Origin of the sequence: Legionella lytica (genome assembly GCF_044626755.1) — a bacterium.
Taxonomy (GTDB): Bacteria; Pseudomonadota; Gammaproteobacteria; order Legionellales; family Legionellaceae; genus Legionella; species Legionella lytica_A.
The window spans coordinates 230,687-287,652 of sequence record NZ_JBGORX010000003.1 but is presented as its reverse complement, the minus strand read 5'-3'; the positions used below and the strand labels follow the sequence as shown (position 1 = coordinate 287,652).

Genomic DNA, 56,966 nt, shown 5'->3' with positions numbered 1-56,966 from the left:
AAAGTGCCCACACAGTTTGTCTTCTATCTTATTAATGAACGTTTGCCCCGAGGCGTGCTGCGTATTCTACTGATTTCGACTTCCATGTCAAACACTTTTTTCATTTTTTTTAAAAAAAGATTGCACAGTGCTTATTGTAAATGCAGCTTGGCGATTCTACGCTTACCTACTTGTATTACATAACTTTGCCCAGAAGCCAGAACCAGTGCGGGGTCTTCTGCTTTTTCGCCATCTATTTTAACCGCTCCCTGCTTCACCATACGCATGGATTCAGAAGTGCTTTGGGTTAAATTCATTTGCTTTAATAGTTGTGCCAAAGAAAGTGAATCATCATTTATTATAGAGAACTCTTCTAAATCTTCAGGAATGATTCCTTTTTGGAATCGCTCAATAAACTCTCTATGCGCTTGTTCGGCTTGCGCCTGATCATGAAAACGAACAATGATTTCTTTAGCGAAGTCTATTTTAATGTCGCGAGGGTTTGCTCCCTGAGCCACCGAATCTTTTAATTCCTGAATTTCTTTTCCTGTTTTAAAACTTAACAGATCAATATAGCGCCACATTAATTCATCAGATATAGACATGATTTTGCCAAACATATCTGCAGCCGGTTCATTGATACCTATATAATTGTCTAAAGACTTGGACATTTTCTTCACGCCGTCCAATCCTTCTATTAATGGCATCATCATAACGACTTGGGGTTCAAGGCCGTAATGCTTCTGTAATTCACGTCCCATTAATAGATTGAACTTTTGATCGGTTCCACCAAATTCCACATCAGCTTTAAGCGCAACTGAATCATATCCTTGTAATAAAGGATATAAGAATTCATGAATGGCTATAGGCTGACCTGAATTATATCTCTTATTAAAGTCATCACGCTCTAGCATACGTGCTACAGTGTGCGTCGCCGCCAAGCGAATTAAATCCACGGCAGTAAATTGCCCTAACCACTGTGAGTTGAACGCAACGGTTGTTTTTTGTGGGTCAAGAATTTTGAACACTTGCTCCTGATAGGTCTTCGCATTTTCAATAACAGTTTCCTGACTCAAAGGCATGCGCGTTACATTCTTTCCTGTTGGGTCACCAATCATTGCGGTAAAATCCCCAATCAAAAAAATGACCTCGTGCCCATATTGTTGGAACTGTCTTAACTTATTAAGTAATACCGTATGTCCCAAATGCAAATCGGGCGCCGTCGGATCAAACCCTGCCTTTATTTTTAAAGGAGTTCCCTTTTGGAGCTTTTTTTCGAGTTCTTGCTGTGGAAGTACCTCTTCACAGCCTCGCATTAATTCGGAACAAACTGAATCTTCAACTATCATGGCATCAAAACCTTTATAAATGATTGACCTATCTTCTCACACCGAGTATCTTAGCCCGGTTGGCAATTTCCTGCCATACCCAAGAGGTGATTTTAAATAATTTGTCACCCGTTTTTGAACAAAATGCACACAGTGCATTCTTGCGGATGACAACATGTAGGCAAACAATGGATAAAAAACCTTATATTCGAACACGACATTCTGGTATTCAATCCAAATTATTAATGGGTTCTGCATTAATTGTTGCCCTTTCTCTACCTTATTTGCTGGTGAAAAGCTGTTCGCATGAGCACAATAGCCAAGCACGTCAATCTATTTCATTACCCAAGCAAGAAAAGAAACAAGTAACAGAAGAAAAAAAATCTGTCCCGCTTGTAGAGCTAGCTAAAGTAACAGAGCAGACAATTAAAAAAGAAGTTGAACACATTAATAAAGTAGAAAAGGTTAAAACTAGCCAAGCTAGTGTTCCCCATAAGTCGGATAAAACAGATAAAACAGAAAAGTCGGTTAAAAAAACTGTCGTAGCCAAAGCTGTAAAAACAGTCAAAGTAACCAAAGACAATGAATGGCAAACTGTTAGACCACGTGCTGGTGACTCTATGGCCGCCATATTCCATCGTCTTGGATTAACTGCGCAAAATTTACATTTGGTTGTCCATAAAAACCCCCATGCGAAAGTATTAACAGCGATTAAACCCAGTCAAGAATTGCAATTTTTGATTAATAAGAAGAAATTGGAAAAGCTGGTCATTCCTATGAATGATATCCAAACGCTAACCATATATAGAGATGGAGCCGTTTATAAGACCAAAGTCGACTCTAAAAAAGTAACGAACCAAGATCGTTATGTTACGGGTGTAGTGAAGGGATCATTATATACAACAGCACAACACTTAGGCATCCCCAGTAAATTAATGAGCCAAATGACTTCTATTTTAAGTAAACAAGTCGATTTTGCACATTCCGTACGTTCCGGAGATCGCTTTTCAATTGTTTATGAAGCACAGTATGTAAAAGATAAAATGGTGGGAATCGGTGATATTGTTGCCGCGAGCTATACCAGTAATGGTAAAACAGCCCAGGCAGTTCGTCATATCAGTGCAAATGGTTCACGTGATTATTATACGCCTCAAGGTGAAAGCTTTAAAAAAGCATTCTCACGTTATCCGGTGCGATTCAGCCATATCAGCTCAACATTTAGTAACTCAAGATATCACCCTATCTTGCGTTATCGCCGGGCTCATAAGGGGATTGATTTAGCTGCACCGATTGGTACACCGATTATGGCAACTGGTGATGGGGTTATTAAAACCATTGGTCGTCATAATGGTTATGGGAATATGATTGAAATTACCCATGATAAGAAGTTCAGCACGATTTATGGTCATATGCTTAAATTCCAAAAAGGCTTGTCTAAGGGAAGTAGAATTAAGCGAGGCCAGGTGATTGGTTATGTAGGGCAAACAGGTCTTGCTACAGGTCCTCATTGTCATTTCGAGTTGCATGTACATGGGCAGGCAAGAAATCCGACATCGACTTATTTACCAACGGCATCTCCAGTTCCTTCGCGTGAAATGGCAGCATTTAAAGCAAGAACTCGTTCTTTGTTTTCCCGCCTGCAGGCTATGGAAAAGACTGGCTTTGCTAGTAATAAAAACGATAAGAAGAAAAAGAAAGTTGGGTAGTATGGTAAACCCGTATTCGCCTAGCGTATTACGGGATTTTATGCCTCAACCATCCGGATTACGATTCGTCTAAAACGGGCTACGCTTGCTTGTTGCGTGGCCCGATTATCCAAATAAATAACGACAAATAACTACTGAGGCAATAATGCCCGCTAAGTCTGCCAATAAGCCGGCGGGAATTGCGTGGCGTGTTCTACGAATACCTACGGAACCAAAATACACAGCAATTACATAAAAAGTTGTTTCCGTGCTTCCCATCATGGTGGCTGCAGTTTTAGCAATTAATGAATTTCCGCCATATTGATGAATCAATTCCGCCATAATGCCAGTGGATGCGCTACCTGAAAAAGGACGAATAAGGGCTAAAGGTAAGACTTCGGAAGGCATGCCAATCAATTCCATAAGTGGGGCAAGCAGCCTTCCCAATAAGGTAAAAAAACCTGATGCCCGCAACATGCCAATCGCCACGATCATCGCAATCAAATAGGGTAAAATACTTAAAACCGTATCGAATCCTTGCTTAGCGCCAACAATAAAAGCATCAAACACATTAACCTTTTTTATGGCCGCATAAAATGGAATTCCTACTACAAACAGCAGCAGCATCCAATTGGATAGCTGATTAGCGATTCCACTCATAAGCTATCCGCCTTCTCAACACTAAAAATCGGTAATTTAGCAAGTTGCCTTACCACAATAATTGCGACTACCGTGGAAATAATCGTTGCCACTAAAGAGCTAAACACCACACTGGTAGGATTCGTGCTGCCATTAGCAGCAAGATATGCAATGGCGGTTGCCGGAATTAACTGCACGCTGGAGGTATTAATTGCAAGAAAAGTACACATGGAATTACTGGCAACACGGGCATGCTGATTCAATGTCTGCAGTTCCTTCATTGCTTGTAGTCCAAATGGGGTTGCCGCATTGGCAAGACCGAGCATATTAGCGGAAATATTCAAAGCAATGGCCCCCATCGCCGGATGATCGATAGGCACATCCGGAAATAATCGTCGTAACACCGGTCGCAAAACTTTACCCAAGATTTTGATCAAACCAGACTCTGTGGCTATAGACATAATTCCCAGCCACAAACACATAATTCCCGCCAAGCCAAGAGCAATTTCAAAGCCCAGTTTGGCAGAATCTGTGACTGCACGAACCACCTCATCAATCCGTCCTTCAATGACACCAACTACAATTGAAAGCAGTATCATTCCTAACCAAATTATATTTAGCATTCTTGCCTCCAGGCTCTGGAACAAGTTAACATGTACTCCACATCCAGCTCAAAATATAAGATACTTCTGATGAAATACACTTCTGCTCCCTTACGCAAATTTGCTTTGCTTATTGGTTTTCTTACTTGTACCAGTAGCCATGCTTTTGATTCCAGCACCACTGAAAAACAAGCAAATTCGTCAATAGAAGAACTATATCATAAGCTAAACCGCATGCCGAACATTTCTATGGCGGGGCGTATCGATTGGATAAGTAAGCACTTTATTGGGATGCCTTATGTGCTAGGCTCCTTAGGAGAAGGTCCTAAGGCTCGTTATGATCAATTTCCTCAATATCGTGTTGATGCCTTTGATTGTGATACTTATGTAAATACCGTGGTCGCTTTGGCATTAGCAAATTCGCTGCCTTCATTTCAACAATGCATGCAAAAAATGCGCTATAGCAATGGCAAAGTGTCTTACATTCAACGAACCCATTTTACGGGTTTGGATTGGAATCAATACCATCAACAGGAAGGGATATTCAAAGACATTACACAAATGATCAAAAACAAAAACAATCAGGCTGTAGCTCAAATGGCTACCGCCACCATTGACAAACCAAATTGGTATGCTTACAAAACGATACAAACTATTCGCTTGCAAAACGCCAATAAAGCAGAACAAGAAAAACGCTTAGAAGAATTAAAAACAAAAGGAGCAAAACTGGAAATTAGGTCAGAAAATGTGCCTTACCTGCCTTTGACTTCATTATTCCCCAAACAAAGTAAACCAGATTTACAGTTATTCGCGCAAATTCCTAACGGCGCGATTATTGAAATTGTACGACCTAATTGGAATGTAAAAGATAAAATTGGTACCTCATTGAATATCTCACACTTAGGCTTTGCTGTTTGGAAGGACAAAGTCCTGTATTTTAGACAGGCCTCATCCGAATATGGCAAAGTAGTCGAGGTTTCTTTAGTTGATTACCTGAAGGATGCGCTTAAGAGCCCCACGATTAAAGGAGTGAATGTCCAGGTAATCGTGCCAAAGCAGTCTCCTTGTTCTAGTTAATTACGAAGCACCTATTCGCGTAGGTTAATACGAAGTGAAGCCGTATTAATCCTACGCGAATAGGGACTACATATTGCAAAATGCAGGTTTCAATGCGCTTCCAGTTTAGGTAGACTATACCTCAATTACTGAACATGCTATTTAGGAATTGCAATGAATTATGGATTAATAGAAAAACCAGCACTATCGGCCACTGACTGTCTTGTACTTGGTATCTTTTCTGATGAAAAACCCTCAGGCTTTGTTGAAGACCTTGATAAAGACCATGATGGTTTAATTAGTAAACTATCTCAAAGAGCATCTGAAGCAGGCGATCTTATTTGGCACACCAGTGCGCAAGGCCATTCCTTATTATTGGCTCAGTGTGGCAAGAAAGAAAAATTTAGCTCTAAACTGCTGAAAAAAAGACTATCGGAAATTACTGATGCAATAATCAAACACCGTTTCAAATCAGTTACCCTTTGCCTCCCCCAAATAACGCAACATACTGCTGATTGGCAACTCGAACAAATGATTATGCAAATAGATAATCATCGTTTTCAACAGCTGGAATTTAAAAAGAAACATGCCAAACCTCATCATTTAGCCCAAGTTAATTTTTATTTGCCCGAAGCAAACCCCAAAGCATTAGATGCGGGGCAAGCAATTGCTCAGGGAATTGAGTTTACTCGCCAACTTGGGAATCTGCCCGCCAATATTTGCACCCCAACTTATTTGGGAGAGCAGGCCATACAATTAGCAAAAGAATTTCCAAGCCATCTCAGTTGTACCGTATTAGGGCCTGACGAAATGCGTCAGCTCGGAATGGAAACTATCTTGGCAGTATCCCAAGGCTCATCTCAGCCACCACGTTTAATTGACATTCAATACAAAGGTGCTGGCGATGCCGCGCCGATTGTGCTGGTTGGTAAAGGCATTACCTTTGATTCAGGTGGCCTGACCATTAAACCAGGCAATACCATGGATGAAATGAAGTATGATATGTGTGGTGCCGCGAGCGTATTAGGCACGATCAAAGCGTGTGCTCTGCTGCAATTGCCAATCAATATCGTGGGCTTAATTGCCAGCTCTGAGAATATGCTAAGTGGTTCCGCAGTAAAACCAGGTGACATTGTTACCAGTATGTCTGGCCAAACAGTTGAAATTCTTAATACGGATGCTGAGGGTCGTTTAGTGTTAGCAGATGCTTTAACGTATGCCGAGCGTTTTAATCCTGAGTTTGTATTGGATATTGCAACCTTAACCGGCGGCATTATTGTTGCCTTAGGTACTGTTGCTACGGGCTTAATGACCCAGGATGATAACTTAGCTCAACTTATTGAAGATGCGGCTATAGAAAGTACTGATCGTGTCTGGCGTATGCCCTTAGATGAAGATTATCAGGATGCACTCGATAGTCCTTTGGCTGACATGATTAATGCGGGCTTTGACCGCACCGCCAGTAGTATTACCGCCGCCTGTTTCTTATCGCGATTTACGGAAAAATATCGATGGGCTCATTTAGACATTGCAGGGACTGCCTGGACTTCCGGAAAAAAACGTAATGCAACTGGAAGACCCGTTCCTTTATTAACTCAATTAATTCGCCATGTCGCCAATTCGCGTTGATTTTTATTTATTGGAAAGCGATCAAGACCACGCTCGGTGGCTGATCGCGTGTCGTCTTTTAGAAAAGGCTTATCATCGGGGTCATAGGGTTTATGTTTTTTGTAACAATCAACATGATGCCGAATTGATTGATGAGTTGTTATGGACCTTTAAAGAAGACAGTTTTATTCCCCACAACCTGCAAGGTGAAGGACCAGAGCCTCCCCCACCAATACAAATTGGTTATGCCCAGGAGCCGCGTGGATTTAATGATATTTTGTTAAATTTGAGTGATCAAATTCCAGCTTTTTATCCTAAGTTCAAACGAGTTATGGAACTGGTGAGTAACCGAGAAATGGAAAAGGAACAAAGTCGGATTCATTATCGTGAATATCGAGTTAAGGGTTGTGAGTTACACACGCATCCGATCAAATAATTAAGTGTGCCCTGGTTGCAAGCAACCAGGGCACACTTAATATATTATGCATCCCATAACACATTACACTCATCTCGGATCGAGGCCTGCAATAAATTAAGTAGAGGAATTGCGCGTTTCTCCAAGCCAATTAGCATTTCACCATCCTCATCTTCTTTAGCTGAAGATTGAGAGCCACTCTTTGCCAAACCCTGTTGTAAATGCGTCAATGCCTGGGGCAGATCTTCAAATTTAATTGCCCCGGGTACCGTACCACTGTGTCCCATTAATAACAATAATTGCTTCGCGACATCGCCAAAATAAGTAATGTCTTCGTATGCATCAGAATGAAAGGTCACTAACATAGCAAAACTCCTTTTTAGTGGCAGTTATTAGTTGCCATAAGCCCGTAACAAATATTCAGCTACAGCGCGTAATCCCATTGCCTCACCGCCCTCAGGTTTACCTGGTTTAGAACCTAAATTCCACGCCATAATGTCAAAATGAACCCAGGGTGTGTTCTTGGAAATAAAACGTTGCAAAAATAGCCCAGCGGTAATCGCCCCCGCATAAGGACTATCACTGGCATTAGCAATATCGGCAACGCTCGAACGTAAAATTTCTTCATAGCCAGCAAATAGAGGTAAACGCCAAACAGGATCCGCTGTTTTTTGTGCTGTTTCCTGAAGGGCGGCCGCCAATTGATCATCATTAGTAAACATAGCAGAAATTTCAGTCCCTACCGAAACCCGAGCCGCCCCCGTCAACGTAGCAAAATCAATGATTAAATCCGGTTGCTCTTCACTGGCTTTAACTAATGCATCAGCAAGAATCAAACGCCCTTCAGCATCCGTATTATGAATCTCTACCGTTAAACCATTGCGCATCGTCAATACATCGCCAGGCCTAAAGGCATTAGGACCAATCGCATTTTCTACTGCAGGAACTAATACATGTAGACGAATAGGTAAATCGCGCTCCATAATCCATTGAGCTAAACCAATAGCATGGGCAGCCCCTCCCATGTCTTTTTTCATCAAGCGCATGCCCGAAGCTGATTTAATATCTAAACCCCCACTGTCGAAGCAAACACCCTTGCCAACCAAGGTGATTTTAGGATGGTTTTCATTACCCCAGACTAAAGACAATAGCCTTGGTGCTGATGCAGCGACCGCTGCACGGCCTACCGCATGAATGGCAGGAAAATTGTCTTGTAATAAGTCATCACCAACCCATTGCGTAAATCGTCCACCGTAGGTATCCGCCAAGCCCTGTACCACTGTCGCTAATTCCTGTGGCCCTAAATCGCTGGTTGGTTTATTAATCAAATCACGTACTAAAAAATGAGCTTGGGCTAAGGCATTTATATTAGCGAGCTCTTTGGCTGGAATCACCAGGCGTCGTGGTGCTACAGAGGTTTTTTTATATTCTTCATAACGATATTGCGCCAGCGCCCAATAAACCCTGGCTTCTTGAGTTACTTCACCTTGAACCTGATAGGTATTTGCGGGCAATTGCTGCGCTGCATTTGCCAAAGCCAATTCATAGCTACCAAGACCGGTGCCTATGTAAACTCGATCAATTAAGCCATCCGCATTATTGATTAAACAATAATCTCCTGCCCTTCCTTTAAATTCTCTTAACTCAAAAGAATTACGCTCCACTGCTGCAAACGAATTAATCCCTTCCTCCCATTGAGATTGGGATATTAAATAAAGGGGAATTGCTCGATCAGAACGAGTCTCATAAAATAACTCTGCATGCATTTTTTATTCCTTCATTTGACCACGAAAATGCTTAGGTCTAAGTCCTGTCAAACCTAAAACGAACAAATAAATCACCACCACAGCCAGGACATGGGCTCCTAATAAGCCTAAGCGAGCTACTGGCTCAAGATTTAACCAATAATCAAGGGTTCCACCCATTAGAATTAAGTAAATGCTAATCGCTGCGTTAGCACATATTAATTGTATACTATATTTTAGCCAACCTGGCGAAGGTAGGTATACTTTGCGCTTTATTAATAAAAAGAGCAGAACGCCACAGTTCACATAACCGGCTAAAGCGGATGCCAGGGTTAATCCTGCATGAGCAAAATGCCAAACGAACACCGCGCATAAGATGGTGTTAACCACCATTGCCAAAGCCCCTACCTTCACCGGGGTGCTAATATCCTGACGCGCATAAAAACCCGAAGCTAATACTTTAATCATCATAAATGCGGGCACCCCTGATGCTAATGTAATTAGACTTTTTTGCGTTTGAATCACATCATTGGCAATAAATTTACCATAGGCAAAACAACTTACCACCAAAGGCATAGAAAATAAACACAGGCCTAATCCCGCAGGTATTCCAATCAGCAAAATGGAGCGTAATCCCCAATCTAATGCCTGTGAGTAATGAGTAATGCTTTGTTCTGCATGACGTCTGGAAAGATGTGGCAGAATTACGGTGGCGATTGCCACCCCAAATACCCCTAAAGGAAAATCAGTTAAACGATCGGTGTAATAAAGCCAGGATACGCTACCTACCTTTAAGAATGAGGCAAAAACACTATCTACCATTAAATTCAGTTGGGCAATAGAAACCCCAAATAATGCGGGGACCATTAATTTAAGTACGCGATTCACTCCTGGATCATTACGTACTAAGCGCGGCCGAACCAATAAATTTCTTCGATATAAAAACGGCAATTGAAATAATAATTGGATAATACCTGCGATTAATACTCCCCAAGCTAAACCAACTACGGGCTGAGGCAAGTGAGGGCATAAATAAAATGCTGCTAAAATCATGCTAATGTTGAGTAATACCGGGGTAATGGCAGGTACCGCAAAATAACCATAGGTATTGAGTACCGCTCCAGACATTGCGGTGAGGGAAACTAACATTAAAAAGGGAAAGGTAATGCGTAGCATTTCCGTAGTTAATTGTGCACGACCGCCATCATGACTAAAACCTGGGGCAAACAAGAAAACAATAATTGGCGCAGCGAACATCCCTATAATAGTAACTACAGTAAGGATCGAACTCAGGTAACCTGCAATCCGCGCGATAAAAACACGCACATCATCCGGCGAGCGTGTTTTTTGATATTCCGCCAGCACGGGAACAAATGCTTGCGCAAACGCTCCTTCAGCAAAAAGACGACGCATAAAATTAGGAATACGAAAAGCTACAAAAAAAGCATCCATTCCCGCCTGAGCACCAAAAAAATTAGCCAACACCATATCTCGAGCAAATCCCATCATGCGTGAAATGAAGGTCATTAATGAGACTAAGCTGGTTGAACGCAGCAAACTTTGTCGTTTAGGAATCATCGTATCGGTTTTCGTTGCAGACATATTTCTATCGATTATAAAATGAATCCCGTATAATATACCGAGAATGGCGAAACATACATAATTTTAATGCTATGTATTGACAGATATATACAGAATTCTATTGACAAAGTCTAGTCCATTGGGCAAGATCACCATCTTTTGTACCATCTGAATGAGTGGAGATTTTTAAGTGGCAAATATTAAATCAGCGATCAAACGTGCTCGCCAAAACGTGAAACTGCGTAAACACAATGCCAGTGCACGTTCTATGTTTCGTACTTACATCAAAAACGTGCTAAAAGCGGTTGCAGCAGGTAATAAAGAAGAAGCTACTGCTGCTTATGCTAAAGCACAACCAATTATTGATAAAGCTGCATGCAAGGGCTTAATTCATAAGAATAAAGCTGCTCGCATCAAAAGCCGCCTGGCTGTACGTGTTAAGGCAATGGCTGCTTAATTTGCTGCTGCTTATAGCAACTCCCCAAAACGTAGTCTGTGATTAAGTGAAGATTTAATACGGGCTATGTTTTCTTTTTTTTTCCCTAATATATACAGTCAGATCTCAAGCTGTACTGGACCTATTTCCTATTGCCTAAACTCCGAAAACAATTAAACCGGTAAAAACCGGCCCAATTGTTTTTTTGTTTCTTGGCGCCAGGTGCTAACTAGAGAACCCCGGAGGAGAAGAGGATGCTGAATTAGAAATAACTTTTGCTCTTGCATTCATTATGTTGCTGAATAAAACTTCTTGGGGTTTAAAAGCCGTTAGAATATCTAACAAACGCTGATTATCATTTACCACCGCCATTACCGCACCCACCGTTTGCGGATCTTTGGGAATATCAATTAATTTAGGCAGCTCACCGGCCAAAGAGTGATGAAGCCCATCTACTCTCTCATCTATTTCGTTTACCTCATCCATAGACTGTGCATTTTTCAGACTCTTTTCAAGCTCATTATATATGGTAGTCATCTGCTGAGCCGCACCTTGAAGCGCAATCAACGAGTCTATAAATTTCTTGGCTTCAATTCTCTTCTCCTCAGATAAGGAAAAATACATCTCATTGATAGCTAATGGCTGCCTGGCGTCATTAAGGTTTTGTGTCGCTATATCGGTATAGGCAAATAGAATCTTTACGTTAGAATTCTCTTCGCTCTCACAAAGTTGTAATAACTGATTCTCAACCGCTACATTTAGAGGAATATCTAATTCCACTCTTTTAGATTCACGGTAGATTCTAATTTGATTTTGCAGTTCGATCATTTGATGCGCTATAGAAAAAAGCGCCTCTGAAGTTTTCGCTTGAGTTAATTGCTCTTGAAATGCTTCGAGCCGTTGGTTAAACACATTTATCTCACTCATTTGAGGTTCAGTCTTAAAAAACTGTATGAGTCTTAGCGCTGCTTCTTTGACAGAAGAAGTACTGAAAAATGACGAGCTTCTATTCTTACCCATTTTTAATTCCTCAACGTTTATTGCCGCTAATATTTTAAACATCAAAATTCCTATTTTTTGTTTTTGATGTTGCAGCTACATCAGTAGACTGCGTCTGGTGTTCCTTATTTGTTTGCTCCATCTCGCTCAACAAAGTACCTTTTACTTCACTTAAGGTTATATTTACAAAAGAAGAAGCATCTAATAAGTCAATACCACTATATTTTTTAATTTGTTCAATCGCAGAATCAATGGATTCAGGCTGTTTCTCTAATTTTGTTAAAACATCAAGAGCCATTACCACCACCTGCCTATGCGTTGTATCGGATACGCGTTTAAGCGCCTGGGTAATTAAGCCCTTCATTCCTTGCTGATAATCACTAAGGGCTTTCTGCGCCCACAGAGGAATCGCCACATGTTCTTTACGGCTCTGCGCATCATCCATACCCATATTGGCTTTAACAACTTCATTTTGGGAACCTTGGACTTGTCGTGAGGAAGCAATCGCAGAATGAAGTCCACGACTTCCATAAGCTTCTCGATGTTTGAGAATTTCGTTGTGTTCTTCTTCCAATTTCTTCAATAATTCAACAATCTTCTGCGAACGCTGTAACTCATCTTTGGCATCCACGTTCACAACGGCTTGAATCTCTTCTCTTGCTTTGTCAAAATCCAATTTCAGCTCATCTGTTCTCAGACGACAAGGCTCTTGCATACCACCAAATAACCCTAGCTCCAAAAGATCAACCACGTCTAATTGTTGTGAAGGCTGACTGAAATATTTTTCCTCTTTAGATGGTTTTTCTGCTTCTTTATTAGTCCACTTTAAATAATATTCATTAAAAGTCATACACAATTTCTCAATCTCACCCTCCTTAAAAAATTTTAAATGCACCGAACTGTCTTTAAGGGCTAGCATATGCTGATTAAAATCTTCGGGTGTATAAGACTTATTGTCTCTCAAACGATAATGATTATGATTATGATTAGATTCGCCTTCAAGATGATGCATTAATTTTATATGTACCGCGTTACTTCCACGATAGTACATGTCACAACCATTACTTACTTTTTGGTGGGCTATTGCAGCAGCGTTATAAAGCTCATCACGAAATTCTTGAGGGTATTGATCCATATAGCCATCCGCCCAGAAATACCAGGTTAAACTGTGGCCTTTAACTTGTAAGGCTACACGAACCGGAATGTTCTTTTTCTCCAAGCCTTGTGTAGAATTTTCGTATGCTGTTTCATATACCTGACCTTTCGTTAATCGAAAAGTTCGCCCTGCTTCTTTATATTCATCTACTAATTTTCGATATTCTTGTTTATCACCTGAAGCAACAAGAAGTTGTAATTCTTCTGCTTCTTTTGATTTAAACGAATGCATAAAAGGAACATAATGAGTTTTATCAAGGAAAATAAAAAAAGGAGCTGGCATAACGGTCACCAATCAGGTTAGGTTAAAATCATCTTGTTACTTTAATAGTCTAATGGAATATATTGATCAGTTCAAGTTCTTTTACACCATTGTGCCTCAATTTAAATCAAAAGCTACAACGATTCCCCATGTGGCCTTTTCGATGATGGTGAGGGGAATGATTCTATATTGGTTGATTTTTCCGTTTTATTTTGTTCTTTAAAAAACTTATATTGAGCCGGAGCTGCATTTTCGGCAACCTTAGGTGAGTTATCGTCTGTCTTTTTTTTAGCAGAATCACCTTTAGTTAGAATCGCATAAGTATAATCCAATTTATCGGCAGCAGACTGCGGAAGTCCTGCATTTAATTGAGCCCGCAGGCCAATAGGAATACTATTTAAAATGTTAATAAGATAAGAGGGTATCGCAGCAGGCTCATTGTGCTCCAATTGTTTTACCAACTGCATTAATGGAGAGATAGTATATTCTGGTGTTGAGCTTGCTGGATTATACTGCTTCAAAGTAGGCAATAATTTTGCAGCTGGAGCGGTCTGAATTAAATGCTCAATCTGCTTTGCAATAGGTTCTACACTAAGATTATGTGCATGACCGGCAATTAATGCCCGGGTTAAAAATATCATCCCATTAAGTCCTGCATACTCTCCGGTCTTAATGGGCTCCAATAACATTAAAACACTTGCCTCTTTTTCTTCGGGTGTCTGGTAGGCCTCTAATTGGGAAATAATTGTCATTAATTGAGCCAGTGCTACCGAATTATCGTTGATATAAGCAGCCTCAACCAGAGTCAACAGAATAAGATGCAGAGAGGATAGCCCCTGATGAGGCCCTTTCTCAATTATTTTGTATAATTCACTAAGAAATGGTTGTGGATTTTTATCTAAAGCAAGCAATAGTGCGTCTTGAATTATTGCCACCAGATTTGTATCGTGCCGACCTGCTCTTAATAAGGTACTACACAACACATACAGGTTGCTCTTATCCTTGAATAATACACTACGGGTCAACTCTTTAGGCAATGCCGCTGCCATAATCTCAGGGTCGACGTGCATACACTTGTGAAAGAGTTCAGCGATGGGAGTGGTTTTTTCTTGATTATTTGGAACATTAACCGTTTCATGCAAAGCACGAAGTAAAACTAAAAGTGGATTTTTGCCTACCTCACTTCCCTTACCTTCATTTTCTTTTACCAGCATAGAACAAAATTTAAAACCTGGGATTTCCAAAAGTTTATTAAATAGTTTATCCAGCGCCAATAAAGAGCTGGCATGCTTTTCATACACCAAAGAATAGTAATTATTCATCCACACATAAAAAAAACTTTGTCCTGCGAACATCCCGTCAGCCGACTTTTGAAACATTGTTTTTAAAGCCCCCGGCTCTTGGTTTATCATTCTTATGGTGATCGCCACAAGAACGTCAATAGCATCCGCATCGGATGACTTTACAGCACAATGTAGCGCATAGGTAAACCAATGAAAGAATGTATCTTTGGGTATATCCTTTAGATTTTCCACATTATTATTAAGAGCATCGATGAATAATGCTAAATCGGCTCCTCGCAAATCCGCAGCACGCTCACCTACATAACGAGTTATGGGCTTGGAAAAAAAATCCTTTTGTATATTTGTCATCGAAGATGCCTATCAAGTGAATAGTTTGTTATTAATACCAATTATGGTATTAAATCAACTAATAGGCAAATGGTTAATTTATTAACCAAAAAGAGCATCTTCCTTTTAAAACCTATTTAGATTAGAGGTAAATGCACCATCACCCCTCAGAGTATCATCCTTCAAACCTGGCTGAAATAGTCGTAATGAGCTCCCATACGAAGAGTCGCCACTCGACGATGCTCCAGCCACCTCGTGTGGAACTGAATCAAAATGCTCTGTAACAAAACTTTCTGCTCTCATTTTACGTATATTTACAAAAAAAAACTGGGTGTCTGGGGGTAATAAAGAACGAATATAAGATTGCGCTTGAGACTGAGCCAGTGCATCAATAATTACTTGTGCATTGGGTTGCTGTATTGGCTGATTTGCATCTCGTGCCAGACTTATCAATTGATTTATCGGCGAGTAATTATATTCAGGAGTTGCATGTCCAGGTACCGATTGAAATATTGCTGTTGTTAATTGTGCCGCTGGCGCCCCTTTAATTACATCCAAAATAAAATCCATCATAACGCTCACATCAATATGATGTGCTAGAGCAGCAATGAGTGCTCTACATAAAAATACAAAGCCATTAAGCCCCTTATATTCACCCTCGTTAATTGTTTCGAGGAGTGCAGAAAACATTGCCTCTCTTATCCCATCATGAATAGTTAACTCGGTAAGTAGGTTCATCAACTGAGCTACAAATACAGAGTCTTTATCTTTATAAGCAGCTTCCACCAGACTTAATAAGATCAGATGAAATGAGGATAATCCCGGTTTTAATCCTGATGGGTAGCACTTATATAAAGCATCAGTACATTGCTCAGGAGCGCTCTTTAGCGCTTGCAAAATTGCTTTTTGAATGATGGTAACCGAAAGGGAATCAGCATGTAAGGTTGCTTTAAGTAATATACCACTTAACAGATAGAGGCAACTCTTACCGAGGAAAAAGCCCGCCGTAGATTTTTCACTCAATGCAGTTCCCATAAGAATTGGGGCTTTTTGCATACATTGATCAAAGAGCTTGGCAATAAGCTGGGTTTTCAGCTTATTATCCATTCTTTCAGCTGAGAGCTGAGCACTACGCAACAAAACCAAAAGTGCATTTCTTCCTTTATCACTGCCCTCTTCAATATTTTTAACTAACAAAGAGCCAAACCGAGGACCCATGACATCTAATAATTCATGAAACATGACATCAAGGGTTTCTAATGTACTTAAATCATCGTCCGTACTGACGACAAGAGAATAATAGTTATTCATCCAAAAATAGGCAAAACTTTGTCCTTTAAGGCTCCCTTCAGTAATCTGTTTACTAAACATAGCATGCAAAACATCAGGATCACGGTTTAAAAGGTTTTGCGTAAGACTCATAACCAAACTGATAGAGTTTTTCTGCAAATTGGAATTGAGGTTTGAATTAGAATTGGACTTCGAATTAAGGTCCATGCCAGCCAGTTTAACGACACAACCTAAAGCAAACGATAACCAAGGAAAGAAATTTTTATTTTCGAGTTCTTGTACAGTAAGCTGGGTATTTATACTTACCGTATTGAGTTTATCAAGTAAAAGAACTAGGCGGGCATACGATAACTCGTCTTGCTTTTTCAATAAATCAAAATTGGGAATAGCATCCAAAACATCACCTTCGGTTTCATCTATTGACCAAAAAAGCATTTAAATAGCCCAAAAAATATACAATATTACCTTTATTATTACCTGTTTTAATTTAATACACAAGGAGTTTTTATAAGATTATCGAGCATCATCATTCACCCTCAGGGCTATCCAGAATATGGCACACAAACACCTAGCCATATTCTGGAGAAACCCTAAGGTTAAGTTCCCACCCATTCAATGCAATGCTGGAGAAGCTTGCCCCTCAGAAACCACCTCATCCTCAGAATCAGGATCGCAATAATTACGACCGATAATTTTGCACAGTTTTTTCTGATCATCCAAAGATAAATAGGATACTAAAACTTCCAGCGGATTTTCGCCTAAAAAAGTCGCGTCTACTTCATTTTCGTTCTCAGTAAAAAATGCGAGTTCAGGAGGTAGAGCCTCGTTGATTCTGATGCCATGCACTAAGGCCATGTACAGAGAATTAAATAAATATTCTGCTTGTTCTATTAGTTTTAGCAAATGATATTGCTCTTTATTTTTAGGTAAATTAGCCAATGAATGAAAAAACCCAGCCATCCCGGAAATTTTTGGGGTTTTTATTTCGGGTTTGATAAAAGAAAATCCTTGATAAAAAGCAACTATTCGTTTCATCAATTCCGTCCGATAAACATCACACTCTTTAGGTAGTTCCGCTTGCCGTAACATCCACTCTAATTTTTGTAAGGTTCCCGCAACCTGTTTGGCCTGATAACAATACTCATCATCAACCGCAAAAAGCTTGTCTATAGTACTGCCCGGTAACGGTTTAATTTTTTGGGGGGGTATAGTCCAAATTAATTTAACTCCTTCTTTTTTCCCGTCACGATAATATACTTTTTTTCCAGAAGATCGCGTATGTGTATCCAGATCGCCTTCGCTATGGAGGATAATATTTTCCATCCCCCCACTCACCCATCGAGGAAAAGTTGATTTATGATAAGGGGCTAACTCTTCAGAAGGCAGAACAGTTTCTAATAAAGACAAAGCTTCCGTCTTACAGGTATGAGAACCTTTGAAAGTCGGTCCTGTCCATCCTAGAGAAAGTTTAAAATCAAAAGGATGAAGCCTTGAGTCACGCTGGTCAATTTTAGCTTTCCGCAGTTCAATTTCATACACCTCTCTCGAGTGTTTCTCTCCTGGATAACATCTCATTTTTCCAGTTGGAGAAGCGGTCAGACCTATATCTCCTAAGACTTCTCGGACAGCAGACTCTTGAGCTTGAACTCGGGACCTGCATTCGTCCTGTAGTTCGTTAAATTGCCCTTCAGTAAGTTCGTAAGAATAGCCATGCAAACCATATCCCATATCCATAAACCGAACTTCTTCGTGCATTAACCATCCATGGTTACCCAACAAATCAACATCTACCCCAATGTTTCTTTTAAGCTGAGTAAACCAGTCATTTGGGCTTCCTGTACTCGGAACGCCGTAATATCCCCAAGTATCAACAACTTCTACTTGTTTCCTTTTTTCATTATATTTGGATAAAATAAAAGCCCCATGCCAGGCCGGATTACCTTCCACAGTATGATCAAAAGTACAGAAAGTCACCAAATACGTCATGTTGTTCTCCACGTCCTGTTAATAATAAGCGTCCCATACCCGAAGATATTCTTAGTGCATTAACTGTTCCTCAAGTTATTCTGATTAACAATTAGCAAAGATTCAAGTGGCAGATCAGAAGGTAGGATAAGAAAATTAATCACTCTATTTTTTTAACTATCTTTATTTTTGATGCTGGCAGGCGCTATTAAGTTATGGGTTGATGCCGCAGTCATAACGCGGTAATTCAGGAATATTATCAGGTAAAAAAACGTTAAAGCAGCGCCACGAGCCCGTGGCGCAACCTGGTGATTAACTAAAGGAATTCCCTATTTTAGCTTGATTTACCTGCTCGTATGCACGACGTGCAGGTTCAAAATCAGGGTATTTGGTCACTATGTGATGTAAAATCATACGCGATAAGAGCTCATCACCGCGATTCCACTCATTTAGGGCATCAAAATACAACCTGTTGGCAGCCTCTCCAGCAACAATTGGTGCGCGATCTAGGGTGACTGGCTCAACGAAACTAACGCGAGACTGGTTTTTCGCTTCCAGGCGCTGTAATACTTTACGTGCTTGTAAGCTGCCATTGTCACTAGCTTGTTGCAGCAAGAGCTTTCCTTTTGAGGGGGATAACTCACCTGCAGTGCCCTCTAGGTAGTAAGTACCTAATTGATATTGAGCATAAGCATTTTGTCGTGCTGCCAATTTTTGGTAAAAACCAGCTGCCATTTTTGGATCTTTCGCAACACCTAATCCATAGTGGTACATTCGGGCTAAAGCCAACATAGCCTTTTCATTACCCTTAGTTGCGGCAGCCTGATAGTACTTAAGCGCCTCAGCAAAATCTATTTTTGAAGTAATTCCAGTCTCTGAAAGCAGACCCAATTCATAAAGTGCATTTGCATTACCTAAATCAGCAGCCTTCTTATACCAAACTAAAGCTTCTTGTTCATCACGAGACTGACCCAGCCCCATGAAATAGATGCCACCTAATTGATTCATCGCATCATGAACCTTATCATTTGCTGCTTTGACAAATAACTCTTTAGCTTTTGCATAATCCACTGGCGTACCTTTACCATACAGATACATCAAGCCCAAATTATAAAGGCCCAGAGCATTACCTTTAGCTGCGGCCGTTTCATAGGCTTTGAGTGCTTGCGGGTAATTATCATCCACAGTCTCATTAATGAATCCTAAGGCAACATAAGCTTCCGGTAAGGTCGCAGCTGCTTTTTGGAACCAATCTTTTGCCGCACTGTAATCCGGTTCACCACTATTACCTAATTGATAAAACTGCCCTAATAAGTATTCCGCGAGTGGCTCGCCTTGCTCTGCCGAAGCAGTATACCAGCGTTGTGCGGCTGCCATATCTGGAGTACTACTCAAGCCGTTTTCATCCATATAAGCGAGTTTTAACTGTGCGTCTTTATCTCCTTTCTGAGCCAAACCTTCATAAATCGCTCTGGCTTCTTTCATTTTGTCAGCATCAGTATTTTCCGCCAGATAATAATCAGCCAGAACAATCCCGGCATGACTATTGCCTAATTCATATGAGTGAATCAGATCGGGTAAGAAATCCCGTTTTGCTTGTTGTAACAGTACGGCCATATTAAAATCAGCATAAGAGAACTTGTCTTTTACGGCCTGTTGCAATTGCACCATGCCTTGTTCACTATTTTTTTCAACACCTTTACCTTCAGCAGTATAGGTACCCAAAATAAATTGGCTTACCGCATTTTGTCCTGCTTGTTGGTACCAGTGCATTGCTTGCGCAGGATCCGCGCCAACTCCTATGCCACGATCATAAAGCAGGCCCAAGAGCAATGCTGCTTTTTCATTTCCAGCTTCAGCCTCTTCTTTGGCAACAGCAAAGGCTTTAGCCTGTCTTTTAGCATCACTATCCATGGCATTATAAAATGCGAGTGGCAATAAGGCATTGGAAATACCGCGGTCCGCAGCACCTTGGTATAATTCACGAATTAACGCAATTTTTTCCTTTTTTGCATCCACACTTAAATCACTATCATGCTGGCGTGCCAAGCGATCCGCTAAATCGTATTCAGCCAATCCATAATTATTTGCTGCAGCTAAATACAACATCGAATTGGCTTGCTCAGGATCGGCTTTGATGTACTCTACTCCCTCAGGCCCTGCTATCCCTTTTTCCAAAATTCTCGACAGTACATATTGAGAATTTTTATTACCCTTAAATGCGGCATCAGTTAAGTCTTCTAAAGCAAGCTGATAATCTTCTTTACTCTTCGCACGCTCTAAGTACAGCATACCTAGATTATACTCAGCTCCTAAATGCTGTTGCTGTACTGCATTTTGATAAAACGCAATTGCCGCAGAATCGTTTTGCGCCACCCCAATTCCATATTGAAACATTTGTCCTATTTCAAATTGAGTTTGCGCATCGCCTAATATTGCACGGTTATATAATTGATAAAACTCGGACATCATATTAACTTGCTTTTGCCAACCCTCCGTCCACATATCCATAATGTTTGGCTCTTGTGGAAGCTCCGCATATTGTGCATCAAGATAGGGGGCAGGTAAATCAGGATGAGCAACAATAAGGCTGTTTGCACGCTCTACCTCAGCTACTTGATTATTTAAAGGGTAAACTGGATACATCCATTGGTTGGATTGGGCACTAACCTCGCGGCTTAAAAGTGCATCATAATAACTAGTAATGGGTACGTCATTAGGTTGTACCAGCGCAAACTGTGGTTTAAAGATCTGGTGGCGCGAGATAGTTTTTAATTTAGGTGATTGATTATATGCATAATCCCCTAAAACAACAGGATTGTTCCAAGCACTTAAAATACCATTCATTTGATAAGCTGTTTGTGCCAGCTTGTCAGTCGTGCCATTACTTAGCCATAAAGCTGCAGCAGCCAAAGCACTCCCTTGATTAGTTGCTTTGTCCTCTTGGTTTGCTTGATCCTGCCATTGTTTTGCCATATTCAAATCAGCATCAATCCCTATGCCTTTTTTATAAAACTCGGCAAGTTGACGTTTTGCTTCCGTCGAATTATTTTGTGCAGCCTTTAATGTCCAGAGAAATGCGGCTTTAGGATCATGTATTGGGCTTTTCTCATTCAAATAAATTTCCGCCAAATCAAGATAAGCTTGATTATTTTGATAGTTTCCTACTTTTTCAAACCATGTGAGTGCTTGTTCTTTTTGATTTTGAGCAAGTGCAACCTCACCTAATTGCACCATTGCAGGAGCAAAACCTTGGGCTGCGGCCTTGTTCAGTAATTCTGTTCCCTTTTCAACATCTTTATCAACCAACTTGCCAGAAAGATAGAGACTGCCTAATTTAGTAAGCGCTTGCGGATTGCCATTGGCTACTGCTTTGTTTAACCAAATAAGCCCTAATTTATTGTTTGATGAATTGCGACTGTTAATAAAATTTTCAGCCAGAGTATATTGAGCAACAGAATTACCATTTTTTGCCGCATCGATATAATAACGCGTTGCCGTATCGTAATTTTTCTTCACCCCAATGCCATAGAGATAAGCTGCAGCGACAAACATTTGCGCATCGACGTTGCCAGCCGCTGCGGCCTGTTTAAACCAGGTCACTGCCTGTCCTAGGTCTTTATCATGCAATAAAGTATATTTCGCAACGAGCATGATTGCAGGTAAATAACCTTTACGGGCCGATTGCGTAAAATAGCGCATGGCTAACTGGGTATTTTTTAGTTGGCCGTATCCATACAAATAAATACGTCCTAAATAATAATCAGCAACCGCATTTTTTCCGGTTTGACTCAATAAGGGCTCGATCGCCGTATTATAATTTCCTAAGCGATAAGCGCTGAAATCATCGGCAACAACCTGTTGGCTGGCGGTTGCTGCGAGCAAACATACCCAAGGCACTAGCGATTTCATGAAGATTCTCCCTCTATACATGGCAATTCAGTCTTAATTCACTGGCAAATCCTATTGCTGAATTGATAGTTATACCCCTGGTATAATGCCATAATGTACTACATCATTAACGGCCCCATTTCTTGAGTTACCATCGGAAACCCAGAAGTTGCCTTTATTATTTAAACCAAATTTTACGTGTACATATTCACAAATTTTAACCGTATCCGCACAATCCACTATTTTTCCGTAGGATTTTTTGCCATCCCCTAAGGTACAGACAAATCGGACCACAGGCTCGCCTGTAGCTAAGGCAGCCCACTGATTAGGGCCAATGGTGTGATTGAAGCGAGTAGAATATTCACTGTCTTCATCACGCATTTGATACAAACTTACAGTCTGGGGCAATTTATTATAAAAGAAGTAGAGCGATTGCAAAGCCCCTTCTTTTCCAGGAAAAAGAGACAAAACCTTAAGACGTTGCTCATGACCTACGGGAGTACATCCTATAGGAAATCGAGCCTCTTCTTTTGCAGCCTTTTGTTGGGCTGCGAGGGGATCAATTTTTTTAGCTTTCGCAGCCTCAAGTTCAGTAGATAACAATCCAACAAAAAGCATTAAAGAAATTGAGGTGAATTTTTTTAGAGTATTCATCATATTTTCTCACTGTCATTTATTGGACGAACAATCACAACAGTACCCATGAAGTTGTTACGTTCACTGGATAACTCGACGAACTCCCGATTCAACCATTTGGCATCTTCAACAAACATACGTACACAGCCATGACTTGCTCTCACACCTGGAATGTCGTCTGAGCCATGCATTGCAAAACCTTTATGGAAGTACATGCAATAAGGCATTTTGGCACCCCCTCTCCCAATGGGGAATACATCTGAGGTACATTTTTCATTTTCTTTACTGAACATGCGGAAAATTCCAGTCAAGGTACGGCAAGAACGATTTGAATCTGAGCATTTATCTCTTCCTGAAGAGATAGGTCCCCATTTCACCAGATTTCCCTCAGCATCATAAGCGCCCCATGCAAGTTTATCTTGATCCACGACAACTGTTTTTTGGTTTTCGCTGGGTATTTTCAAAGGAAATGGTGCTACATCCAGCATAGTTAAGTAGGCCAGATTTTTAGGTACGGCAATGACTTTACCAGCCCAGAGCGGGTTATAAGTCCGATTGATACGTTGTACGACATCACGTTGCTGTGCATCAGGAAATAAATTTTCCCAATTTTGCCCTGAAACGATGGTGATGCAATTATATTGTGGGTAACCACATAAACCTGTACCGTAAAACCCTGCGTTTGCTACGGCACCCATAAGCATCATCAATGCAGTTAACATTATTTTTTTCATATGCCGCCCCCTTCTCACGAACTTTTATTATTCTATGCAAGATTTATGCTTAATTCTAAGTTTCTTTAATTATTCTTATCCTAGAAAAAATGCTTTAGCGATCCCTTGCTAAAAGCTTAACTGCATTTTTTAGGACTACGAGCATATAAAATAAGTTTAGTACCAATATTGTTATTTTTACCAGTAATTTAGCCTGAGTTTTGTAGAAAAAAAATGTTGGTTCTGGTGTCGTGCGTTATTGGGTATGAGAGTAAAGAGTTTAGTGAACCATTAATAACTTAAACGCTCAAATATAAATCAAAAATCAGAGGCCCAACCTAATAAGCCTTATTATAGCGAATTACCGCAGCTAACCGCGGTAATTCAGTTCTGATGCTATGCTCGTAAATACATCTTTTGTTGTAGAAATGCCCCATAATAAGCATTCATATCCTCATAAAGCTCATTTAAATTTTCTACCTCATAATACTCTGAACGTGCCTTTTTACGTAAATGCTCATATTTACTAATAAAATCATCAAAGTCCAATTTATTATATGTATCTTCATCATACTCATGAGCCGTTTTTACTTGTGCAATTAAATCATCTAACTTCACCAAAGCCTCTTCAAATTCCTCCTTACTTCCATACACGATAAATTCTGGTTCTGAGGATGGACGTGATTTAAAGAGCAGATAAAGAAGAATTAGCCCTAAAGGAAGTAACGTGATTAAACCGAGCAAGTACACGGAATTCTGAGAGCTCATATGAGAACGATTAGCCGCAGAGCACTGCGGCTGATCTGGAGGACAAATCGCTGAAGTAACATTCGGAGCGGCCATACGTTCCTGATAGAAAGGAGTACTGATATTAGTACTAGACAAAATTTCATCCACCGTGGACGGAGTACAATCAGCCACGGGAGGTACAGATACCTCCGGTAAAATATGTAACTGTTCAGGCTCTTGCGGGGGAATTAATCCTTTAGCCTCATACTGGACCGTAACCCACTCATGCATTGAGCCCATCAGACGATTTAATTCTTGTGCCTGATCCGCAATCGCCACAAAATTGGTTTCTTGTATTGAAGGTTTATTTAAGTGCTCGAGAATCTGTGCCACATTTTTTTTCAAGCCCTGTCTGGTATTCGCAAGCTCAGATGCCGTAGAGGGATATTGAGCCAAGATATCCTGGTTCTTAATAAAGGTATCTAATTTCTCTTGATCTGCAGTAAACCACCGTTGGAAAAAAGATAAGTTTTGTTCATCCTGGATTGCTTTATGATAGGCTTGCGTATTTTCAAACAATAAGTCATCCATGGTTTGTGCAGAAAAATCAACAAAATGATCAAGCTGTTTCAGCAATAGTGTTAACTGCTCTTTAAACTGATAAACCGTGTAAACCTCTCCTGCTTGCCCCAGAAGTCCAATGGTTTGCTCAATGATTTTTTGGAATCGACCCAACTCATTTAAATCGATGACCGCTTGGGCATAAAGCTGCAATACCTCTTCCTCCATATCGATGAGGCTAAAATTAGCACAGTTACGTAATCCGTCAGCGGACAATCGCAAAGCCGATGTTGACACTGCTAGCGCTTGTGTTTCCTTTTGAGCACATTCTTTAGCTGCTAGCGTTGGATACGCTTTTAAATCATCCAGCTGCCCACCAATCAAATCTCGGGGGTGTGGATTTATTGCATTAGGATTAAACGCAAAATGTGCTCCTCGATTACATTCAGTATAAAGTTGCTGCGTTGCTTTAGCCAACTCACCTAGTCGGTCTTTTAATAATTGAGTTTCCGCAAGATGGGTTAAATGCGGTTTGACTTCAGTATTAATTGCCGTACGTAAATTTGCTAAAAAGAGTCTATCAGAACCAACTAAAGGTGAGGTATTGGTTTCAATTGCAAGAATATAATGATACAGATGCTCTAATTGCTCCTTCGTCTGCCCAATGTTAGGATTCTGACTTATTCCCTTCAGAATATTATTTATATCCAACATGATAAAATTCATTGGCTGATTTAAATGTTCTGCTCGCAAGTTTTGATTGCGTAACCTTAAATAATCCCCTGTTCTTTGCATCAATTCATATAATTGGGGCCATTGCAAACGCTGAGCATCCACTGGCTTGACTAAAAAATCCCCCATTCTCAACACCTGCCGGGTTTTATATGCTCTTGAGAAGAACCAAGAGTGATCATAAACGTTGACCAGCGCTTGGTCATCATCATTAGAAAACCACGATCCTGAATTGAGAAGGTAATCTGCGTGAATGCCCGAATTGGCGCGGACATTTAATACCCATGTTCTTAAGCCTAGTTCTTCATCAGTATAACAAGCCTCGGAATACAGCCAAAAACGCGAGCTACTCGGCATTGCTTGGTATGATGTGTACTGTTTTTTCTCTCTTCCCATGATGCTCACTCCTTGAGACATGTCCTTGAAAAATACACATAAAAAATAGATTAATTTTAAACCAGTCTAATTTGATAACATTCTTTTATTGAAGATGCAACACACAACAGCTAGGCTGCGTCTCGCATTCATTAAAACAGCTACAATTTAGGTAATAGTGATGGTAAAATGACGCATAGGGAACCTCTATCCAAGGATGACTTCTTATTAATTGGGATTTGTAATGCGGAGAAATTCTTTAGTTTTAGCTCTTTTTTTAATCATCCTATCGATCATTACCTATGCAACAGCGCCAAATACAGCTTGTATTCCTGAAGAGCGTACGATAGCCATTACCCTCGATGATTTACCCCTTGAGCATGCTCAGTTTGAAAAAATCACGCATGCATTAATAAAACATAAAGCGCCAGCCATTGGCTTTGCTATTGCTAAAAATCTTAATGAGGATAACCGCAAAGACCTACAGGATTTTTTAGACACGGGCTTTGTGTTAGGTAGCCATAGTTATTCTCACTTAAACTTACGAAAAGTATCTGCTGCCTCCTATATCGCCGATGTGCATCGAGCTGATAAAATCCTTAGCCCACTCATGACTGGAACCAAATATTATCGTTACCCTTATCTTGCCGAAAGCAGTTTCGCTAAGAAACAAAAGGTCCTGCATTATTTAAAAGCAAACCATTATCAGGTCGCTCCAGTAACTATTGATAGCCGTGATTTTATATTCAATGTAAAATTTACTGACGAAGTCCGCTCAAATCCAGAATTATTCAATAAGTTACGCCAACAATATTTAGATTTTGTCTGGCAACAAACAGTATTGGTGGAATACAGCCAGCGCTGCAATTCAACGAAGCAAATTTTACTGCTGCATGCGAATCGTTTAAATAGCTATTTTTTAGAGGATTTATTGCACATGTACGAACAGCATGGGTATCGGTTTATTAGTTTAGATGAAGCATTAAAGGACACATCCTCCTGAGAGTAAGATTGCGCGAGGGAGCAATCCAGGGAATCGCGCAGAGGAAAGCCACAGCACAAGTTCACGCAGAGCGTAATCAAGGCTGCAGTTTTTATTATTGATTAAGTCCTTGCGGAGGCTGAAACTCTTCTCCATGAGGCAATGTGCGAGTATTTCGCGGATTATGAAAGAATGAACGTACCGACCCCCACCAAGATTGAGACGGTCTTGGCAGCTCTACGATTTGTTCCTCCTCTTCAAGTTCAACAATATTGGCAGATTCTGGATAAATCCTATCTTGTACTGCCTGAAAACTGGAAAATACACTCTTTAAGATAATGGGTAAGAGCATTAACATGCTAAACATAGTGATCAGGTTCGTTGACTCACCAAAAGCTAAATAATTGCTTAATGATTCAACGAGGGCCACCATCATTGCCAGTCCCATAAAATTACTAATCAACCCAGAGGCACTAATATTTTGGTTATCCATAGGCAATCCGACACTTTGCATGATTTCGTAGTAGGCAATCCAGAGCCAGCTTAAGTCAAACCCCACACTAAACCAATGTTGCTGATACATTTCTTTTACTGAGTCAGGACCTAAGATATTACGCATCAATTCAAAATTGATCTTCCAGCTTTTAAGCGTCAAGGCCAGCATCCCCTTCTCTTGAGAGTTAGCGGTTTCGGCAAAAAGTTGGATAAAAATGCTGTGCGGATCCGCAATATCAAATAACTCATAAAATGATTTATCCGAACTTAAAAGTCGGCGTAATTGCACATCGGTGAGATCGGCAAAAGAACCAACCCCTGGAGCCAATGAATTATCTTCTGAACAATGAGCAATTACCGTATGTGCCTCTTTCATCATTAAGACATCATTACTGCCATCACCATTAGCTATGATAAAAAATTGATTATCCTTCAGAAAGCGGGCCAAAATGCCTTTCCCTTCTGTACTCATTTCCGCAAAAATAATTACTGGGTGAGCTGATTTATCACGCGCTAATAATTTCTGGAATGCAGTCAACACTGCAGAGTTAATACCAGAAAAAATGACCGTACTCTCTGCTGGAATATGCTCTTCATCCAAAAGAATGTTATCGTTCTGCAAATGCTCTGCACGTAAAATATTAATTGTTTTAGCGTACTCAGAACATAAGACGTTAGCAATATTTTCTGCCGCTTTGGTCGTGTCCCCCGTAGCAACAAATACAGGTACCTGAATACTGCGGCAGGAACTAATAAATTGTTCAGCACCTTTTTTTACCGGATTATCGATAATAAACGTTCCATGATGTTGCATGTTCTCCAGCAACTGGGGATTATCCATGAGGAAGGATTCAATATCTTTTTTATTATCCTGATCAAAATACGCTTGCAGCTGTTTAAATTGTTTTTCATTAAGTTCTGCTCGTGCAATACACCAATCACGCGATAAAACACCCATACGCGTGTTCATGCTGTAATAATCACGCAGTAACCGGGTATTATTAAACGCCGTAGTCTTGGGAATGCCACAAAAAACCAAATGGTGACTTACACCATCACGTACCAAAGTTAAGCGCCCACCAAAATTTCGATATAAACCTAAGTGAAAGGTTTCTATTTCTTTTTCATGCTCATTTAGGAAAATATTTTTTCTAAAATGATTATTCCCGAGCACGGCAACCTGTAAATTAGATTTTTGCTTAAGCAATGAATTAAGTAATTGTAATATGGCATCTTCCTCAGGCTCCATCTCTTTCAGATTATTGGTATATGCCTGACAAAAAAGCTCGAACACTTCCGCTAATTGGGTGCCACTGGGTAGAAGACTGGGATCTTTCTTTTTCACTAAACTCTGTATTTGTGCGGACATTGCCGTAGTCCACAGCCCCAACACATTCATACCATTAGTAGTTAAAGTTCCCGTTTTATCAGAAATAATCGCCACTCCTTGAGGAAAACGATCAAGAGTATACCCACTGAGCGCATGGCATAAATCAACGATGCGCAGCGCATCAATAGTTTCTAAAGGTCTATCCCCTAGATTTTTATTTAGCCGTTTCAGTAACTGACCATTAACCATTTCTCGCAAAAATTGTTCGGAAAAAGGAATCATGGCTTGAAAAACATTAAAGGTGTATTTGGATATTTCTGCAGGCAACAAGCGTAGATCCGATTGCGTACACACCGCTAATGCGGCCGAGGCCATCAGAGAGTGGTACACACTTTTACGTTTACGATCACCGATAATCTGATTAATTACTGCGGCTTTGCGGATGTCATTATTGGATAAAAATTCATCTGCAGGTTTAATTTGAATAAAAAAATTCTTTGCCCCAAACACATTTAATTTATCCCCTACCATAACCCCTGCTTGTTTGCCATCACGAACCAAACGTAAACAAACCGTTTTATGAGGGCTATCCCATGCAGTTTTGGAACGATGCTCAATCCAGACATCCTCACCATTTTGTGCTTTCAGGTTCACACTAAACTTTTGTTGCTCAAGCTCCTCAAGAAATTGTCCTTGCTCACCTTGCTTTAAAGCAATCAGCTCTCCGGAAATTTTAACTGAGGCTAAATCAACCGCCTCATTACAAAAAACCAAATCCCCCGTACGTAATAAGTATCCCAGAACCGTAATGAAATGAGCTCCCTGAGGAGTAAATTTTAAAACCTGATACTCCTTATGATTGTATTCATAATCATCTTGAATCATTGCCTGTTGAGCTAAAGACTCTCTAATAGTGGCCGGAGTTAAATCCGCTATTAACGCAGGAGCATTACGAAATTGTCGCAATGCCCCCTCTCCCTGACGAATATTTTCCGCAATAAGACCCAGCTGAAATAAACGGGGTATTGGCATCAATTCCCTGGCCATAATATGCCCCAGTTGAAAATATAAATTACCTACAGGGGTTAAACCACTGGGAATAGTCGCCGTATCAGAACGTTGTGCGCCAAGATTATGCTGCCACTTGAGTAATTGTTTCTGCACCTTTTGCGTAAGAAAAGAAGCTCCAGCAGGCACGAATAATGTACTAGTGGCAATACTAGCAATTAATGAGTAATCCTCAGAAAATTGTTCGCTAGTCAATCGTTGGGTGCCGGTAAAGACGGAATAATACATGTAAACAATACCAACAACTTCACTGGCCACCGCGGCAGAAAATGCAGCCGTTGATTTAAAATGCCGGTCCGTAATGCGGTTTAAGGAGCTACAGCTTAAAATGGCAGCACCAAGAATAAATTTATACACAAAATCATAATTTTCACTGTCCGTCTGATATTGGCTCATACCGCGAGTCAGTAACTCGCCAAAAACCAAAGCAATCCCTGAAGTGGCAATAGGCCAGGCGTAGCGCTTGAAATTGCGCCAATCTAAGGAGTCCGCCGAAAATACCAGGCTAAGCGCTTTATAGAGCTCTTGTGTTTGGGAAAAAAGAAAATGACCAATATTTTCAAGCGTGCTGGTAATGTAATAGCTGCGGTCAGGCTCTTCATTTTGTATAAGCCCCACTGATAATGCTCTACTGGGTTGCGTTGCCTGTTTGTGCTTGCGTTGTTTATTATTGTGTTTTTCGAACATTTTATACATCCATTTATATAGTTTCTATAACGTAATAGTTCTCAAAAACACGTCGTCCTGCGACGCTTAGAGGGAAGGTTCTTGAATCGAACAGAATACTAGTCCAGAAGATCAATACAGTCATTCAAGAGCTCCTTCACTTCGTTCAGAATGACGCCCCTCACGTAAGCTATTACTCCAACACCTTCGACAATCCGAGTGTCTCATCATCATGATGAAAATAAATTATGATTTTTGGCTATTATTGTGTCAATAGCTATTTGCTAAAATTCCGTGGTCTGCAAACAACAATACAGGGAAAATCGCTGTCCGATGCGGTAGAAACGGTGGCTATTTAACCGCTTCGATAAAAATAGGTCTAGTCTCATAATAGAGTTGACCTCCATATTTACACTGGCAAATATGTTCAAATGCATTCAACATATCCGCGATTAACTCTCCCTGCTGAGCTTCAGGTATTTTTTTAATGGCCGGCAAAATTAAGATTAAATTTTTCATGTAATTAACATTAGGCAGGGCAATTCGATAGGTTTTCAAATCCATTTTAACCTGACGAAAAGGAGTTCGGTTCAATGCATTCAATACGCGATAGAAATAATTAGTATAAGGCAGCAACCTTTGAATATTGTCATTTGCGACCCCAAGATGTTGTCCCCTTTTGGCTAGCTCATACCAAATTTGTAAAATACTACTTTCAGAAAATGAGGAAAAGGTCGCATAAAATCGGCCTTCTATTTTTAAGGCTTGATAAATATTGGCAAAGGCAACTTCGATTTTAGTCCAATGCAAGCACCAAAAAGACAGAACAAAATCATACATGTACGACTGTTGATAAGTTTCAATACGTTGAACATCAAAGGAAAGATTTTGGCTCGACCAATAGTCTTTGGCATGGGCTATCATTTCTGCAGAATTATCAATAGCCTGGATTTGGCTATTTTTATAGGTTTTAGCTAAAAAATTAGAGTATTGCCCATCTCCACAACCAACATCTAAAATAGTTCCAAAAGGACGCACGCTAAAGGTACTGCGAAATTTTTCATTAATTTGCGTCTGAAAATAATTTCCGAGGGCGTATTGCTCAGGATCCCATATCACTCCGTTATTCCAAATCCAGTAAAACTTCAGCTACTATACCGTAAAGTATTAATAATTCGAGTCTTTTTCTAAAATTAAATTTTCCTGTTACAACATCCCGTATTACGCAGCGCGGATACGGGATAAGGATGCAAGAAACTAGTCCTCAACCAGACATAGTGGGAGTAGTGTTCCGTTCTTCACCGCCGAGCAAAACAAACCCCTCATCCTCATCTGGAACCTGGACTGCTGATTTAGACAAATCAGTAGTCTGTTCAGGTTTTAGAGGAATAGGTTCTACAGAGGGTTGAGAGGTCAACTCCACCTCAGGCTGCTTAGAAACAGTCAAGCCACGCAACGCACTATTTACTGAAGTAAAAGCCTTCGCCTCAATCGTTGATGCAGTTTCTTGGAATAGACTCAAACTCTGATACGCAGTGGAACTCATAACCCTGGGAACATAAATAGCAAAGGATTTAAAGCCCTCTAAAGTATGCTCAATTAATCGATGAACTTCTTTACTTAAATCTTCATCATTGAGGTCGTTTTCCTCTAAACCACGCAAACCATCTCTTAAATTAATCAACTTTTGGCTAATAACCGCACGATGACAAACATTTCCATTGCCCCCTTTATGCTGATTTCGCTCAATAGCTAAATTAAGCCACTGAATCACCCCCTCTTGAAAGTCTTTAGGATTCTCTGCATGTTTATTAATCTCTGTTGCCAATGCAGCACCCTCTCTTTTAAGAGCATAATTTTTAGGTAAAATAAGACGCAACAGCTTTTGTAAAAATCCAGGCTCTTTATTACTCTTCGTTGTTTCTTCACCTAATGTTGGTGTTAAATCAACTTCTTGTTTTTGTAAGGTAGCTAATTGACCTTTTATATTATGTAAATCACGTAATTGAACCGCAATCCTGTCCAAATGTCCTTGATCTATATGGGTTTCTGCTTGCAGAGCGTTCTCTTTTCTTTGTAATTTATTTATGGCCCCTTGAATAACCTTTTCCAGCTTATGTGCGTGCTTTTTAACGACCTCAAAAGGAGCGGGAATATCTCTTAAGGCCTGTAAGTCGTTTAAGAGATCTACTGAGGCCTTAATTTCATATAAACCTTTTATATTCTTTAAGCCATTCTCTTCAATAGTTTTTTCCCAGGCAGATACTTTAAGTAAGTTCGGTTGAGAACTAAAACGTATTTCATAGAGAGGAATAATTTGCTTTCCTGAAGGCACACAGACTTCGGTTGAGCGAAACTGAGAAATTGGGTCAATATCTTTAGATAAGGCCATGTACGAATCAAAAGGCTCTTGCGGTCGAGTACGATCATGCAGGCCTCCTTTTTTCAGTACAATTTCAGGATTACCTACAAACACTTTACATACTAAAACAACTCGGTCTGCAGGCTGCCCTGTCCCTTTTTTTACACAACTGCACATACCACTTTGCTTACATTCACTACACGTAGAAAAAGTCGCCGCTTTAGATAACTCCGATGTGAAATAAACACCTTTGCCTAATGGTCCATAACCATTCCCCTTCACATATTTGCAGCGTTCCTCATCAAAACCATTTTGCATAATCAACGAAGCAACATCCGCATTCGTGCCATGATAAAGTAACATTTCTCCTGGCTCTAATTGAATATCATCTGTCTGGATGGTCTGTAGTTCTTTGGCAAGAACCCCTGAAATCGGATCAACCGGTTTTTTTAATGCGTCATAATGTCCTTCTAGGACCGGATTAGATAATTTCTTCACTTCAGTGATGTGCGCATAGTGAGTATCACCACCAAAAGTGGGAACATCCCCCGTCATTTCTTTCCATAATTGAGCAAAAAAAGCCCCCCATCCTTTGGCATAAGCGGCCCCTAGGCGAGAAGGTTCGAAACGCATTGATACTTTTTGTCGGTCAATTGCCTGCTGACGAAATTGACTATCAAAATCTTCCACGAGCTCATGTGTAAGAAACTCCGTATGATTTATCTCTATAGGCAAGACTTGCTTGGCGCTTTTGTCCTTTAATACGGCAACTAACTCTCTTTGTGCCTCCATAGGTTTTATACCTAATACGCCTGCCTTTTTAATTGGGTTTTCTGCAATGCATTTCTTTATTTGTTCTAATTGCACGATGTTGATTGGCTTATTTGTTAAATCTAATACGCCCGTCAATGTTGTCTGTCTTAACAACTCCGCAAAATCACCCTGTAGGCCCTCATGAATAATTCGCTGAGGGTCGAGTTTTACCTCACGCAATTGTTCCATTGACGTACGTACATCGCGTGCGTGTTGTACTTTTAACTTAGGATTATTTTCTTTATCCTGTTGTGAAAATGTTTCAAATTTAACGCGTGTGCCAGTCATTTTACATAACTGAGTCGCATGAAGTAAAAAGTTCGTGGTCGCACGCTTCACATCAATTTTTGTAGGATCTAAAAATTCGCCTAACTCTTCGTCGATTTGCTCACGAACCGACTCGGTGGGAGAACCAACTTTGCAGCGTACCAAATCAGTATGATGGCTTAAATCACTTATCCCTTTTAATAAATGAGCTAAGGCTAATTTATGTTCTCCAGGTAACTTATCAACTAAATCTGGATGATTTTCTAATTTGGGCGCATGAGTTCCAATCGCAAACTTCAAAAAGTTAACTAAATCAGGATCAAAACCCATTTCCAGAGCCACAACCGCAAATAACTCGGCCGAACGTTGTGCATTGGATGGATCCTCTTTACCCGATTTTTCATTGGTGCGACCACTACGACATAAGTAAATGGCTAGTTCCAGACAGGCTTTTAATTCCTCATCATTATTAATTTCGGTAGCAATGGGGGCATATTCTTCATTGCCAAAGTTTTGGAACAAATTCAGATAGTTTTGCGCATAAATACGTTGTCTTACGGCATGAGTCGTATCATGGTTACGATGATGTAGAGTGAAATTCTCATGGGTAATATCAACGTAGCCCCGAAATAGCACAGGGACATCGAGGTAAGGTTTGTTGATGTAATTATCGGCTAACACTTGCCATATTTTGCTATTATCTCCTTCCCCAGCTAACCAGAAGTGCTTAAAGTCCTGTAACGGCTCAAGATCAACCGCCATTCTTCTCCCTAAAGTTGAGGATTTTGTTGGCAAAACAACAGGTGGATTCTTTTTAGCAACCATAACAATACTTCACTAAGTAAACTTCCATGTATTAATCATAACAAATGAAGATTAAGTAAAGATTAATACTCGCAGAAGACTTTGAATGAGGTACGATTGATTTAAAATCACTCAGGGTGAAAATACTGAAAAATACGCAAAGCCAAATACTCGCTAACCCCAGGAACTTTGCCAATTTCCTCTAAAGAGGCCTTAGCCAATTCACGGATGCCACCAAAACGGTGTAATAAAGCTTGCCTACGTTTAGCCCCAACTCCCTCAATATCTTCTAAGGAGGACTCTAAACCGCGTTTTTGTCGTTTCTTCCGATGTGCAGTAATCGCAAAACGATGTGCTTCATCACGAATATGTTGCAATAAATGTAAAGCCTTTGATTCATCGGGTAAAATTAGTTCGCGCTCCTCGTGAACTAAAATCAATTTTTCCCAGCCCGCTTTGCGCGAAGGGCCTTTAGCCACACCTAATAACAGCACTTCCGAAATATTTAATGACTCAAGTACTCGTTGGGCTACCCCAACTTGACCCTTGCCCCCATCAATAATCAGCAAATCCGGCAAAGATTGAGCTTCCAGCAAACGTTTAAAACGACGACTGATTGCTTGCTCCATCGCTGCATAATCATCACCCGGAGTAATGCCTTCGATATTAAAGCGGCGATATTCACGCGTATTAGGTCCCTCATGATCAAATACGACACAGGAGGCAACCGTGGATTCCCCTTGAGTATGGCTAATATCAAAACATTCCATTCGCTCAATAGGTTTTTTAAGGCCTAAGAACGCTTCTAATTCAGTAAAACGCGACCTCATTGTTGAATGCTTGCTCACGTACTCAGCAAGCGAAACACGTAAATTATTTACCGCAAAATCCATCCACCGCGATTTCCTCCCCCGAGGATTGATTTGTATCTTACAGGCTTTGCCGCGTTTCTGCGTCAATGCCTCTTGTAAGGGTTGATGATCCGATAAGGCATGATTAGTAATAATGAGTGGCGGGATACGCTCTGGTGTATCAAGATAATAAAAGCCAATAAAAGCATCAAAAGTCTGCTGCCATAACTCATCCATATTCAACTCGTCTTCTAAACCTTTAGTAGGCATAGAGGGAAAGAAACTCTGACTGGATAATACCTGCCCTTCACGGATGGTGACGCATTGAATACATGAAAAGCCAGGATTGACCTCAATAGCAATAGCATCAGCATCGCCACTGAGCTGCATCATCCCTTGCTGCTCTTGTACCAAGCGCAAGTTTTTAATCTGATCGCGAAGTACCGCAGCCTCTTCAAAGCGCAGCGCCTCTACCGCCTTTTCCATCCGGGCTGCCAATTCATCAAGAATTATTTGGCTTTTTCCTTGCAAAAAGCGGATCGCATCTTGAATCGCGCGCTGATAATCTTCCGGCTGAATGTAATCAACACAAGGGGCCGTACAACGCTTGATTTGGTATTGTAAACAAGGACGCGAGCGGGCATTAAAGAAACTATCCCGGCAATTACGAATTTTAAATACCTTTTGGATGGTTAAGATTGTTTCTCTAACCGCGTTAACACTAGGATAAGGGCCGAAATAATTCCCCGTTAACGGTTTTTTTTTCGAGCGATAAATTTCAATGCGCGGAAAATCGGGGTGGTCAGAAATATGAATATAAGGATAGGTTTTATCATCACGTAACAGCACATTGTATTTTGGCCGCAACGCTTTAATCAGGTTACTTTCCAACAATAAGGCTTCAGTCTCACTGCGCGTAACCGATATCTCTATGGAGGCAATTTGGCTGACTAGAGAGCGGGTTTTACTCCCAGTATTTTGTTTATTAAAATAACTGCTAACTCTTTTTTTAAGATTCGACGCCTTTCCCACATACAATACCACGCCGGACTCATCCAGCATTCGATAAATACCTGGATCGCCGGGCAATTTCGTAAGAAATTGCGCCAGCTCTTGAGCGCGATTTTGCATATTAATCTTCGGATGCTATATCAGTTGGGTTTTCGATAATTCCGTGTTTTAACGCCAGATAGGTCAGCTCAACATCATTTTTAATGCCCAGCTTTTCAAAAGTACGATAACGATATCCATTAATTGTTTTGGTGCTGAGGAAGAGTCGATCACTAATTTCCTGCACGGTCATCCCACGGGTGATCATCAACATCACCTGCATTTCTCGTTCTGACAACATATTAAAAGGCGAACCTTGTACATCCTCTAAGCTGTTAATCGCCATTTTCTGGGCAATCTCAGCACTCAAATATTTTTCACCTTTAGCAACTTTACGTATTGCTGCAGCCATTTCTTCGGCTCCAGACTCTTTAGTGAGGTAGCCCATGGCTCCTAACTGTAAAACACGAGTGGGCAATACATCAGAACACATCGCAGTAACGGCAATTACTTTCACATGAGGATTAGATTTTTTTAAACGGCGGGTTACTTCCCAGCCATCAATGCCAGGCATTTTCATATCGAGAAGCACGACATCAGGACCATGTTGTTTAACCAATGCTAAAGCCTGCTCACCGCTTTCAGCGTCAGCAACAACATTTACATCCGACAAATCTTCAAGTAATCGTCGAATTCCCATTCTAACCAATGCATGGTCATCAACAATTAGTACTTTAATCAAATAATGCTCCTTGACGTACAGCCAACGGACAACGCATGTCTGCCGATGTTATCAAGACTATCTCTGCATTACAATACGCTTTGTCCATAGATTCAGTAAAATCATGTGACGGGCGAAAGATAAAAAAACCATCTATTTAAGGATTGTTCAACTTAACAGGCCCTTATATGAATGTTTGGATTACCTGGATCCACCTCAAATAATGGAGGAAACTCCCCTAATTCGCGTGTGCGTTCTAACAGTTTGCCAATATCAGAGAGAACAAAGTCATACAGTACCTGATAGTTATCAATCACGAAATAGATAGGCTGCAGTCTATCGATCCGATAAGGTGTGCGAAATGCAACGATGGGGTCAAAATAAACGCGCAGTGGAATATCACTTTCAACACTGTACACGGTTTCGCTAATAGAGGAAAGAATCCCTCCCCCATAAGCCCTTAAGCCTTTAGAACTGCTAATTAGGCCAAATTCAACAGTATACCAAAACATACGTTGTAACAAGGGCCAATCTTCTTCAGGAAAACTAAGTACTTTACACGCGTAGTCATGGACAAAATCGGCATAGATGCTGTCGGTTAACATAGGACAATGTCCAAAAATCTCGTGGAAAATATCTGGCTCTTTTACATAATTTAATTCTTCTTCGGTACGAATAAATGTTGCAACAGGAAAATGTTTATTTGCCAAAAGCTCAAAAAACTCTCGTGCTGAAATCAATGCAGCAACAGGTGCGACCTGCCATCCTGTTTTTGCCTTAAGTTTCTGGCTCAAATCGGGCAATTGAGGGATGCTTTGAGAAGTAAGGCCTAAGGTTTGCAACCCAGCAATAAAGGCCTCACATGCCCTATTTGGAATTAATTTTATTTGACGCTCAAACAAAATATTCCAAACCTTATTTTCCTCAGCCGAATAATTAACATTTCCCTGAGCATCAGGAACATGTGCAACATAGCGGCTTGTAAACTCCATACTTTCTCCTTACTCATCTAGTGATCGTCATTCCAAGATGACGTATTCATCTAATTATATTATGTACTACGAAACTGATTTGTGCCGCACTCGATTGCAATCTAGTTTTGGCATAAGCTTGCCAATTCATAACCATCTCATTTATTAGGCAATCTGCGCACAAAAGTCAACAACTATTATAGAATTTTCAAAATATACGCTACACTCGGGAGGTGAATTAGCATTCAAGGAGCACTCACATGACCATAGCCATCTTGGCAACAGGCGATGAAATCGTTCATGGAGATACATTAAATACGAACGGCCATAATCTAGCCCATGCCCTGAGTACCGAAGGTTTATCCTTAGGTTTTCAACTTTCGTGTAGTGATAAAGAACCAGACATCATTACCTGTTTACAGTTTTTAGCCGCAAATCACGACATTATTATTATTATTGGTGGGCTTGGGCCAACTACTGATGATCTCACTCGTTTTGCTTTAGCAAAGTTTACCGGGGTCGAATTAGTAGAACATAGCGAAGCCCTGGAGCATATTAAAGCGCGCTTGCAACATATCAAAATCCCTTTGAATCCAGGAAATCGTCAACAATGCCTTTTTCCCGCCGATGCGAAACTCCTCCCCAACCCCAATGGGAGCGCCGTAGGTTGTTATTATCGCTGGAACGATAAAACTTTTATTCTCCTCCCCGGACCTCCTCGCGAATGTTTGCCGATGTTTAATGACTATGCATTCCCTCTGTTGCAAGAAACATCGCACAGCCAAAAACAAATCCTGAAATGGAAAGTGTTCGGTTTAGCAGAAAGTGAAATTTCCCAAACATTGGAAGAAGCATTAGCCGCAATTGATTGCCAAACAGGCTATCGTTGGGAGTCGCCCTATATTGAATTCAAAGTGCGTTGCCGGCCCAATGTGGCTGAACAAATCAAAGCCTTTGTCGACCCCATTGTGCAACCACATATAATCAGTGCCGTAGATAAAAAAGCATCTGACACCTTACGTGAACTCATTAGCGCGCGCAATGAACCAATCACCATTATTGATGAAGCAACAGGAGGCTTATTGCAAAATATTTTAAGCAAACCTGGTCTACACCATTTAGTCAATTTTAATGGATTACAAAGAAACAAGCCTTATTTCCACATTTCAGGCTTAGATGATTATTGGCATAAGAAAGCGATAACCGGAACAACGCAGTTAACGATCCATTATCACGATGGAAAAAATGAAGGGACGGAAATGTATACGATTCCCTACCGCACACCCTCAGTACGAGAACATGCGGCAGAATGGTCAAGCTTCAGGATTGTTCAGATCATCAATCAATTGCATCAATGAATAACACAGTTGCTGAGTTCCTTGACCGCTGATTGCGGAAATGGTGAATACCTTATCCTTCCAGTTCAGGCCATTAATAATGGCCTGAATGCGCTCATTACGACTTTCTTCATCAGGCAACATATCAATTTTATTGAGCACGAGCCAACGTGGTTTTTGCACTAATTCAGGATTGTACTCAGCCAATTCATGGATAATTGCCTTCGCCGAAGCTATGGGATCACTTTCATCTAAAGGAGCCACATCGATCACATGCAACAACACGCAAGTACGAGACAAATGCTTTAAGAAACGATGCCCTAAACCGGCGCCAGTAGAAGCTCCTTCAATAAGCCCAGGAATATCAGCCATAACAAAACTTTTATGCGAAGAAACACTGACCACACCCAAACCTGGATGCAATGTAGTGAAGGGATAATCAGCAACTTTCGCCTTGGAGCTGGAAACAGCACGAATCAAAGTCGATTTTCCAGCATTGGGCAAGCCAAGTAGGCCCACATCGGCTAAAACACGCAACTCAAGACGTAAATGTCTAGACTCTCCAGGACTTCCGGGGCTGGTTTGACGTGGAGCACGATTCACACTGCTTTTATAACGGGTATTGCCTAAACCATGGAATCCCCCTTGCGCAATGAGTACAGGAACCCCTACTTTGCTAATATCACCAAGTAATTCGCCACTATCAACATCATAAATCAGCGTTCCCACAGGAACTTTAATGATTAAATCGTCACCTTTTTTACCGGAACAGTTTCCGCCCATACCGGGTTGGCCGTTTCCAGCCTTATAGTGGCGCATATAACGAAAATCAATAAGGGTATTGAGATCATTACAGGCTTCGAAATAAACGCTGCCCCCATCACCGCCATCCCCACCATCTGGACCACCACGAGGAATGAATTTTTCGCGTCTGAAGCTTAAGCAACCACTACCACCATTACCGGCATCAACCTTAATAAGTGCTTCATCAACGAATTTCATGACATACCTCAAAATAAAAAGAAAACTCTGTTGTCAGAGACAGGGAGCATTTGTGAGCGAGCTGTGAATGAGGATATAAACCTCATCCTTATACTTCGTAGCCCGTATTAAACGAAGTCCAATACGGGATGTTGTGACACATATCCGCGTATTAGACTGTGCCAATACGGGCTACGTTTTTCTGATGTTTAATACACAGTAGCCCGGTTGCAAGCAACCAGGCTACGAGTAAAGACAATCGGTAGAACTTAAAAGTCCTAGTTTGCAGCTTCTTGTTCAGCAACAATAGTTACATACTTACGATTTTTTTCGCCTTTAATTACGAATTTAACCAAGCCTTCAACTAAGGCAAATAAAGTATGATCACGACCAACGCCAACACCTGGACCTGCATGGAAACGAGTACCACGTTGTCTTACAAGAATCTCACCTGCATTAACAAACTGGCCACCATAGCGCTTCACACCAAGATATTTAGGATTCGAGTCGCGGCCGTTACGAGTACTACCACCTGCTTTTTTATGAGCCATTGCTATCCCCTCTTACTTGCTAATCGCAGTAATTTTAACTTGCGAATAATATTGTCTGTGCCCCATTTGTTTCATATGGTGCTTACGACGACGGAACTTGATGATTTTGACTTTCTTGTGACGGCCATGATCAAGTACTTCTGCTTTTACAATTGCTTTAGCAACAAATGGCGCACCGCAAACAATATTGTCACCATCAGCTAACATTAAAACTTCTTCGAATTTAATTTCGTTGCCAACATCGTCAGGCAGCAATTCGATTTTAAGTACATCGCCTTCCTTTACGGTGTATTGCTTACCGCCAGTTTTGATTACCGCATACATAATTTTTCTCCAATTCGCCTGATTGGCTATCACAAATTCAATAAAGTCGCATATTCTATGAAATTATGCCAACGACTTCAAGTGCAATTTCTATTTATGTTCATTTTAAAATATTGTATACTTTGCCACCCTTTCCAGATTTAACAGCAAAGTCTTTAAGGTACGCAATTATTTTGCAACCTTGAATATTTTGGCCAAGAGTTGAGAAATGTCAATAGATTCTTGGATCTGGTATTTAATCTGGTCGCGGATTAAGTAAGGGCCATTTAATTTTTGGAGCATATAATAATGTCAAATATTCTATTAGAAGCAGAAACAAGAACGGATATGGGGAAAGGTGCGAGCCGCCGCCTACGTCGTCTTGAAAATAAAGTTCCCGCAGTAATTTACGGCGGAGACAAAAAACCAATGTCTATTCTTTTCCCACACAACAAAGTAATCAAAGTATTAGAAGCAGAAAGTACTTATTCTAGTGTTTTTGATATTACTATTGATGGAAAAGTTGAACACGTAATTTTAAAAGCATTGCAACGCCATCCGTACAAGCCTGTAATCATGCATATGGACTTACAACGTGTTTCTAAGAAAGACGTTCTGGTTAAATTAGTACCTCTGCATTTTATCAATGAGCAAAAAGCTCCTGGTATCAAGGCTGGCGGTATGGTTAACCACACCATGACTCAAGTTGAAGTTCGTTGCCAAGCTAAAGACCTTCCAGAGTTCATCGAAGTGGATATGTCTAAAGTAGCACTTGATGATGTGGTGCATTTATCACATCTGAAGTTACCCAAAGGCGTAAACTTAACAGTTGATGTTAACGATGGTAGCCATGACGCTCCTGTTGTGAGTATTCATATGGCTCGTGTAGGCTCAACTGAAGAAGCAACCGAAGTTCCAGCATCTGCTGTACCTACTGTTGATTCAGAAGAGAAAGGTGAAGAGTAATTTTCCCTGTTATCAGAGTCAGGCATGCCTGACTCTGATTTACCTAAACCCCAAACACCCTAATCCTACCTACTCATCATGGCGATAAAACTTATCATTGGTTTACGTAATCCAGGTTCAGCTTATGAGCATACGCGTCATAATGCCGGTGGATGGCTTACAACAGCCCTAGCGCAACGACATAGTGCTACATTCAAAATAGAGAAAAAAATGCAGGCCGAGCTGGCTGAGCTCGAAGTGGATAAGCATTCCAGCAAATTGGTTTTACCCCTAACATTTATGAATCATAGTGGGCAACCGACACGATTAATCAGCCAATTTTACCGCATTCAACCGGAAGAAATACTAGTAGTTCATGATGAATTGGACTTAGCTACAGGACGAATTAAATTAAAAACCGGTGGTGGACATGGTGGACACAACGGTCTAAGAGATATTATTGCCCAAATCGGCAGCCCCAACTTCCATCGTTTACGTATTGGTATAGGCCATCCAGGGCATAAAGACTTAGTGCACCAATATGTACTCAATAAACCGTCCGCACAGGACAGACAACATATTTACGATGCAATCGATAGAGGGATCGCTGCGATGCCCTTACTTTTATCTGGAGATATTTCCAGAGCAATGAATCAATTAAACGCTTAACAGAGGTACTATTCATGGGATTTAAATGTGGGATCGTAGGCTTGCCTAACGTGGGTAAATCAACTCTTTTTAATGCCCTGACTAAGGCAGGTATTGAAGCAGCGAATTACCCCTTTTGCACCATTGAACCAAATGTGGGTATTGTGACTGTTCCCGATCCCCGTCTTGATGCCTTAAGTGAGATAGTTAAGCCGCAGCAAATACTTCCGACGACCATGCAATTTGTTGACATTGCGGGTATTGTAAAGGGTGCCTCTAAAGGTGAAGGTTTAGGAAATCAGTTTTTAGCCAATATTCGTGAAACCGATGCCATTGCTCATGTGGTCCGTTGCTTTGAAAATACCGACGTGATTCACGTAGAAGGTCGTGTTGATCCGCTAAGTGATATTGACGTAATTAACACAGAATTAGCATTAGCCGATATGGAAGCAGTTGAAAAAGCCATGCTTAAAGCAGGCAAGAACAGTCGTAGTGGCAATAAAGACGCTATTGCAGAAGTAAAAGCTCTAGAGAAAGTTAAAGCTCATTTAGATGAAGGGCATCCCGTACGCACTTTGGAATTAACTGCCGATGAAGAGTTAATTGCTCGTCGTTTATTTTTACTGACCGCAAAACCGGTTCTTTATATCGCCAATGTGAATGATGATGGTTATGAAAATAATCCACTATTGGATAAGGTACAAGAACTTGCCGCACGCGAAAATGCTAGTATTGTTGCCTTATGTGCAGCTACAGAATCTGAGTTAGTTGAGTTGGATGACGAAGATCGCAATGAATTTATGGAGAGTCTGGGCTTAAGTGAACCAGGTCTGCATAAAGTAATTCGTGCAGGTTATGATCTTTTAGGATTACAAACTTATTTTACTGCAGGCGTTAAAGAAGTAAGAGCTTGGACCATTCATAAAGGTGCAACAGCTCCGCAAGCAGCTGGGGTAATTCATACTGATTTTGAAAAGGGTTTTATTCGCGCTGAAGTAATTGCTTATAATGATTTTATTAGCTATCGTGGTGAACAAGGCGCCAAAGAAGCGGGCAAATTACGCCTGGAAGGTAAGGGATATGTTGTCTCTGATGGCGATGTAATGCATTTTCTCTTTAATGTGTAGCCCTGCTCACATTTAATTGATGAATTTTTGCTGGGCTGTTAGGCCTAAGGTCTCCTCAGGCCTGACAGTCCATCCTACTATTTTTTTCTGAAGTTGAACGCCATTACCTGAACGGATGCCTTGACAATTACCCGGTACAACTTTAGCATTTGCTGATTGAATGGTTGAGGAAAAACAATGACGATTGAGAGTATACGCGAAACAGTAATTGATGATTTTAACGCGGTCAATGCTTTAATTGTTAATAAAATTGAATCTCAGATAGGTTTAATTGATGATATGTCCCACCATGTTATTGAAAGTGGTGGCAAGCGACTACGTCCCCTTTTAGTGCTCTTAGCCAGCAATGCTTGCGGCTATCAAGGCCAGGATCATATTGCTTTGGCAGCGATGGTGGAATTCTTTCATACAGCCACTTTACTGCATGATGATGTTGTCGATGAATCTACGCTAAGAAGAGGGCGTGAAACCGCAAATAATATTTGGGGAAGTAAGGCAAGTATCTTAGTTGGTGATTATTTGTTTACTCAATCAATCCAATTAATGGTGGACTCAGGCAATCCGGCCATTTTGAAACTTTTTGCCAATACAGCATTAGATATTAGCTGTGGCGAGGTCAAACAATTATCAAATCGACATAACCCTGCCCTTACTTTTGATGAGTATTTCGAGGTGATTCGTGCAAAAACAGCCTTGTTATTTGCTGCTTCCTCCTGTATTGGTCCCATGTTAAGTGACGCATCTAAAGAAGTCCAAGACAGTATTTATGCTTATGGCTTACACTTAGGTAATGCCTTCCAACTAGTTGATGACGCGCTGGACTATTGCTCTGATGCCAAAACCATTGGTAAAAACATTGGTGATGATTTGGCAGATGGTAAAGCGACTCTACCATTAATTCATGCCCTAGAGCATGGTTCAGAGTTGCAAAAACAACAAATTATTGAGAGTTTGAAAAAGGGAAGTCTCGAGTTTTTACCGGAAATTCTGGTTGCACTGGAAGAAACGAAAGCCATCGAATATACCAAAAAGATTGCCGCAGAGGAAATTGACTCCGCCCTATCTCATTTAATGGTTTTACCGGAATCAAAATATAAAGAAGCTCTCGCTGAGCTCGCTAATTTCGCGTTACAACGAACTTATTAAAAAGCTTAACCTGGTTGCTTGCAACCAGGCTCCATCTAAAAGATTTTTAGATTATTTCGAGTCTATGCTCCCATCTTAATTCCCTGAGGCATCAGCAACTGAGCATTCAAATCCTGATGTGTTGCGCATAGGTCATTCTCAGAATTAGTGCCAGAAAAAAATAAAACACGGCCCGTACTTTTATAATGAACTGCATGAGCAGCACCCAAAGTTAAGCTGGCCAAGAAATTAGTAAGCATCATTAAAATAAGCCGCATCGCTTGCGATTGAGCGCATCGATCATGATGAAGTACATCATGGGTATAAGTATCTTTGGCGTTCTCCAATGAAGTAATTAAGCTCTGCGCATCCTCTTTCGTGGAATGCTCTAATTGATAATAATGCTGTAACGCCTGATAACATTCTGCCTGATATATAAGAGATGCTGTACTCGCTTTCTGGTATTTCTCTGAGGATGATTTTAAATTAACCAAGATGCGTTGATTTGCATCATGGACTTTTAACACCCCCGAACAAAATTTCTCATTCGATATAAGCCCTAAATAATCAGCAATATTCAGCCGAGCTTCCAAAAGAGCAAACACGGTCATTAATTGCTTGGCAGTTAAAACATTCTGTTGCATGAATTGCTGTAAACAAATTTCCGTACTCACCTTTGCAAGCAAATTAATGTGCTCATGCTCATGTAAATACGCAATCAAATGACTGCTTTTAATCCCCGCTTGATACAAAATATTTACTGCTCCCAAAAAGGAGCCAGGATTTTCAGGCTGGTATTGAGCAACAAGAATGTCCTCTAAACTCGTTAAATAAGTGACAACTCGCGTATAATATTGCCGACCAGCAAAGTTCGAGCAACGAGCTAATAAATAATGCATTGCCGTATATAACTCTAATAAATCAATGTCATCCAGCTCGCTTAACCCCGCGCTAATTTTGTTAAGTACTGCAAGTGTCATGATTTGATATTCAAAACTTAAGCGTTCACTTGTACGCGCATATACTAATAAAATGTCTGCTAATTGCTCTGCCTTGTATTGTTGGGAAATATAAATTTGTGACGCCAAAATGAGACAATCAATATGATCAGAGGCATCCGCACTAATACGATGATATTTTCCCACCCCTATTTTAGTAAAACTAAAATGACCAAAACTATCTCTTGGTTCAATAATATTGCGCGTAATATTATTAAATGAGGCATCCTGCGATGTAGTAAAATACAATTGCTCCAAATTAGTCAGCATATCTTTATGAGTGACAATCTCCTTGTTACTTAATAAAGAGGTAAGTAATAAATTTCTTAACAGCGCACCATTGCTAAAATGCTGTTGTTTTATCTCCTCAAGCGAACTCCCACAGATACTGCTAATAAAAGCTCCTATGCGCATATCCACATGCCGATTAAAGTCATCTTGGGAGTTTTGCTGCATCTGCCGAATCAATTCCTCCGCATAACTGTCTTTAGCACAAAGACCTAAGACACGGCCATATTGCGCTTGATCACTATGAATCAGACCAAATTTTTGATGACTTTCATGCAAAATGATTGAAAGCTGCCCCCTTTCTATTAATCCCTGAACTTCTGGTGCTAATTGTAAATTAGCGTACAAAGCCGTGGTCGCATCAACAATAAGGGTTAATGGTTTATCACGCTTTTTTCCAATCAATTTGCGCCTGATCAAATGATTAATATCTACCCCCGGAGTTAGACCATTTTTATTAACCATTGGGCCTGCAGAAATAATATAAATATCCGCATCCGACTCGGTTAGGTTCTTTTTGGTAATATGGGCAAACTCATAATAGCTCGGCATACATACTTTAATCTTAGGTTCTGCGCCGCTATCTGTTTTCATCTGGCAGGCTAATTGCATGGCTAAGGTATACGCATTGGTTCCTGATAATGCTGGAAACGCAACAAAATGCGCATTGGCGATGTGTTCTTCACTAAGAGCAAAAGAGCTCAGAAAGGTTTTTTTAGACTCACTAATAAATGCATTAAAACTGTGAGTTAGGGACTGCTCATCCGTCTGCTTTAATAAAGCTAAACTAATTTCATGGATAATCACATAAATACAGAATGCGTAGCGTGGATAATGATACTCATAAAAAATATGGGTTAACTCCAGCAACAAGCTAATTCGTTTTATGGCATCGGGGGGCATATCCGGCAAGGCCTGGACTAACTTAGCAAGATTCACAGCCAATAATCGCGTAGGATGTCGGCAACTGGCTGCAATCGCGTTTATTTTTTTACATACAAGACTTTCTAGCAACTCCTCTCTAGTTACCGGTAAATTATCAATGCCTGAAATTTCCGGGCTTATGAGCTCAGGATAAAGCTCTGCTCTAATATTTTGCGCAATTTCCCATGGAGAGGCAACCACACCGCAAGCCCGTACAATCTCTTTTACTTTAAGAATTTGACCAAAATTATATCGGGGAATCACAAGCAAACCGATACTATGATTCATATCCTTAATTAACTCTATGGGCGCTTTGAGCGGAGGAAAATGGGCCTTAATAATCTCCTCAATGGGAGTATTATTCAATAAGCTTACTGGCATGTACTCATTGACACTTTCAAGTTCTGGATCAATTGCAAACTGCAAGAGTAATTGTTTTAAGAACACTGCCGGTAAATCATCATCTCGATGATAATAGGCACGAATATGAATATAAGGATTTGCCGCCTTATATTTAGAGTTTGCTGGCAATTCGGCCGCATGACGTCCAAACATAATTCGAGACAATAAGCGCTGTTCATCATCTGGAGGCATCATGGATAAATAGGTGTTATAAGGGTCTTGGATAAATTTGAGATTGATTTGCCTTTTTCGCCACAGTCGCTGAATGTATTTAGCCGCATGTTCTTGTTGTAGTTCATCAAATTCTAAAATTAATGGCTCATCCTGGGGATCTTGCAGCGTTGACTCAGGCGATACCTCGGTATCAATACCCGATAAACTAATCTGCTGTTTTAAATAATTGCATAAAACTTGTAATGAACTCGTTGAATCAAAAAAATCATTCATAGTGCCATTGATGTTATTGTGCGTTAATTTTGAAGGAAATTACTTTAACAAGGATGCAGAAAAGAGGGAATATCATTTAATAATTAAAAATACGGGGGCCTAATTCATCCTCATAGCCAAAGTCATGCAAATCTTTTAGCCGATAAGTAAATAGTATCCCATCAAGATGATCACATTCATGCTGAATAATACGCGCATGAAAACCTTCGGCAATTCCTGTAATAAAATTACCCTCAGCATCATAGCCACTGTATTCAATTTTCTTATAGCGTGATACCAAACCTCGCAAACAAGGAAGACTTAAACACCCTTCCCAACCATCAACCATTTCTTCAGAAATGGGCTTATAAGAAGGATTAATCAAAACGGTAAAAGGGACAGGTTTTGCATTCGGATAACGTTTGCTCTTCTCAAATCCCAGCATGATAATTCGTTTGTTACAACCAAGTTGAGGCGCAGTAATCCCTACTCCACCCTTCTCCTCCATGGTATCACGCATATTTTGCAGTAAGGTTGCAATTTCCGGATGCGTATTGATTGGATCAAAATCAACAAGAGGTGTAGAACGAATGCCTAATTGTTTGCTACCCATTTTTACAATCGCTTGTGTTGACATGACTGGTTCCTGGGTTAATTGAGGAATTAACGGTTTTGAGTCGTACCTCAAAAGATGAATCTTTTTTTAATTATAGAGTTTAATTGTAGAAAAAAAAGAAAACCTTGGCAATAATTAATCAATTACGCGGCTTTTAATACGGGCTTCCGTACTGAAGCCCGTATTAGCACAGCCTAATCCGGGGGCAATTTTCTATGCCATGTGAATGCATTCCATACCACCTAAATAAGGTCGTAAAGCCATAGGGATATGAATGTTACCTTCTTTGTCCTGATAGTTTTCCATTAAGGCGACTAGGGTTCGACCGACAGCAAGACCAGAACCATTTAAGGTATGGACTGGTTCTATGTTACGTTCTTCGTTACGTCTATAACGCGCTTTCATCCGACGTGCCTGGAATGCTTCCATATTCGAACAAGAAGAGATTTCACGGTAGGTATCCTGACTTGGTAACCATACTTCGATGTCATAAGTTTTTGCAGCACTCGGCCCCATATCACCGGAACATAAGGTAACAACCCGATACGGTAATTCCAGACGTTGTAAAATTGTTTCTGCATGATTAACTAGCTTTTCCAAAGCAAGATAAGATTCTTCCGGTTTTGTTATCCAAACCAACTCAACTTTTTCAAATTGATGCTGGCGTATCATCCCTTTAGTATCTTTACCATAAGATCCCGCTTCACTACGAAAACAAGGGGTATGGCATGCGTATTGCATCGGCAACATATCCTCAGTAAGTAGCGTGTCACGAACTGTATTAGTTACCGGGATTTCCGCGGTTGGGATTAGATAATAACCTTGATCACCAGTTAACTTAAACAAATCCTCTTCAAACTTTGGTAATTGCCCGGTACCTAATAAACTGTCTGCATTGACAATATAAGGAACATAAATTTCCTGATAGCCATGATGCTGTGTATGCACATCCAACATGAATTGGATTAAGGCACGGTGTAGTCGGGCTAATTGATTACGCATGACGACAAAACGACTGCCAGTTAATTTAGCAGCCATTGCAAAATCCATTTGTCCTAAAGCTTCACCAAGCTCATCATGTGACTTCACGGTGAAATCAAAGCTGGGAACAGTTCCCCAGCGTCTCACTTCTACATTTTCGTGCTCATCGGCACCAACGGGTACTGATTCGTGGGGGATATTCGGCAAACGCAAAGCGATTGCTTCGATTTGTTGTAATAAATCATCGAGCTCTTGCTTTTTCTGCTCTAGCTCCGCACCAATGCGGTTAACCTCTTCGCGCATGGGCTCAATATCTTCACCACGAGCTTTGGCAATCCCAATCGCTTTGGAACGCGTGTTTCGTTCATTTTGCAAGGCTTGAGTGGCGACTTGCAGTTCTTTACGCTGTTCATCCAAAGCTGTAAAGGAGCTGATATCAAATTGAAAACCACGCTTTAACAACTGGGAAGCAACGAATTGAGGGTCATCTCGTAATAATTGAATGTCTAACATAGGCTGTCACTCTAACTTATGATTTTGTTAAGAGTCAGCCACACTCCGTGATGCCGCGGACAAGCTGCGGCATCCAGGCAATTATAAGGCTGACTTTTACACTGGTTTGTATCAAATCCGGTTTGATATATCCGCCCACTCAGCAACGAAGCGGGTAGTCTTTAGCTTATCGTACAATACCACGTGTTGAGCGATTTAATAAATCGATCATAGGAATTACTTCTGGGCATTCGTTCTGCATCAGCTCCAGCTCCGCAATCGATTGCTGTACGGTGAGCCCTTTGCGAAAAATTACTTTATAAGCACGACGTAGCGAATTAATTGCTTCGGAAGAAAACCCGCGTCGACGCAAGCCTACTGTATTAATGCCATAGACTGAAGGAGCATATCCGGCAACCATAATATAGGGAAGCACATCTTTAGACACATAAGTAGCTCGAGCAATAAAGGAATAAGCACCTACATGGCAAAACTGATGTACTGCAGCATAACCACCAATAATGGCATAATCATCAATTGTTACATGTCCTGATAACGCGCCATAACTAATAAGAATGATGTTATTGCCTAACATACAATCATGGCCAACATGGGTATAAGCCATTAAGAAGTTATCATTACCAATACGTGTCACCCCACCGCCTTTGACGGTACCACGGTTGATCATACAATATTCGCGAATGATATTATTATCACCGATTTCCAAGCGTGTAGCTTCACCTTTATAAGTAACGTCTTGTGGTTCATCACCTAAGGAGGCGAATTGAAAAATTTTATTATTTTTACCAATGGTCGTTGGACCTTTAAGCACTGCATAAGGACCTATCCAGGTATTCTCACCGATTTCAACATCTGCACCAATTACTGCGCCAGGGCTTACTGTTACACCTTTCGCTAGTTTAGCAGATGGGTGAATTATTGCTCTTTCATCTATCACTTTTGAATTTCCTTTGCTGCACTTAATAAATCCGCAGAACAGGCCAGTTTATCGCCTACATAAGCTTCGCCATGCATACGCCAAAACGCTTTTTTCCTTCCTAAGAATTTTACTTCCAAGCGCAACTGATCTCCCGGAGTCACTACATGTTTAAATTTTGCATTATCAATACCTGCAAAAAAATGCAATACATTTTCCTCATGAGTATGGGATACCGCAGCTAAAATTCCACTCGCTTGCGCTAATGCTTCGAGCATTAACACACCTGGCATTACTGGATTTTCGGGGAAATGACCCGTAAAAAAGTTCTCATTAACCGTAACGTTTTTTATCGCAGTCAAATAATCAAAAACTTTGTAATCTAATACCCTATCAACCAACATCATTGGGTAACGGTGAGGCAACAAATTAAAAATTTGTTTGATATCCAATATAGATTCACTCATTATTATTTCCTGTCTTAGTATCAGGTTTGGGTATGACTGAACATTACGTCCAATTACACCTTTTGGGCTTCTTAAAAGAGCCGTCATTATCCTGCTTTAATCAGTCCAAAGCAATTATTAATATTAGAGTTGGTTTATATTTCTACTATTTTGCGCTAAATGATGGCCAATTAAGTGCTCAATTTCTTTTCAAGAGCGCCCAATCTATTGATATAATCATCCAAGCGACGAAATCGTGCTGCATTACGTCGCCAGCGCTTATGTTCATGTACTAGAGTACCCGAGGAATAAATACCTGGCTTAGCAATAGATTTGCTTACCGTTGACATGCCGGTAATCACCACATCCGCAGCCAAATGCACATAAGCCGCAATGCTGCTCGCCCCACCAATAATGCAATCAGCCTCTATTTGCGCATAAGCACCAATTGCCGCACATCCAGCAATCACGGTATTTTTACCAATCACAACATCATGAGCAATCTGTACCAAGTTATCAACACAGACTCCCTCATCTAAATAAGTATCTCCCAGGGTGCCACGATCAATTACCGTATTCGCCCCCAGATGTACTTTATCTGCCAGAATCACGCCTCCAACAACCGGGTCTTGCACCCAGGAACCATGTTGTTTTACATAGTTAAAGGGCGAGGCTCCCACGATTGCTCCAGAGTTAATAACTACCTGCGCGCCCATTTGAGTCCCTGTATGGAGCACCGTATTATTGGCAATCAGGCTGTTTTTACCAATGCGCACATCCGCTTCAATCACGCTATGTGCACCGATAACCACGCCCTCAGCAAGCTGTACACCTGCACCAATAACGCAATAGGGTCCTACGCTAACATCTTGTCCTAATTGGGCGCTAGGATGAATTTCTGCGCTTGCCGCAATTTCTGCTGTCCGTGATGGTTGTTGCGATAAATATTGTGTGGCTTTGATCATCGCCTGTAAGGGGTTGTTCACAATAATGGCATTGCCGGAATAGGCGGGATGATGCTCTGCCTTAAGTAATACGGCACCTGCTGCCGTATTACTTAAGGCTTGAGCAAATAGAGGATTGTCATAATAGGCCAAATCCTGAGTCCCTGCTCGGCTCAGTGAAGCCAAAGAAAAAATGGCGTGATTGGCATCACCGTGCCACACGCCATCTAAATACTTAGCTAATTGGGCTAAAGTTAGCAACTTTATCGCGCCGAATTAGTTAATTGCTTTAACAACTTTATCAGTTACATCAAGAGTATCAGAACTGAAAGGCGCTGCATCTTTTTGTACGATTAGGTCATATTTTCCGTCTTTAGCAACCTTAGAAATTGCTGCACGAACTTTAGTATATAGACCTTCCATCGCTTCATTGTTTGCAGTGCTTAATTCTTGTTGGTATTGTTGACCATCACGCTCGAATTGTTGTTGCGCAGTAATAATTTTTCTTTCCAGATCTTTCTTCTGAGTTGCGCCCATTATTGCGTTATCACGCTTAAATTTTTCCATATCAGCTTTCAAGCTAGCTTCCATAGCAACTAACTTGTCACGACGTGGTTTGAATTCTTTTTCCAACTTTTGTTGGACATCTTTCATTTGACTGGAAGTCTGCATGATTTTTTGTAAATCAACCACGCCAATCTTTGCTGCATCAGCGAATGCACTAGCACAGAATACGCTCAAAACAAAGGCTAAAACGCCACCAAACCGCTTCATAAGCTCTCTCCTAAATTAAAGACCAAGATGCTAGCACAATTCGAAATGGGTTGCGATATGTACCCAAGATGAGATTGAAAATATTTTTCAGGATAGGCAAGCGGGGACTGTTAAGCCCCGCCTACCTCTGTATGGGATTAGAATCCAGAAGACAATGCAAACTGGAACAACTGTTGTTGGTCGAAACGTTGCGGATTCAATGCTTTCGCTACGCTAAATGCTAATGGACCAAATGGAGAGCGCCACTCTACCGATACCCCCGCTGAATAACGAATTGGACCGGCATCATAACCCGTGAATATTGGTGCAGTATTGTATGCAAAGACGTTACCCGCATCGGCAAAGATGGTGGTTCTGACGTTATCACGACTTAAAGGATAAGGTAAAATAAGACCAGCACTTGCGCTCGCCAAGAAGTTACCTCCCATAGAGTTATGGATATTATCCAATGGACCTAACGAGAAACTGTCATAACCACGAACCTGTCCTGGTTGCGCTGTACCCCCTGCATAATAGTTCTCGAAGAATGGTAAGCCTCTGTTGTTAAACATGTTTCCATAACCCGCAAAGCCTTGCAGGGAGAAAATCCATCCACGCATAATTGGCTGGTAAAGGCGCGCTTGATAAGAACCCTTATAATAAGATAACGAGTTCGAACTCGCAGGTAATGCCACTACTGCTGTAAGCTGTTGGTTCATACCACGGGTTGGGTATGGGAACTGATCATAGCTGTTTCTCGCCCAACCCGAAGACAAACGAATCTCCTGGAAATGACGGCCGTATTCTGTTACAAAATTCTGAATAGGAATAACATAGCCTACGCTTTTAATTTCTACGTCCTGATAACCATAACCTAATTGGAAACTACTTGCTTCACCTAAGGGGAAGTTATAATTCACATCACCACCAAAGCGGTTAGAACTGTAGGTACTCACGTTTAAATTTCTTGGGTCAACGCGGGCGAAATAAAGATTTACGCCTCGTCCAATCCCGGTATCAGTGAAAAATGGATTGTAGTAGCTAACATTGTAATCTTGCCCCCATTTACTGGAAGTGAATGCAGCCCCCATTGAACGACCAGTACCCATAAAGTTATGCTGGTTAATTGACGCATTAACTTGATAACCGTTGGTACCATAACCAATCGAGGCACTGGCTTCTGCCGAGGGAGCCTCTTCCACTTGCACGTCCATGTCCACTTGGTTATTCGCTCCAGGAACAGGAGTTGTTTTCACATCCACATTTTTCAAATAACCCAACAAGCGCAATTGGCGCTCAGATTCTTTAATATTATGTAATGACAGCAACCCACCTTCATCCTGGCGAATCACACTGCGTAGGACGTAATCACTGGTTTTCGTGTTGCCATGAAACTTAATGCGACGTACATAAACATGACGTCCTGGTTCAACTACGAAGGTAATAAATACGCTTTTATCTTTTTCATCTAATTGTGGTTCAGCATTAATCGCTGGGAAACCATAGCCCACATCCCCCAAAGCCAAACCAATTGCAGAAATTGATTCGGTTACCTTCTTACGAGAAAACACCGCCCCCTTACGCACTTGAATCAAGGAGTCAATTTTTTCTTTGGGCACTACCGTCTTTCCGACTACTTTATAGCCAGCAAAGCGGTATTGAGGGCCTTCATCAACATGAATGTTAATAAATACATCTTTTCTATCTGGCGATAATAAAACCTGGGAAGAAACAATATTAAACTTCAAATACCCACGATCCAAATAATAAGAGCGTAGCGCCTCTAATGAAGCGTCCATATTAGCTTTCGAGTATTGGTCTTTTTTCGTAAAATAAGTAAATAAATTCGAGGTAGATAATGACAGCTCAGGTAATAATTCACTGTCTTTAAAATCATGGTTACCGATGATTTTAATTTTCTTAATTCGCGATACGCGTCCTTCGGAAACCGTAATATTAATCCCCACACGATTCTCAGTCAGTTGCGTTACCCGAGTTTCAATACGCGAATTATATTTTCCTCTGGCGGTATAAGCTTTCTTTAATTCTTTTTCTAAACGTTCTAAGGTCGAGGATTGAAACACACGGCCTTTTACTAATCCCATTTCCTTAAGAAATTCTTTCATCTTTTCGGCAGGGATTTCTTTATTTCCCGTAATATTAATGGCCCCAATCGTTGCACGTTCAATCACATTAACAACGAGAGTATTACCTTGACGTTCTAGAGATACAGATTGAAAAAAACCAGTGTCGTAAAGAGCGCGAATAATTTCACCGGTTGAACTGGAGTTAACTTCTTCCCCCACTTGCACAGGAATATAGTTTAATACGGTTCCAGTAGAAACCCGTTGCAAACCAGTAACCTTAATACTGCGAACAACAAACCCTTCATCTGCCATTGTTTGTGTAGACCAAGCCAAAAGCGTTGAACAACAAACCCCTACTAAAAACTTACTACTGATCTTTTTCATTATTATTTTACGTCCAGTTTTTTACCTCGCTAACCACTAAATGCGCTTTTTAGCAAAGACTAAAATGGCAATTTATGGCGATGCGAAGCAGGCATGTGATTCTGGATATAAAAAATATCCAGATACATTAAATTTTGAAGCACTTTTTATCGGAAGTAGAAACTACTGTCAAGCTTCTATTTGCCGCTAACCCGTCAATCTTGATAAATCATTCGTTAACGCGATAAACATCAACGCCGCCAACAATAACAAGCCTACATAGGCCCCAGCTGACTTTAAGCTATCGGATACGGGCTTACCTCGGATAACTTCGAGAACATAATACAGCAAATGCCCTCCATCAAGCATAGGGATGGGTAATAAATTTAAAGCGCCTAAGCTAATGCTTACCAAAGCTAAGAAAAATAGATACGTAGCTAAACCACCTCGTCCGGAATCTCCTGCCCCTTGAGCGATTCCCACAGGACCACTGATGCTATTTAAGCCTAATTTACCAGTAACTAAACGTCCCATTAAAATAAAGGTGGTGCCAGTTAACTGAGCTGTTTGTTTTAAGGCGATATTTAATGCGGCAAGCGGTTGTTCGCGCTCCATACGTAACCAGCGCTCTGGCCATTTAACCTTTTGCGAACGCACACCCAAGAAGCCTTCAACTTTTCCTTTATTATCATGGCTACCCACATGCACGCTAAGGTTTTGTATTGTGCCGTTGCGATTAATTTGTAAGGCTATTTGCTCATCCGGACGTGCCTGCACGTATTCAACTAAAAATAACCAATCATTAAAGGGTTTACCATCCACGGTCAAAACCTTATCGCCGGTTTTCAATCCCGCCTTATCTGCAGGAGAGTCTGGAATCACTTCACCAACAATCGGAG

General features: G+C 40.7%; 44 protein-coding genes (1 of these 44 cut by a window edge). 11 read left to right on the top strand and 33 right to left on the bottom strand.

The genetic code is table 11. The annotated features are described in order from the left end of the window. Positions 1 to 131 precede the first annotated feature (131 nt). On the bottom strand, positions 132 to 1,328 hold the full coding sequence (tyrS, locus tag ACD661_RS10965) for a tyrosine--tRNA ligase (RefSeq protein WP_400187895.1): 1,197 nt from the start codon (positions 1,326 to 1,328) through the stop codon (positions 132 to 134). 167 nt (positions 1,329 to 1,495) lie between these two features. Between tyrS and ACD661_RS10960 the strand changes: the two genes are divergently transcribed. After that, entirely contained in the window at positions 1,496 to 3,013 is a 1,518-nt protein-coding gene (locus ACD661_RS10960) for a M23 family metallopeptidase (protein ID WP_400187906.1), read from the top strand. 105 nt (positions 3,014 to 3,118) lie between these two features. Here ACD661_RS10960 and ACD661_RS10955 read toward each other — a convergent pair whose 3' ends face one another. Then, positions 3,119 to 3,652 carry a spore maturation protein gene (locus tag ACD661_RS10955; RefSeq protein ID WP_400187894.1) on the bottom strand — a complete coding sequence of 178 codons (534 nt, stop codon included), beginning with the start codon at positions 3,650 to 3,652 and terminating at the stop codon, positions 3,119 to 3,121. Then, complete coding sequence (locus tag ACD661_RS10950) at positions 3,649 to 4,254, bottom strand: nucleoside recognition domain-containing protein (RefSeq protein ID WP_400187893.1); 606 nt, start codon at positions 4,252 to 4,254, stop codon at positions 3,649 to 3,651. The genes ACD661_RS10955 and ACD661_RS10950 overlap by 4 nt, the downstream gene beginning before the upstream one ends. 69 nt (positions 4,255 to 4,323) lie before the next feature. Here ACD661_RS10950 and ACD661_RS10945 point away from each other — a divergent pair, with 69 nt between their 5' ends. The 3 genes from ACD661_RS10945 to ACD661_RS10935 all read left to right on the top strand — a co-directional run bounded on the left by ACD661_RS10945 (position 4,324) and on the right by ACD661_RS10935 (position 7,333). Beyond that, positions 4,324 to 5,310, top strand: coding sequence for an N-acetylmuramoyl-L-alanine amidase-like domain-containing protein (locus tag ACD661_RS10945; RefSeq protein WP_400187892.1), 987 nt, complete (start codon positions 4,324 to 4,326; stop codon positions 5,308 to 5,310). 153 nt (positions 5,311 to 5,463) lie between these two features. Further along, the gene (locus ACD661_RS10940; RefSeq protein ID WP_400187891.1) at positions 5,464 to 6,918 is read left to right on the top strand and encodes a leucyl aminopeptidase; all 1,455 of its coding nucleotides are present in this window, start codon (positions 5,464 to 5,466) and stop codon (positions 6,916 to 6,918) included. Then, entirely contained in the window at positions 6,899 to 7,333 is a 435-nt protein-coding gene (locus tag ACD661_RS10935; RefSeq protein WP_400187890.1) for a DNA polymerase III subunit chi, read from the top strand. Before ACD661_RS10940 ends, ACD661_RS10935 begins: the two co-directional genes overlap by 20 nt. Positions 7,334 to 7,377: 44 nt before the next feature. Here ACD661_RS10935 and ACD661_RS10930 read toward each other — a convergent pair whose 3' ends face one another. The 3 genes from ACD661_RS10930 to murJ are packed head-to-tail and all read right to left on the bottom strand — an operon-like array spanning position 7,378 to position 10,659. Then, on the bottom strand, positions 7,378 to 7,677 hold the full coding sequence (locus ACD661_RS10930) for a DUF1840 domain-containing protein (RefSeq protein WP_400187889.1): 300 nt from the start codon (positions 7,675 to 7,677) through the stop codon (positions 7,378 to 7,380). A gap of 27 nt (positions 7,678 to 7,704) precedes the next feature. Then, positions 7,705 to 9,078 (bottom strand): leucyl aminopeptidase family protein, encoded by a 1,374-nt coding sequence (locus tag ACD661_RS10925; RefSeq protein ID WP_400187888.1) that lies wholly within the window; start codon positions 9,076 to 9,078, stop codon positions 7,705 to 7,707. Between the two features lie 3 nt (positions 9,079 to 9,081). Continuing rightward, complete coding sequence (gene murJ / locus ACD661_RS10920; RefSeq protein ID WP_400187887.1) at positions 9,082 to 10,659, bottom strand: murein biosynthesis integral membrane protein MurJ; 1,578 nt, start codon at positions 10,657 to 10,659, stop codon at positions 9,082 to 9,084. Positions 10,660 to 10,828: 169 nt separating this feature from the next. Between murJ and rpsT the strand changes: the two genes are divergently transcribed. Then, positions 10,829 to 11,095, top strand: coding sequence for a 30S ribosomal protein S20 (gene rpsT / locus ACD661_RS10915; protein ID WP_400187886.1), 267 nt, complete (start codon positions 10,829 to 10,831; stop codon positions 11,093 to 11,095). Positions 11,096 to 11,299: 204 nt separating this feature from the next. On the opposite strand, the gene ACD661_RS10910 is transcribed toward rpsT, so the two are convergent. From ACD661_RS10910 to ACD661_RS10870, 9 genes are all read right to left on the bottom strand, one after another. Beyond that, positions 11,300 to 12,136 (bottom strand): hypothetical protein, encoded by an 837-nt coding sequence (locus ACD661_RS10910; RefSeq protein WP_400187885.1) that lies wholly within the window; start codon positions 12,134 to 12,136, stop codon positions 11,300 to 11,302. After that, a complete protein-coding gene (locus tag ACD661_RS10905; RefSeq protein WP_400187884.1) occupies positions 12,129 to 13,511 on the bottom strand; it encodes a hypothetical protein in 1,383 nt (460 codons plus the stop codon). Before ACD661_RS10905 ends, ACD661_RS10910 begins: the two co-directional genes overlap by 8 nt. Before the next feature lie 113 nt (positions 13,512 to 13,624). Continuing rightward, complete coding sequence (locus ACD661_RS10900; RefSeq protein WP_400187883.1) at positions 13,625 to 15,142, bottom strand: hypothetical protein; 1,518 nt, start codon at positions 15,140 to 15,142, stop codon at positions 13,625 to 13,627. Between the two features lie 105 nt (positions 15,143 to 15,247). Further along, positions 15,248 to 16,846: a hypothetical protein gene (locus ACD661_RS10895; RefSeq protein ID WP_400187882.1), complete on the bottom strand. Its 1,599-nt coding sequence runs from the start codon at positions 16,844 to 16,846 to the stop codon at positions 15,248 to 15,250. A 177-nt stretch (positions 16,847 to 17,023) separates the two neighbouring features. Next, complete coding sequence (locus tag ACD661_RS10890) at positions 17,024 to 18,397, bottom strand: hypothetical protein (RefSeq protein WP_400187881.1); 1,374 nt, start codon at positions 18,395 to 18,397, stop codon at positions 17,024 to 17,026. Between the two features lie 291 nt (positions 18,398 to 18,688). Further along, a complete protein-coding gene (locus ACD661_RS10885) occupies positions 18,689 to 22,288 on the bottom strand; it encodes a tetratricopeptide repeat protein (protein ID WP_400187880.1) in 3,600 nt (1,199 codons plus the stop codon). A gap of 69 nt (positions 22,289 to 22,357) precedes the next feature. After that, on the bottom strand, positions 22,358 to 22,921 hold the full coding sequence (locus ACD661_RS10880; protein ID WP_400187905.1) for an endopeptidase IV: 564 nt from the start codon (positions 22,919 to 22,921) through the stop codon (positions 22,358 to 22,360). Then, positions 22,921 to 23,637 (bottom strand): L,D-transpeptidase, encoded by a 717-nt coding sequence (locus ACD661_RS10875; protein ID WP_400187879.1) that lies wholly within the window; start codon positions 23,635 to 23,637, stop codon positions 22,921 to 22,923. Before ACD661_RS10875 ends, ACD661_RS10880 begins: the two co-directional genes overlap by 1 nt. Positions 23,638 to 24,012: 375 nt before the next feature. Beyond that, positions 24,013 to 26,034, bottom strand: coding sequence for a hypothetical protein (locus ACD661_RS10870; protein WP_400187878.1), 2,022 nt, complete (start codon positions 26,032 to 26,034; stop codon positions 24,013 to 24,015). Between the two features lie 223 nt (positions 26,035 to 26,257). Between ACD661_RS10870 and ACD661_RS10865 the strand changes: the two genes are divergently transcribed. After that, a complete protein-coding gene (locus ACD661_RS10865) occupies positions 26,258 to 27,016 on the top strand; it encodes a polysaccharide deacetylase family protein (protein WP_400187877.1) in 759 nt (252 codons plus the stop codon). A gap of 94 nt (positions 27,017 to 27,110) precedes the next feature. Here the strand turns inward: ACD661_RS10865 and ACD661_RS10860 are convergent, their stop codons facing one another. The 6 genes from ACD661_RS10860 to phhA all read right to left on the bottom strand — a co-directional run bounded on the left by ACD661_RS10860 (position 27,111) and on the right by phhA (position 38,414). Next, positions 27,111 to 30,575, bottom strand: a complete 3,465-nt coding sequence (locus ACD661_RS10860) for an HAD family hydrolase (RefSeq protein ID WP_400187876.1) — start codon at positions 30,573 to 30,575, stop codon at positions 27,111 to 27,113. A gap of 330 nt (positions 30,576 to 30,905) precedes the next feature. After that, the gene (locus ACD661_RS10855; protein WP_400187875.1) at positions 30,906 to 31,673 is read right to left on the bottom strand and encodes a class I SAM-dependent methyltransferase; all 768 of its coding nucleotides are present in this window, start codon (positions 31,671 to 31,673) and stop codon (positions 30,906 to 30,908) included. A gap of 145 nt (positions 31,674 to 31,818) precedes the next feature. Next, positions 31,819 to 34,758 carry a SidE phosphodiesterase domain-containing protein gene (locus ACD661_RS10850; protein WP_400187874.1) on the bottom strand — a complete coding sequence of 980 codons (2,940 nt, stop codon included), beginning with the start codon at positions 34,756 to 34,758 and terminating at the stop codon, positions 31,819 to 31,821. Between the two features lie 170 nt (positions 34,759 to 34,928). Next, positions 34,929 to 36,782 (bottom strand): excinuclease ABC subunit UvrC, encoded by a 1,854-nt coding sequence (gene uvrC / locus ACD661_RS10845; RefSeq protein WP_400187873.1) that lies wholly within the window; start codon positions 36,780 to 36,782, stop codon positions 34,929 to 34,931. Between the two features lies 1 nt (position 36,783). Beyond that, on the bottom strand, positions 36,784 to 37,443 hold the full coding sequence (letA, locus tag ACD661_RS10840) for a two-component system response regulator LetA (RefSeq protein ID WP_400187872.1): 660 nt from the start codon (positions 37,441 to 37,443) through the stop codon (positions 36,784 to 36,786). A 152-nt stretch (positions 37,444 to 37,595) separates the two neighbouring features. Continuing rightward, positions 37,596 to 38,414, bottom strand: coding sequence for a phenylalanine 4-monooxygenase (gene phhA, locus ACD661_RS10835; protein ID WP_400187871.1), 819 nt, complete (start codon positions 38,412 to 38,414; stop codon positions 37,596 to 37,598). Positions 38,415 to 38,653: 239 nt separating this feature from the next. Here phhA and ACD661_RS10830 point away from each other — a divergent pair, with 239 nt between their 5' ends. Then, on the top strand, positions 38,654 to 39,751 hold the full coding sequence (locus tag ACD661_RS10830; RefSeq protein WP_400187870.1) for a competence/damage-inducible protein A: 1,098 nt from the start codon (positions 38,654 to 38,656) through the stop codon (positions 39,749 to 39,751). On the opposite strand, the gene cgtA is transcribed toward ACD661_RS10830, so the two are convergent. The 3 genes from cgtA to rplU all read right to left on the bottom strand — a co-directional run bounded on the left by cgtA (position 39,707) and on the right by rplU (position 41,586). Beyond that, the gene (gene cgtA / locus ACD661_RS10825; RefSeq protein ID WP_400187869.1) at positions 39,707 to 40,732 is read right to left on the bottom strand and encodes an Obg family GTPase CgtA; all 1,026 of its coding nucleotides are present in this window, start codon (positions 40,730 to 40,732) and stop codon (positions 39,707 to 39,709) included. The genes ACD661_RS10830 and cgtA overlap by 45 nt on opposite strands. Positions 40,733 to 40,989: 257 nt before the next feature. Then, on the bottom strand, positions 40,990 to 41,262 hold the full coding sequence (rpmA, locus tag ACD661_RS10820) for a 50S ribosomal protein L27 (protein WP_347574348.1): 273 nt from the start codon (positions 41,260 to 41,262) through the stop codon (positions 40,990 to 40,992). 12 nt (positions 41,263 to 41,274) lie between these two features. Further along, positions 41,275 to 41,586 carry a 50S ribosomal protein L21 gene (rplU, locus tag ACD661_RS10815; protein WP_400187868.1) on the bottom strand — a complete coding sequence of 104 codons (312 nt, stop codon included), beginning with the start codon at positions 41,584 to 41,586 and terminating at the stop codon, positions 41,275 to 41,277. Between the two features lie 288 nt (positions 41,587 to 41,874). Between rplU and ACD661_RS10810 the strand changes: the two genes are divergently transcribed. From ACD661_RS10810 to ACD661_RS10795, 4 genes are all read left to right on the top strand, one after another. After that, the gene (locus tag ACD661_RS10810) at positions 41,875 to 42,531 is read left to right on the top strand and encodes a 50S ribosomal protein L25/general stress protein Ctc (RefSeq protein WP_400187867.1); all 657 of its coding nucleotides are present in this window, start codon (positions 41,875 to 41,877) and stop codon (positions 42,529 to 42,531) included. Between the two features lie 78 nt (positions 42,532 to 42,609). After that, positions 42,610 to 43,179 (top strand): aminoacyl-tRNA hydrolase, encoded by a 570-nt coding sequence (gene pth / locus ACD661_RS10805; RefSeq protein WP_400187866.1) that lies wholly within the window; start codon positions 42,610 to 42,612, stop codon positions 43,177 to 43,179. A gap of 14 nt (positions 43,180 to 43,193) precedes the next feature. Further along, the gene (gene ychF / locus ACD661_RS10800) at positions 43,194 to 44,285 is read left to right on the top strand and encodes a redox-regulated ATPase YchF (RefSeq protein ID WP_400187865.1); all 1,092 of its coding nucleotides are present in this window, start codon (positions 43,194 to 43,196) and stop codon (positions 44,283 to 44,285) included. A gap of 177 nt (positions 44,286 to 44,462) precedes the next feature. Beyond that, a complete protein-coding gene (locus ACD661_RS10795; protein WP_400187864.1) occupies positions 44,463 to 45,431 on the top strand; it encodes a polyprenyl synthetase family protein in 969 nt (322 codons plus the stop codon). A gap of 62 nt (positions 45,432 to 45,493) precedes the next feature. Here the strand turns inward: ACD661_RS10795 and ACD661_RS10790 are convergent, their stop codons facing one another. The 9 genes from ACD661_RS10790 to rseP all read right to left on the bottom strand — a co-directional run. Beyond that, positions 45,494 to 48,469 carry a hypothetical protein gene (locus ACD661_RS10790; RefSeq protein ID WP_400187863.1) on the bottom strand — a complete coding sequence of 992 codons (2,976 nt, stop codon included), beginning with the start codon at positions 48,467 to 48,469 and terminating at the stop codon, positions 45,494 to 45,496. Between the two features lie 76 nt (positions 48,470 to 48,545). Continuing rightward, positions 48,546 to 49,085 (bottom strand): peptide deformylase, encoded by a 540-nt coding sequence (def, locus tag ACD661_RS10785; RefSeq protein ID WP_400187862.1) that lies wholly within the window; start codon positions 49,083 to 49,085, stop codon positions 48,546 to 48,548. A 192-nt stretch (positions 49,086 to 49,277) separates the two neighbouring features. Then, positions 49,278 to 50,558 carry a serine--tRNA ligase gene (gene serS / locus ACD661_RS10780; RefSeq protein ID WP_400187861.1) on the bottom strand — a complete coding sequence of 427 codons (1,281 nt, stop codon included), beginning with the start codon at positions 50,556 to 50,558 and terminating at the stop codon, positions 49,278 to 49,280. A gap of 166 nt (positions 50,559 to 50,724) precedes the next feature. Beyond that, positions 50,725 to 51,495: an acyl-ACP--UDP-N-acetylglucosamine O-acyltransferase gene (gene lpxA, locus ACD661_RS10775; RefSeq protein ID WP_400187860.1), complete on the bottom strand. Its 771-nt coding sequence runs from the start codon at positions 51,493 to 51,495 to the stop codon at positions 50,725 to 50,727. Then, positions 51,492 to 51,941 carry a 3-hydroxyacyl-ACP dehydratase FabZ gene (fabZ, locus tag ACD661_RS10770; protein ID WP_400187859.1) on the bottom strand — a complete coding sequence of 150 codons (450 nt, stop codon included), beginning with the start codon at positions 51,939 to 51,941 and terminating at the stop codon, positions 51,492 to 51,494. Before fabZ ends, lpxA begins: the two co-directional genes overlap by 4 nt. A 170-nt stretch (positions 51,942 to 52,111) precedes the next feature. Continuing rightward, the gene (gene lpxD / locus ACD661_RS10765) at positions 52,112 to 53,125 is read right to left on the bottom strand and encodes a UDP-3-O-(3-hydroxymyristoyl)glucosamine N-acyltransferase (RefSeq protein WP_400187858.1); all 1,014 of its coding nucleotides are present in this window, start codon (positions 53,123 to 53,125) and stop codon (positions 52,112 to 52,114) included. A 15-nt stretch (positions 53,126 to 53,140) separates the two neighbouring features. After that, on the bottom strand, positions 53,141 to 53,638 hold the full coding sequence (locus tag ACD661_RS10760) for an OmpH/Skp family outer membrane protein (RefSeq protein WP_400187857.1): 498 nt from the start codon (positions 53,636 to 53,638) through the stop codon (positions 53,141 to 53,143). 137 nt (positions 53,639 to 53,775) lie between these two features. After that, the gene (bamA, locus tag ACD661_RS10755; RefSeq protein ID WP_400187856.1) at positions 53,776 to 56,088 is read right to left on the bottom strand and encodes an outer membrane protein assembly factor BamA; all 2,313 of its coding nucleotides are present in this window, start codon (positions 56,086 to 56,088) and stop codon (positions 53,776 to 53,778) included. 186 nt (positions 56,089 to 56,274) lie between these two features. Next, on the bottom strand, positions 56,275 to 56,966 hold the 3' portion of the coding sequence (gene rseP / locus ACD661_RS10750) for an RIP metalloprotease RseP (protein WP_400187855.1). Its footprint extends 661 nt past the window's final position; the window shows 692 of its 1,353 coding nt (coding positions 662–1,353); its start codon lies off the right edge, out of view — the gene reads right to left on this strand; its stop codon occupies positions 56,275 to 56,277.

Excerpts from the sequence above, each read along its gene's own strand:
- tyrS (WP_400187895.1), bottom strand. The coding sequence starts at position 1,328 with ATGATAGTTGAAGATTCAGTTTGTTCCGAATTAATGCGAGGCTGTGAA.
- ACD661_RS10960 (WP_400187906.1), top strand. The coding sequence starts at position 1,496 with ATGGATAAAAAACCTTATATTCGAACACGACATTCTGGTATTCAATCC.
- ACD661_RS10955 (WP_400187894.1), bottom strand. The coding sequence starts at position 3,652 with ATGAGTGGAATCGCTAATCAGCTATCCAATTGGATGCTGCTGCTGTTT.
- ACD661_RS10950 (WP_400187893.1), bottom strand. The coding sequence starts at position 4,254 with ATGCTAAATATAATTTGGTTAGGAATGATACTGCTTTCAATTGTAGTT.
- ACD661_RS10945 (WP_400187892.1), top strand. The coding sequence starts at position 4,324 with ATGAAATACACTTCTGCTCCCTTACGCAAATTTGCTTTGCTTATTGGT.
- ACD661_RS10940 (WP_400187891.1), top strand. The coding sequence starts at position 5,464 with ATGAATTATGGATTAATAGAAAAACCAGCACTATCGGCCACTGACTGT.
- ACD661_RS10935 (WP_400187890.1), top strand. The coding sequence starts at position 6,899 with ATGTCGCCAATTCGCGTTGATTTTTATTTATTGGAAAGCGATCAAGAC.
- ACD661_RS10930 (WP_400187889.1), bottom strand. The coding sequence starts at position 7,677 with ATGTTAGTGACCTTTCATTCTGATGCATACGAAGACATTACTTATTTT.
- ACD661_RS10925 (WP_400187888.1), bottom strand. The coding sequence starts at position 9,078 with ATGCATGCAGAGTTATTTTATGAGACTCGTTCTGATCGAGCAATTCCC.
- murJ (WP_400187887.1), bottom strand. The coding sequence starts at position 10,659 with ATGTCTGCAACGAAAACCGATACGATGATTCCTAAACGACAAAGTTTG.
- ACD661_RS10910 (WP_400187885.1), bottom strand. The coding sequence starts at position 12,136 with ATGTTTAAAATATTAGCGGCAATAAACGTTGAGGAATTAAAAATGGGT.
- ACD661_RS10905 (WP_400187884.1), bottom strand. The coding sequence starts at position 13,511 with ATGCCAGCTCCTTTTTTTATTTTCCTTGATAAAACTCATTATGTTCCT.
- ACD661_RS10900 (WP_400187883.1), bottom strand. The coding sequence starts at position 15,142 with ATGACAAATATACAAAAGGATTTTTTTTCCAAGCCCATAACTCGTTAT.
- ACD661_RS10895 (WP_400187882.1), bottom strand. The coding sequence starts at position 16,846 with ATGCTTTTTTGGTCAATAGATGAAACCGAAGGTGATGTTTTGGATGCT.
- ACD661_RS10890 (WP_400187881.1), bottom strand. The coding sequence starts at position 18,397 with ATGACGTATTTGGTGACTTTCTGTACTTTTGATCATACTGTGGAAGGT.
- ACD661_RS10885 (WP_400187880.1), bottom strand. The coding sequence starts at position 22,288 with ATGAAATCGCTAGTGCCTTGGGTATGTTTGCTCGCAGCAACCGCCAGC.
- ACD661_RS10880 (WP_400187905.1), bottom strand. The coding sequence starts at position 22,921 with ATGAATACTCTAAAAAAATTCACCTCAATTTCTTTAATGCTTTTTGTT.
- ACD661_RS10875 (WP_400187879.1), bottom strand. The coding sequence starts at position 23,637 with ATGAAAAAAATAATGTTAACTGCATTGATGATGCTTATGGGTGCCGTA.
- ACD661_RS10870 (WP_400187878.1), bottom strand. The coding sequence starts at position 26,034 with ATGGGAAGAGAGAAAAAACAGTACACATCATACCAAGCAATGCCGAGT.
- ACD661_RS10865 (WP_400187877.1), top strand. The coding sequence starts at position 26,258 with ATGCGGAGAAATTCTTTAGTTTTAGCTCTTTTTTTAATCATCCTATCG.
- ACD661_RS10860 (WP_400187876.1), bottom strand. The coding sequence starts at position 30,575 with ATGTTCGAAAAACACAATAATAAACAACGCAAGCACAAACAGGCAACG.
- ACD661_RS10850 (WP_400187874.1), bottom strand. The coding sequence starts at position 34,758 with ATGGCGGTTGATCTTGAGCCGTTACAGGACTTTAAGCACTTCTGGTTA.
- uvrC (WP_400187873.1), bottom strand. The coding sequence starts at position 36,782 with ATGCAAAATCGCGCTCAAGAGCTGGCGCAATTTCTTACGAAATTGCCC.
- phhA (WP_400187871.1), bottom strand. The coding sequence starts at position 38,414 with ATGGAGTTTACAAGCCGCTATGTTGCACATGTTCCTGATGCTCAGGGA.
- ACD661_RS10830 (WP_400187870.1), top strand. The coding sequence starts at position 38,654 with ATGACCATAGCCATCTTGGCAACAGGCGATGAAATCGTTCATGGAGAT.
- cgtA (WP_400187869.1), bottom strand. The coding sequence starts at position 40,732 with ATGAAATTCGTTGATGAAGCACTTATTAAGGTTGATGCCGGTAATGGT.
- rpmA (WP_347574348.1), bottom strand. The coding sequence starts at position 41,262 with ATGGCTCATAAAAAAGCAGGTGGTAGTACTCGTAACGGCCGCGACTCG.
- rplU (WP_400187868.1), bottom strand. The coding sequence starts at position 41,586 with ATGTATGCGGTAATCAAAACTGGCGGTAAGCAATACACCGTAAAGGAA.
- ACD661_RS10810 (WP_400187867.1), top strand. The coding sequence starts at position 41,875 with ATGTCAAATATTCTATTAGAAGCAGAAACAAGAACGGATATGGGGAAA.
- pth (WP_400187866.1), top strand. The coding sequence starts at position 42,610 with ATGGCGATAAAACTTATCATTGGTTTACGTAATCCAGGTTCAGCTTAT.
- ychF (WP_400187865.1), top strand. The coding sequence starts at position 43,194 with ATGGGATTTAAATGTGGGATCGTAGGCTTGCCTAACGTGGGTAAATCA.
- ACD661_RS10795 (WP_400187864.1), top strand. The coding sequence starts at position 44,463 with ATGACGATTGAGAGTATACGCGAAACAGTAATTGATGATTTTAACGCG.
- ACD661_RS10790 (WP_400187863.1), bottom strand. The coding sequence starts at position 48,469 with ATGAATGATTTTTTTGATTCAACGAGTTCATTACAAGTTTTATGCAAT.
- def (WP_400187862.1), bottom strand. The coding sequence starts at position 49,085 with ATGTCAACACAAGCGATTGTAAAAATGGGTAGCAAACAATTAGGCATT.
- serS (WP_400187861.1), bottom strand. The coding sequence starts at position 50,558 with ATGTTAGACATTCAATTATTACGAGATGACCCTCAATTCGTTGCTTCC.
- fabZ (WP_400187859.1), bottom strand. The coding sequence starts at position 51,941 with ATGAGTGAATCTATATTGGATATCAAACAAATTTTTAATTTGTTGCCT.
- ACD661_RS10760 (WP_400187857.1), bottom strand. The coding sequence starts at position 53,638 with ATGAAGCGGTTTGGTGGCGTTTTAGCCTTTGTTTTGAGCGTATTCTGT.
- bamA (WP_400187856.1), bottom strand. The coding sequence starts at position 56,088 with ATGAAAAAGATCAGTAGTAAGTTTTTAGTAGGGGTTTGTTGTTCAACG.